This is a genomic window from Thermostichus sp. MS-CIW-40 (assembly GCF_054058315.1).
In genome coordinates, this window is record NZ_JBSSAC010000015.1 from 1 (window position 1) to 56491 (window position 56491).

General features: G+C 59.4%; 50 protein-coding genes, 1 tRNA gene and 2 pseudogenes (1 of these 53 cut by a window edge). 25 read left to right on the forward strand and 28 right to left on the reverse strand.

Going from position 1 to position 56491, the window contains the following annotated elements:
- A pseudogene (locus tag ACVWXF_RS06535) lies at positions 1–135 on the reverse strand (RNA-guided endonuclease TnpB family protein); the annotation flags it as partial.
- 248 nt (positions 136–383) lie between these two features.
- On the opposite strand from ACVWXF_RS06535, the gene dpsA reads away from it, so the two are divergent.
- The 5 genes from dpsA to ACVWXF_RS06560 all read left to right on the forward strand — a co-directional run bounded on the left by dpsA (position 384) and on the right by ACVWXF_RS06560 (position 4731).
- Positions 384–935, forward strand: a complete 552-nt coding sequence (gene dpsA, locus ACVWXF_RS06540; protein ID WP_457441926.1) for a DNA starvation/stress protection protein DpsA — start codon at positions 384–386, stop codon at positions 933–935.
- Between the two features lie 123 nt (positions 936–1058).
- Positions 1059–1337: an Asr1405/Asl0597 family protein gene (locus ACVWXF_RS06545; RefSeq protein WP_457396474.1), complete on the forward strand. Its 279-nt coding sequence runs from the start codon at positions 1059–1061 to the stop codon at positions 1335–1337.
- On the forward strand, positions 1321–1971 hold the full coding sequence (locus ACVWXF_RS06550; protein WP_414382186.1) for a (2Fe-2S) ferredoxin domain-containing protein: 651 nt from the start codon (positions 1321–1323) through the stop codon (positions 1969–1971). Before ACVWXF_RS06545 ends, ACVWXF_RS06550 begins: the two co-directional genes overlap by 17 nt.
- A gap of 174 nt (positions 1972–2145) precedes the next feature.
- Positions 2146–3120 (forward strand): Gfo/Idh/MocA family protein, encoded by a 975-nt coding sequence (locus tag ACVWXF_RS06555; protein WP_457473968.1) that lies wholly within the window; start codon positions 2146–2148, stop codon positions 3118–3120.
- 312 nt (positions 3121–3432) lie between these two features.
- Complete coding sequence (locus tag ACVWXF_RS06560) at positions 3433–4731, forward strand: AmpG family muropeptide MFS transporter (RefSeq protein WP_414521989.1); 1299 nt, start codon at positions 3433–3435, stop codon at positions 4729–4731.
- A 132-nt stretch (positions 4732–4863) separates the two neighbouring features.
- Here the strand turns inward: ACVWXF_RS06560 and gap are convergent, their stop codons facing one another.
- Positions 4864–5880, reverse strand: a complete 1017-nt coding sequence (gene gap, locus ACVWXF_RS06565) for a type I glyceraldehyde-3-phosphate dehydrogenase (protein WP_414330241.1) — start codon at positions 5878–5880, stop codon at positions 4864–4866.
- A 175-nt stretch (positions 5881–6055) separates the two neighbouring features.
- On the opposite strand from gap, the gene surE reads away from it, so the two are divergent.
- On the forward strand, positions 6056–6862 hold the full coding sequence (gene surE, locus ACVWXF_RS06570; RefSeq protein WP_414374912.1) for a 5'/3'-nucleotidase SurE: 807 nt from the start codon (positions 6056–6058) through the stop codon (positions 6860–6862).
- On the opposite strand, the gene ACVWXF_RS06575 is transcribed toward surE, so the two are convergent.
- A complete protein-coding gene (locus tag ACVWXF_RS06575; protein WP_457473969.1) occupies positions 6785–7411 on the reverse strand; it encodes a DUF3318 domain-containing protein in 627 nt (208 codons plus the stop codon). The two genes, surE and ACVWXF_RS06575, sit on opposite strands and share 78 nt — an antisense overlap.
- Positions 7412–7659: 248 nt before the next feature.
- On the opposite strand from ACVWXF_RS06575, the gene ACVWXF_RS06580 reads away from it, so the two are divergent.
- The 4 genes from ACVWXF_RS06580 (at position 7660) to ACVWXF_RS06595 (ending at position 12915) form a co-directional block, all read left to right on the forward strand.
- A complete protein-coding gene (locus tag ACVWXF_RS06580) occupies positions 7660–8466 on the forward strand; it encodes a GvpL/GvpF family gas vesicle protein (RefSeq protein ID WP_457473970.1) in 807 nt (268 codons plus the stop codon).
- Positions 8467–8670: 204 nt separating this feature from the next.
- Positions 8671–9981, forward strand: a complete 1311-nt coding sequence (locus ACVWXF_RS06585; protein ID WP_457473971.1) for a homoserine dehydrogenase — start codon at positions 8671–8673, stop codon at positions 9979–9981.
- A 118-nt stretch (positions 9982–10099) separates the two neighbouring features.
- A complete protein-coding gene (gene hemG / locus ACVWXF_RS06590; RefSeq protein ID WP_457473972.1) occupies positions 10100–11635 on the forward strand; it encodes a protoporphyrinogen oxidase in 1536 nt (511 codons plus the stop codon).
- Between the two features lie 53 nt (positions 11636–11688).
- Positions 11689–12915, forward strand: a complete 1227-nt coding sequence (locus tag ACVWXF_RS06595) for a DUF3326 domain-containing protein (protein WP_457473973.1) — start codon at positions 11689–11691, stop codon at positions 12913–12915.
- 13 nt (positions 12916–12928) lie between these two features.
- On the opposite strand, the gene ACVWXF_RS06600 is transcribed toward ACVWXF_RS06595, so the two are convergent.
- On the reverse strand, positions 12929–13816 hold the full coding sequence (locus ACVWXF_RS06600; RefSeq protein WP_457411290.1) for a leucine-rich repeat domain-containing protein: 888 nt from the start codon (positions 13814–13816) through the stop codon (positions 12929–12931).
- Positions 13817–14020: 204 nt separating this feature from the next.
- On the opposite strand from ACVWXF_RS06600, the gene ACVWXF_RS06605 reads away from it, so the two are divergent.
- Positions 14021–15271: an LL-diaminopimelate aminotransferase gene (locus ACVWXF_RS06605; protein WP_457473974.1), complete on the forward strand. Its 1251-nt coding sequence runs from the start codon at positions 14021–14023 to the stop codon at positions 15269–15271.
- On the opposite strand, the gene ACVWXF_RS06610 is transcribed toward ACVWXF_RS06605, so the two are convergent.
- Together ACVWXF_RS06610 and ACVWXF_RS06615 are read right to left on the reverse strand one after the other, a co-directional pair.
- On the reverse strand, positions 15268–15564 hold the full coding sequence (locus ACVWXF_RS06610) for a hypothetical protein (RefSeq protein ID WP_457473975.1): 297 nt from the start codon (positions 15562–15564) through the stop codon (positions 15268–15270). The genes ACVWXF_RS06605 and ACVWXF_RS06610 overlap by 4 nt on opposite strands.
- 145 nt (positions 15565–15709) lie before the next feature.
- A complete protein-coding gene (locus ACVWXF_RS06615) occupies positions 15710–16534 on the reverse strand; it encodes a creatininase family protein (protein WP_011433035.1) in 825 nt (274 codons plus the stop codon).
- A gap of 243 nt (positions 16535–16777) precedes the next feature.
- Here ACVWXF_RS06615 and ACVWXF_RS06620 point away from each other — a divergent pair, with 243 nt between their 5' ends.
- Positions 16778–17125, forward strand: coding sequence for a hypothetical protein (locus ACVWXF_RS06620; RefSeq protein WP_457384729.1), 348 nt, complete (start codon positions 16778–16780; stop codon positions 17123–17125).
- On the opposite strand, the gene ACVWXF_RS06625 is transcribed toward ACVWXF_RS06620, so the two are convergent.
- Positions 17122–18387, reverse strand: coding sequence for an aspartate aminotransferase family protein (locus ACVWXF_RS06625; RefSeq protein WP_011433033.1), 1266 nt, complete (start codon positions 18385–18387; stop codon positions 17122–17124). The two genes, ACVWXF_RS06620 and ACVWXF_RS06625, sit on opposite strands and share 4 nt — an antisense overlap.
- A gap of 154 nt (positions 18388–18541) precedes the next feature.
- Between ACVWXF_RS06625 and cysC the strand changes: the two genes are divergently transcribed.
- Positions 18542–19069 carry an adenylyl-sulfate kinase gene (gene cysC / locus ACVWXF_RS06630; protein WP_414407107.1) on the forward strand — a complete coding sequence of 176 codons (528 nt, stop codon included), beginning with the start codon at positions 18542–18544 and terminating at the stop codon, positions 19067–19069.
- 96 nt (positions 19070–19165) lie between these two features.
- Positions 19166–20101: an alpha/beta fold hydrolase gene (locus tag ACVWXF_RS06635; protein WP_457473976.1), complete on the forward strand. Its 936-nt coding sequence runs from the start codon at positions 19166–19168 to the stop codon at positions 20099–20101.
- Positions 20102–20110: 9 nt separating this feature from the next.
- On the opposite strand, the gene ACVWXF_RS06640 is transcribed toward ACVWXF_RS06635, so the two are convergent.
- The gene (locus tag ACVWXF_RS06640) at positions 20111–20647 is read right to left on the reverse strand and encodes an HNH endonuclease (RefSeq protein WP_011433030.1); all 537 of its coding nucleotides are present in this window, start codon (positions 20645–20647) and stop codon (positions 20111–20113) included.
- A 231-nt stretch (positions 20648–20878) separates the two neighbouring features.
- On the opposite strand from ACVWXF_RS06640, the gene ACVWXF_RS06645 reads away from it, so the two are divergent.
- Both ACVWXF_RS06645 and ACVWXF_RS06650 read left to right on the forward strand, forming a co-directional pair.
- Positions 20879–22489 carry a nitrilase-related carbon-nitrogen hydrolase gene (locus tag ACVWXF_RS06645; protein WP_457473977.1) on the forward strand — a complete coding sequence of 537 codons (1611 nt, stop codon included), beginning with the start codon at positions 20879–20881 and terminating at the stop codon, positions 22487–22489.
- Positions 22490–22555: 66 nt separating this feature from the next.
- Positions 22556–22628, forward strand: a tRNA-Thr gene (locus ACVWXF_RS06650).
- 121 nt (positions 22629–22749) lie between these two features.
- Here the strand turns inward: ACVWXF_RS06650 and ACVWXF_RS06655 are convergent.
- The 5 genes from ACVWXF_RS06655 to sufR all read right to left on the reverse strand — a co-directional run bounded on the left by ACVWXF_RS06655 (position 22750) and on the right by sufR (position 29599).
- On the reverse strand, positions 22750–25050 hold the full coding sequence (locus ACVWXF_RS06655) for a DUF1796 family putative cysteine peptidase (RefSeq protein WP_457473978.1): 2301 nt from the start codon (positions 25048–25050) through the stop codon (positions 22750–22752).
- 309 nt (positions 25051–25359) lie between these two features.
- Positions 25360–26709 (reverse strand): sensor histidine kinase, encoded by a 1350-nt coding sequence (locus tag ACVWXF_RS06660; protein WP_457473979.1) that lies wholly within the window; start codon positions 26707–26709, stop codon positions 25360–25362.
- Between the two features lie 33 nt (positions 26710–26742).
- Complete coding sequence (miaE, locus tag ACVWXF_RS06665) at positions 26743–27348, reverse strand: tRNA isopentenyl-2-thiomethyl-A-37 hydroxylase MiaE (protein WP_457473998.1); 606 nt, start codon at positions 27346–27348, stop codon at positions 26743–26745.
- A gap of 174 nt (positions 27349–27522) precedes the next feature.
- Entirely contained in the window at positions 27523–28593 is a 1071-nt protein-coding gene (locus ACVWXF_RS06670) for a 3-deoxy-7-phosphoheptulonate synthase (protein WP_457473980.1), read from the reverse strand.
- Positions 28594–28882: 289 nt separating this feature from the next.
- The gene (sufR, locus tag ACVWXF_RS06675; protein WP_457473981.1) at positions 28883–29599 is read right to left on the reverse strand and encodes an iron-sulfur cluster biosynthesis transcriptional regulator SufR; all 717 of its coding nucleotides are present in this window, start codon (positions 29597–29599) and stop codon (positions 28883–28885) included.
- Between the two features lie 179 nt (positions 29600–29778).
- Here sufR and sufB point away from each other — a divergent pair, with 179 nt between their 5' ends.
- The 4 genes from sufB (at position 29779) to sufD (ending at position 33944) form a co-directional block, all read left to right on the forward strand.
- Positions 29779–31215, forward strand: a complete 1437-nt coding sequence (sufB, locus tag ACVWXF_RS06680) for a Fe-S cluster assembly protein SufB (protein ID WP_414332217.1) — start codon at positions 29779–29781, stop codon at positions 31213–31215.
- A 128-nt stretch (positions 31216–31343) separates the two neighbouring features.
- Complete coding sequence (mscL, locus tag ACVWXF_RS06685) at positions 31344–31742, forward strand: large-conductance mechanosensitive channel protein MscL (protein WP_457473982.1); 399 nt, start codon at positions 31344–31346, stop codon at positions 31740–31742.
- A gap of 97 nt (positions 31743–31839) precedes the next feature.
- Positions 31840–32655, forward strand: coding sequence for a Fe-S cluster assembly ATPase SufC (gene sufC / locus ACVWXF_RS06690; RefSeq protein WP_457473983.1), 816 nt, complete (start codon positions 31840–31842; stop codon positions 32653–32655).
- Complete coding sequence (gene sufD, locus ACVWXF_RS06695; protein WP_457473984.1) at positions 32652–33944, forward strand: Fe-S cluster assembly protein SufD; 1293 nt, start codon at positions 32652–32654, stop codon at positions 33942–33944. The genes sufC and sufD overlap by 4 nt, the downstream gene beginning before the upstream one ends.
- A gap of 110 nt (positions 33945–34054) precedes the next feature.
- Here the strand turns inward: sufD and ACVWXF_RS06700 are convergent, their stop codons facing one another.
- The 4 genes from ACVWXF_RS06700 to ACVWXF_RS06715 form a co-directional block, all read right to left on the reverse strand.
- Positions 34055–35272 (reverse strand): RNA-guided endonuclease InsQ/TnpB family protein, encoded by a 1218-nt coding sequence (locus ACVWXF_RS06700; RefSeq protein WP_457473985.1) that lies wholly within the window; start codon positions 35270–35272, stop codon positions 34055–34057.
- Positions 35273–35366: 94 nt separating this feature from the next.
- The gene (locus tag ACVWXF_RS06705; RefSeq protein WP_414389515.1) at positions 35367–36155 is read right to left on the reverse strand and encodes an ABC transporter permease; all 789 of its coding nucleotides are present in this window, start codon (positions 36153–36155) and stop codon (positions 35367–35369) included.
- A complete protein-coding gene (cobA, locus tag ACVWXF_RS06710; protein ID WP_457473986.1) occupies positions 36152–36934 on the reverse strand; it encodes a uroporphyrinogen-III C-methyltransferase in 783 nt (260 codons plus the stop codon). The genes ACVWXF_RS06705 and cobA overlap by 4 nt, the downstream gene beginning before the upstream one ends.
- A 64-nt stretch (positions 36935–36998) precedes the next feature.
- Positions 36999–37793: a sirohydrochlorin chelatase gene (locus ACVWXF_RS06715; protein WP_457473987.1), complete on the reverse strand. Its 795-nt coding sequence runs from the start codon at positions 37791–37793 to the stop codon at positions 36999–37001.
- Positions 37794–37935: 142 nt separating this feature from the next.
- On the opposite strand from ACVWXF_RS06715, the gene ACVWXF_RS06720 reads away from it, so the two are divergent.
- Positions 37936–38889: an asparaginase gene (locus tag ACVWXF_RS06720; protein WP_414400684.1), complete on the forward strand. Its 954-nt coding sequence runs from the start codon at positions 37936–37938 to the stop codon at positions 38887–38889.
- 4 nt (positions 38890–38893) lie between these two features.
- On the opposite strand, the gene ACVWXF_RS06725 is transcribed toward ACVWXF_RS06720, so the two are convergent.
- The 7 genes and pseudogenes from ACVWXF_RS06725 to ACVWXF_RS06755 all read right to left on the reverse strand — a co-directional run bounded on the left by ACVWXF_RS06725 (position 38894) and on the right by ACVWXF_RS06755 (position 44053).
- A complete protein-coding gene (locus ACVWXF_RS06725) occupies positions 38894–39574 on the reverse strand; it encodes a DUF3318 domain-containing protein (RefSeq protein WP_414390730.1) in 681 nt (226 codons plus the stop codon).
- Between the two features lie 324 nt (positions 39575–39898).
- The gene (locus ACVWXF_RS06730) at positions 39899–40657 is read right to left on the reverse strand and encodes a hypothetical protein (RefSeq protein WP_457404221.1); all 759 of its coding nucleotides are present in this window, start codon (positions 40655–40657) and stop codon (positions 39899–39901) included.
- Positions 40658–40737: 80 nt separating this feature from the next.
- Positions 40738–41268, reverse strand: coding sequence for a 5-(carboxyamino)imidazole ribonucleotide mutase (purE, locus tag ACVWXF_RS06735; RefSeq protein WP_457473988.1), 531 nt, complete (start codon positions 41266–41268; stop codon positions 40738–40740).
- Between the two features lie 14 nt (positions 41269–41282).
- Positions 41283–42374, reverse strand: coding sequence for an L-threonylcarbamoyladenylate synthase (locus ACVWXF_RS06740; protein WP_457397728.1), 1092 nt, complete (start codon positions 42372–42374; stop codon positions 41283–41285).
- A 25-nt stretch (positions 42375–42399) separates the two neighbouring features.
- A pseudogene (locus ACVWXF_RS06745) lies at positions 42400–43242 on the reverse strand (YihY/virulence factor BrkB family protein).
- Between the two features lie 39 nt (positions 43243–43281).
- Positions 43282–43422, reverse strand: a complete 141-nt coding sequence (locus ACVWXF_RS06750) for a hypothetical protein (RefSeq protein ID WP_457388212.1) — start codon at positions 43420–43422, stop codon at positions 43282–43284.
- A complete protein-coding gene (locus tag ACVWXF_RS06755; RefSeq protein WP_457473989.1) occupies positions 43397–44053 on the reverse strand; it encodes a CpcT/CpeT family chromophore lyase in 657 nt (218 codons plus the stop codon). The genes ACVWXF_RS06750 and ACVWXF_RS06755 overlap by 26 nt, the downstream gene beginning before the upstream one ends.
- Positions 44054–44785: 732 nt before the next feature.
- On the opposite strand from ACVWXF_RS06755, the gene rlmN reads away from it, so the two are divergent.
- On the forward strand, positions 44786–45844 hold the full coding sequence (gene rlmN, locus ACVWXF_RS06760; protein ID WP_414349738.1) for a 23S rRNA (adenine(2503)-C(2))-methyltransferase RlmN: 1059 nt from the start codon (positions 44786–44788) through the stop codon (positions 45842–45844).
- Positions 45845–45871: 27 nt separating this feature from the next.
- Here rlmN and ACVWXF_RS06765 read toward each other — a convergent pair whose 3' ends face one another.
- Both ACVWXF_RS06765 and ACVWXF_RS06770 read right to left on the reverse strand, forming a co-directional pair.
- Positions 45872–47674 carry an aminopeptidase P family protein gene (locus ACVWXF_RS06765; protein ID WP_457473990.1) on the reverse strand — a complete coding sequence of 601 codons (1803 nt, stop codon included), beginning with the start codon at positions 47672–47674 and terminating at the stop codon, positions 45872–45874.
- Between the two features lie 157 nt (positions 47675–47831).
- Positions 47832–48206 (reverse strand): rhodanese-like domain-containing protein, encoded by a 375-nt coding sequence (locus ACVWXF_RS06770; protein ID WP_011432658.1) that lies wholly within the window; start codon positions 48204–48206, stop codon positions 47832–47834.
- 120 nt (positions 48207–48326) lie between these two features.
- Here ACVWXF_RS06770 and ACVWXF_RS06775 point away from each other — a divergent pair, with 120 nt between their 5' ends.
- The 3 genes from ACVWXF_RS06775 to ileS all read left to right on the forward strand — a co-directional run bounded on the left by ACVWXF_RS06775 (position 48327) and on the right by ileS (position 54136).
- Positions 48327–49241, forward strand: a complete 915-nt coding sequence (locus ACVWXF_RS06775; RefSeq protein ID WP_457443182.1) for a hypothetical protein — start codon at positions 48327–48329, stop codon at positions 49239–49241.
- A 351-nt stretch (positions 49242–49592) separates the two neighbouring features.
- Complete coding sequence (locus tag ACVWXF_RS06780) at positions 49593–50786, forward strand: RNA-guided endonuclease InsQ/TnpB family protein (RefSeq protein WP_457473991.1); 1194 nt, start codon at positions 49593–49595, stop codon at positions 50784–50786.
- A 566-nt stretch (positions 50787–51352) separates the two neighbouring features.
- Positions 51353–54136 carry an isoleucine--tRNA ligase gene (ileS, locus tag ACVWXF_RS06785; protein ID WP_457473999.1) on the forward strand — a complete coding sequence of 928 codons (2784 nt, stop codon included), beginning with the start codon at positions 51353–51355 and terminating at the stop codon, positions 54134–54136.
- Between the two features lie 98 nt (positions 54137–54234).
- Here ileS and ACVWXF_RS06790 read toward each other — a convergent pair whose 3' ends face one another.
- On the reverse strand, positions 54235–55605 hold the full coding sequence (locus tag ACVWXF_RS06790) for a dihydroorotase (RefSeq protein ID WP_457473992.1): 1371 nt from the start codon (positions 55603–55605) through the stop codon (positions 54235–54237).
- Positions 55606–55607: 2 nt separating this feature from the next.
- A protein-coding gene (locus ACVWXF_RS06795; protein ID WP_457473993.1) for a histidine phosphatase family protein crosses the window boundary here: on the reverse strand, positions 55608–56491 show its 3' portion. It continues 517 nt past the right edge of the window; only the last 884 of its 1401 coding nucleotides appear in the window; its start codon lies beyond the right edge, outside the window; it ends in the stop codon at positions 55608–55610.

Sequence of the window (56491 nt, forward strand, 5' to 3'; positions counted from 1 at the left end):
GTTGACTACTTTTTCTGGTGTGTTTTGGTTGACCCAGTTCAATGCCTGTACAAAGGCATCCATCGTCGCGTCCAATTTGGCGGCTTGCGACGGGGGCACCTTGAGCTTGCAGGATATGGTCAGGACTTGGCTCATAAGTTCATTGTACTTCATCAAAGCGCATTCCTCCCGACACCGACCCTACGAGTACAGTGCGGGGCTCCTGCGATTTCTAGCTGATCCCACTCCAAAGGGATCTGCAACAACGGGCTTATTGAGAATTATTCACAAGAGCCATTTTCTGCACTATGCTAGATTTGGGGATAAACACCCAAGGATCCCAGGCCCGCTATGGCGGGCGCTCTAGGATTCACAGCTCCTTTTAACTTGTGCTGGAGAATTTTATGTCCGAAACTTCAACCCTGCGCCAGTCTTTCAACAGCGTGCGCGACAATCCTGTCTTGCTTGGCACTGAGATAACCCAGCCGGTTTGCGAGGGGATGAACGCCCTGCTGGCCAGCTTCCAGGGGCTGTACTTGCAGTACCAGAAGCATCACTTCGTGGTAGAGGGCACTGAGTTCTATCCGCTGCACCAACTCTTCAAAGATCACTACGAGCAGGTGAGGGAGCATGTCCACAACCTGGGAGAACGCCTAGAAGGGCTGGGAGGTGTGCCGGTAGCCAGCTTTACCACCTTGGCCCAGCTTTGCTGCTTTACCCCTGAGCCGGATGGAGCTTTTGAGGCACGGCAAATGTTGATGAACGACCTGGCGGCAGAGCAGGCCATCATCGATCTGCTGCGGCGGCAGGCAGCCCAGGCGGAGAGCCTTGGGGATCGGGCCACCCGCTACCTCTACGAGCAGATCCTGTTGAAGACAGAGGATCGCGCTTTCCATCTCCATCACTTCCTGGCCAACGATAGCCTGGTGTTTGGCTTGATGAACGGCAGAGCCTAGCCAGAGGGTCTACAGGTGGGCTTGAGCCTGCCTAGTTTCCAACCTCTGGCTTTTTTTTGAAAGGCTATTGAGAATTTGTTTCATCTCTTCACTATTCTTTACTCTGAGGTGCTGATCCCGGCCATGAACCCCGCCTTTCTGGACTCTGAGCGCGGCTATCTCTTGAACATTCCTCTGGGCGAGCGCTGGCGCGTTGGTCGGCGGCTGATGGAATTGGGGATCCCGGCGATTTGTACAGGAGATGGTCGTCTGCGGGTGGAGGTGAGTACTCCATTGGCTGTTCTACAGGTGCGCAGTGTGATCCGTCAGCACACAGCGCGGCGACAGGAGCTATTGGATGGCCTAGAGGTTTGTTGGCAGCTCAACACGGAGGCTGGGGGTCAAGATGAGCAAGTTTCCTAAGCAAGGGATCCCGTTTGAGTCGGAGGGCCAGTTTTTGGGATTTCTTCCCGATAAAGACGGCAAGCTCAAGTACCTGCGTTGGCAAGCCGGAGCGGACGTTTTTTCCGGCAAGATCCCCAAGTCTCTGCGCTCTGCCCTCTACCGCACCCTCAAACCTGGAGACACCGTGCAGATCTGTGGGGAGCGGGAGGTGGATCCGCACAAAGGGCGAGAGAAGTGGGTGCTTTACCGGGTGGTTCCCCTCGGAGAGAGGGCGGGGGGTTTGTCTTCGGCTTCTGGGGCTGAGGCAGCTTCCGAACCGGTTGCTCCAAACATCACAGATATCAAAGGAGATATCAAAGGTACAGACATCAAAGGTAAGGTGCTGGTCTGCCAGAAATCCGACTGTTATCGGCGTGGGGCCGGAGCGGTGATGCAAGCCCTGAACGCCCACTTGGCCGCCTACTCTGGTTCGATTTGCGTGCAGGGGGTGGGCTGCATGAAAGATTGCAAACGGGGCCCCCATGTGGTGTTTATGCCCGACAAAGCCCGTTATAGCGGCGTTTCCCCCCAAGGGATCCCGGCTTTGTTGGAGCGGCATTTTCCGCTTTCCTCGCCGCAACCCCAAGAGGTTGAAGCAGCAGCTTCTTCCTAACGCCCATGGGATCCCCACCGGCGAACAGCTCTGTGAGGTAGGCACAAAATCAAAGGGTGCAGCAGGAGTTTTCCGGCAAACCTAGGCGGAGCGAGATCCGGATTGCCGGGTGGTACAAAGGATCCCTCCTGTGTGATGCTACAGACAGAGGCAGGCTAGGGGAGGGAACAAACCTTGCGGGTGGGGATCATCGGCACCGGCTACGCAGCTCGCTCACGGGCCGAGGCCTTGCGCAAAGATGGGCAAGTGCAGATTGTCGCTGTTGCCGGTCGAGCTCCCGACCGGAGCGATGCTTTTGCCGCCGAGTTGGGGGCCGTCGCCTATTCGGACTGGTCTTCTCTGTTGGGCGAGCAGCGGCTGGATCTGGTTTTTGTCAGCACCATCAATCGGGATCATGCCGCCATTGCCCGTGCTGCTCTGGAGGCCGGGATCCACACCGTCGTGGAATATCCCCTTGCCTTGAGCGCTGCCGAAGCACGTTCTTTGGTGCAATTGGCAGCCGAGCGGCAGGTGCTGCTGCACGTCGAACACATTGAGCTGATCAGCGGCGTCCACCTGTTGCTGAAACGAGAGCTGGAAGGGCTGGGCAAGCTGTTTGCCGTTCGCTACATCACTCTCACCGCCACCCACCCCGCCCCCGATCGCTGGACCTATCGGCCTGAGTTGTTTGGCTTCCCCCTCATGGGGGCCGTTTCTCGCATCCACCGCTTGGTGGACTTGTTGGGCAGGGTAGAACGGGTGAGCTGCCAACTGCGCTACGACGGGCCGGACCTGCCCCACCGCTACAGCAGTTGCTACTGCACAGCCCAACTGAGTTTTGCCAATGGGTTGCTGGCGGTGTTGACGTATGGCAAGGGGGAATCCCTGTGGTGTTCCCAACGGCTGTTGGAGTTTCACGGCCAACGGGGGGGCCTGTTGATCAACGGCGAAGAGGCAATGTTGTTGCGGCCCGGCAGCGCCCACCCTCTAGAGACGGGATCCCGCCACGGCCTGTTCGAGCAAGACACCCGCATGGTGCTGGATCACCTGCGCCACGGCAGACCCCTCTATATCCATACTGAAAACATGCTCCACGCCCTGGCGGTGGCCGAGGCAGCCGAGCGATCTGCCCAAACCCAGCAGGTGGTTTGCGTTCAGGATTGGCCCTAAGGGAAGTCCCTCTCCCCTTGAGAGAGGGGAGCTACGCAATGGGGAGTTTCACTGGGATGTTATGGTCATTTCAGGTTAAGGTGAGACGCCTGGGCTGCTGATCGCGCCAGCGGGACGGAGTCCTTGAAAAGCCCTATAGCCTGCTGCACTCAGAGTTTTAGGTGTGGGTGCAGTGCCCTAGTTTAATTGAAATGACCATACTGGCAATACAGGGATCCCTGAAAATAGACAGGATGGCGGGGAGGGCTAGTCATGATTGAGGCGGGGGCAAGCGTCTTGAGGCGGATGTTGGGCGTCTACGGCAGCTCTAAGATGGGCGTTCTGCTGCTGTTGGGGTTTTCTTCGGGTTTGCCGCTGCTGCTGATCAACACCACCTTGAATGCTTGGCTGACCCAAGCGGGCTTGACCACCATTGCCATCGGCTTGTTTAACCTGCTCAATTTGCCCTACTCCTTTAAGTTCTTGTGGTCGCCTGTTCTGGATCGATTTCTGTTGCCGGCACCGGGATCCCTGCGGGGCAGTCGGCGGCGGGGGTGGATGGCCCTGACCCAGGTGCTGTTGCTGCTCAGCATAGGGCTACTGGGTTTTCAGGATCCGACCCAAACCTGGCTGGAAGCTCTGGGATGGGAAGAGCTGGCCCAGACTTGGCCGGGAATCACGGTTTTCACCCGCCCGATCTTTCTGGTGGGGTTGCTGGTGGCTTTTTTGAGCGCCTCTCAGGACATCGCGGTGGATGCCTACCGTACCGATATCTTGGCAGAGCGGGAGATGGGGGCAGGGGTAGCGATTTTTGTATTCGGCTACCGCATCGCGCTGCTGGTCAGCAGTGGCGTGAGCTTGATCTTGGCGGACTATTTGCCCTGGTGGCAGGTGTACGGGATCATGGCGCTGCTGATGTTGATCGGGTTGATTACCTCGTTTTTGGCCCCTGAGCCGGAAAACAGCGCCCTCAAGCCTACCTCTTTGCGGGCGGCTATCCTCGAGCCATTTCAATCTTTCTGGCGGCATCGCCTGGCCTGGGCAATCCTGCTGTTTGTGGTCTGCTTCAAGTTGCCGGACAGCTTGGCAGGGCAAATGACCCCTACATTTTTGTTGCAGACGGGGTTTAGCACCAGCGATCTGGGCATTATCCGCAGTTGGATAGGCTTGTTGGCCACCTTGGCGGGGGCTTTTGTGGGGGGGGAGTGGGTCAGCCGCATCGGCACCTACCGCTGCCTGTTCATTTTCGCAGCCTTGCAAGGGATCGGCAATTTGGGCCTGGGAGCGATTGGGTTGGTGGGGCAAAACTATCCGCTGCTGCTGGGGGCAACCGTTTTCGACAACATGGCTGGGGGCATGGGCACGGCTGCTTTTCTGGCTTTTTTGATGAGCCTTTGCGATCGGCAATTTAGTGCCACTCAGTATGCTTTGCTCACCAGTGTGTTTGCCGTGGGGGGAACCTTGGCCGGGGCTGTGTCAGGCTATTTGGCGGCTGCGGTCAATTGGCCTTTGTTTTATCTGATCACGGCGATGACAGCCGCTCCGGCGATGGTGATCCTACTGTGGCTTGGCCCCCCTTCATCGACTGCAGCCCTGGCCACGGCTGCAAAAGGGGAAGCCTCTGAACCGTAGCTGCCCCTCCAGCCGTCTGTGTCTACCGTTGGCCTTTCCACCCCATGGTGGCGAATGAGCAGCCCGTTATCTCTGCCCTGCTTTCTTCGCTGCTGACGGTAGCCTTGCCTTGAACGCAACGGGGATGGTTGCCTACAGCGCAGCCCCGATTTTGGCCGCCAGATCCACCAGCCGCGCCGCATAGCCGTACTCGTTGTCATACCAGGAGAGCACCTTCACCGTGCGATCCCCTAAGGTCATGGTGGATCCCAAATCCACAATGGAAGAGTGGGGATCCCCGACGATATCCGCCGATACGATCTCTGGCGGAGCAATGGCCAGGATGCCGCGCAGCGGGCCTTCTGCAGCCTCGATAAAGGCTTGGTTGACTGCTTCTTTGGTGATGGGCTGCTCAGTACGCACCACAAAGTCCACAATCGAGCCGGTCAAGGTGGGCACCCGCAGCGCCAGGCCATCCATCTTCCCTCTCAGGGCGGGCAAAACCTCGGCCACTGCCGTGGCGGCCCCGGTGGTGGAAGGCACAATCGACACCGCTGCCGAGCGGCCCCGCCGATAATCTTTGGGATCCGGGCGATCCACAATTGCCTGAGTGGCGGTATAGGCATGGCAAGTGGTGAGAAAGCCGGTCTCGATGCCGAAGCGATCCAACAAAACCTTGGCCAGCGGCGCCAAGCAGTTGGTGGTGCAGGAAGCATTGGAGATGATGTGATGCCGCTCTGGGTCGTATTGGTCGTCGTTGACCCCCATCACCACCGTCAAGTCGGGGCCTTTGGCAGGAGCAGAGATGATCACCTTTTTGGCCCCGGCCTCCAGGTGTTTGGCCGCCCCCTCTCGTTTGGTGAACAAGCCGGTTGATTCCACCACCAGGTCAACCCCTAGATCTTTCCAGGGCAGTTGCGCCGGATCCCGCTCTGCCAAAACCCGGACTTTCAGGTGGTTGCCGATTTGCAGATGCCCGTCCACCGCGCTCACGGTTTGGGGAAGGCGCCCATAGGCCGAGTCGAACTGGAGCAGATAGGCCAAGTTGTCGGGTTCGGTCAGGTCATTGACTGCCACCACCTCCAGCTCCCGAGCTGGCTGAGACAGCAGCACCCGCAAGAAGGCCCGCCCAATGCGACCAAATCCGTTGATGGCTACCCGTGTGGTCATCGCAATCCTCCAGTGTCAGTTCATACCGTGGGTCGAGGGACGCGGCATGGGAGACGCTACCCCCCTAGGGATAGGGTAGAAGAAGAACGGGATCCCCATCGCTTTTGCACCCAAGATCTCCAGATTTGCCACTGGGACTCACCCAAGAAGTTGCCGGCAGAAGGGAAAAGTAGGAATGAAGGTATTGCTGACCAACGATGACGGCATCGAGGCTGCCGGGCTGGCCAACCTCAAGTTGGCCCTCAGCGCCCTCATCCCGGAAGAACACTGTTGGATTGTGGCCCCCCACCAACCGATTTCCGGCTGCAGCCACCAGGTGACGACGGGGCGACCTTTTCGGGCCTTGGCCCGCGGCGAGCGCACCTTTGCCGTCGAGGGATCCCCTGCCGACTGTGTGCGGGTGGCCCTATTCAAGCTGGCCCCAGCGGTGGATTGGGTGCTTTCCGGTATCAACGAAGGGGGAAACCTCGGATCGGATGTGTACCTGTCGGGAACGGTGGCAGCGGTACGGGAAGCGGCGATGCGGGGGATCCCGGGAATTGCCATTTCCCAATACCGAGCAGGGGGCCAACCCATCGACTGGGAGCAAGCCCAGCGGTGGACGCGGGAAATCTTGGCGGAGCTGATGGAACAACCCCTGCCCAGGGGGGCGTTTTGGAATGTGAACCTGCCCCACTTGCCCGCCGGATCCCCTCTGCCGGAGCGGGTCTATTGTCCCCTCTGCACCCAACCCCTGCCGCTCGATTATGCGGTGGAAGCCGAGGGAAATGGGGCAGAGTCGCTGTGGTTTCGCTATCAGGGCCGCTATGCGGAGCGCGCTCGGGATCCCCAAACCGATACCGACATCTGCTTCTCCGGTCGGGTGGCCATCACCCAAGTGCAACTGGCCAAGGACTCCGTCCCGCTAACGCGACCAGGCGTTTCCGCTGGGGGGGGTAGAAGCCAGGTTGCGGGCAATGGTTCTCAGCCGTTGCAGCCGTAGCGCCGTCAGGATGTCGGTGGGATCCAGCTTCAGAACCTGTTCTATGGCATCTGCCAGGTGTTGAGCGGCCTCCTGTCGGGTGTAGCCGCGAAACTGAGCACGGCGCAGGGCAAATTCATCGGCGTCGAAATGGGCGCTCTCCCGGTTCAGGTTTTGCCAGATCTGCCGGACGGAGAGAGCCGTAATGCCACCTGCCAACAGAGCGGAAAAGGGGTGCTGCAAAGAGAGCTCCGCCACGGTGGTGATGCCCCCCATCAAGGCCAGCGATTGGTAAAACCCCGGCTGCAACCAATTGCGGTTGCCCAGCCATCCCACCTCCCGCAGAAACAACAGATCCCGCTGTGGCTGAGGGATCCCTTGCCAACGGCGAAAATCGATGGCAATTGTGCCCTGGGGCTGCCAAGGGGCTTTGCGGCGGGAGATGAGCAGGGCTTCGCCCCCGAAGTGGGGAACAATGGTGATCAAGGGTCGGAAAGAAGCGGGGAGCAGATCCCGCAACCGTTCGGTTTCTTCTTTTTCGAAGGGTTGGAAATCTGGGCGGCTGGTCATGGCCTCACCTGTTGGGGGGGTTGGGGTGGGGAGCCCGCCTAAAAACAGGCCCTGTTCCGGCCCCAGACACCCCAGCCTGTGCAGAACCGATGCGAGGTTAGTCTATCGCATCTCCAGGCTGGCCGTGGAACTCTGGCCGTGGAACTCTATAGGTGGAACCCTGTAGGTTTCAAAGATCCCAATCCTAGGTTGCGTAGACTGGGAAGGCGAGCCTACCCGTCTTACCTACTCGTCTTAAATCCGAGACCATGACCTTCCCAGCTCAGCCAGAACCCCAAGTGCTCCGTACTGCTGACGGGAATGAGCAGAGTATCAACAGCCCCCTTTACACCTACGCCTTCTTCCCGCAGCCAGCTCCAGAACTTTTGCCCTTCATCCGGCAAACCGAGGGGATCCATCGGTCGGTGCAGGTGTTCTCCCCGGCAGGCAGCCGAATTGCCGCTGCTGTGGAGCCGATGCCGGATCCGGAGTCGCTGCAAGTCTCGGATGAGGTGTTGGTGCGTTCTGCCCTGCGCCACGATCAGGTGATCTGCCGGCTGTTCGCCCAGATGCCGGTGCTGCCCCTGCGCTTCGGCACCTGCTTCCTCTCAGCAGAAAGGCTGGGATCCCATCTGCTGTCCCGGCAGACGGAGTACGAACAAGCCCTGGCAGCCATTGGGGGGCGGGCCGAGTACTGTCTCAAAGGAAGGGTTCAACCTCAGCCCCAACCGGAGCCACAGCCCTCCCTAAGCGGGACGGCCTATCTGTTGGCCCGCAAGCAAGCCTATCTCCAGCAACGACAGGCCCAAGAGCAGCAAGAGCAGGAGCAGCAAGCCCTACAGCAGCTTTGGCCTTCCACCTGGCCTGTGCAAAGGGGGGATCCCCAGCCAGGAGAAGCCTTGCGGCTCTACTTTTTGCTCACCCCTGCCGAGTGGGAAGCCGCCCTTCAGCTCACCCAAACCTGGCTGGCTCAGCACCCCCATTGGCAACTGGATTGGAGCGCCCCTTTGCCCCCTTATCACTTTGTCCGTGCCTTGCGGGATTCTCTGGCGGACAAGTCTATAGATCCCAACTAAGGACGCCGTCCCGCTAGCGCGAACAAAGTGCTCTGCATGCGGATCATGGTCGCGTTAGCAGAGCGTGGATCCAAGCGTGATAATGGTGAGGGGATCCCGTCCGCTTCCTGTTTGCATTGGCGAGGCGGAGCCCTCACAGGGCAAAGGTCTCCGTCCCGCTAACGGGAACAGCAGGCAAAAGGAAGAGTTGTGGTCTAAAGCGCTATGCGCCGCTGCCGCGAACGAGTTGGGCTATTGGGGCTGGGCACAGTTGGCACGGGTGTTGTGCAAATTCTGCAGCAACCCCGGCATCCTCTCTTGCAGTCGGTTGAGATTGCGGCGGTGGGGGTGCGCTCTTTGGACAAGCCACGGCAAGTGCGGATCCCGCCTGAGCGCCTGACCACCAATCTGGAGCAAATCGTGTCGGATCCGGAAATCGACGTGGTCATCGAGCTGATGGGGGGCTTGGAGCCGGCCCGCACCTTGATCTTAAAAGCCATTGACCACGGCAAACCGGTGATCACAGCCAACAAAGCGGTGATCGCCCGCCACGGGGAGGAGATCTTTCAGGCGGCAGCCCAAGCCAAAGTCTCGGTGCTCTTGGAAGCGGCAGTTGGGGGCGGGATCCCGATTCTGCAGCCCTTGCAACAGTCCCTGCAGGCCAGCCACATCCAGGCGGTCTGGGGCATTGTGAACGGCACCACCAACTTCATCCTCAGCCAGATGACCCAGGCGGCCAGCTCATTTGAGGAAGCCCTGGCCCTGGCCCAGGCCCACGGCTACGCCGAAGCGGATCCCAGCGCCGATGTGGAAGGGTGGGATGCCGCCGACAAGATCGCCATTTTGGCCAGCCTTGCTTTCGGGGTGTCTGTGAAGCGGGAAGCCATCCCCTGCGAAGGGATCCGCGGCATCAGCCCCACCGACATTCGCTATGCCCGCGAGTGGGGCTACACCTTCAAGCTCTTGGCCATCGCCCAAAGGGCCAACTCTGGCGGGGAGGCAGCGAAGATGGCTTTGGATATCCGGGTCCACCCCACCCTTCTGCCCTCTACCCACCCCTTGGCCAACATCAACGGTGTGGACAATGCCGTCCTGGTGCAGGGGGATCCTTTGGGGCAGGTGGTGCTGTCGGGGCCGGGGGCGGGGCGGGGGCCGACTGCCAGTGCCGTTGTTGGCGATCTGCTGACCCTGATTGCCCACCGGCAAACGGGGGCTGATGCCCCCAATCCGCTGTGGGGATTCTCCTGCTTCCCCGCTGCCGCCTCTTTGATCCCTCTCTCGGAATTGGAGTCGGAGTTTTACGTGCGGGTGTTGGCTCAGGATCAGCCGGGGGTAATGGGGGCGATTGGCACCTGCTTCGGTCGCCACCGGGTTAGCCTGGAGAGCATTACCCAAAAGGAATGTCACCAAGAGCAGGCGGAGATTGTGATTCTCACCCACACCGTCCGGGAGGCCGACTGCCGGCAGGCGCTGGCCGAGATCCAACAACTGCCCCAGGTAGCCGGGATCCCCAGCCTATTTCGGGTGCTGCGCTAGCTGCTATAGATCCAAAATGCTCCGCACCGCTGACGCGAACGCGCTGGTGGGACGGGGAGCGGCTCAGAGCATAATTGTTTGACTCTTGAGGATTGAAAACCCCGTTGGAACCCAAAAGATGAACTCTTCTGTTGAGCACTTTAGCGGGACGCAGCCCTCGCAGGCCGAGGTGGTGGTGGTCGGGGCGGGCATCAGCGGCCTAACGTTGGCCTTGCGACTGCAACAGGGCCTATCCTCCAGGGATGACTCCACCCAGCCGGTGCTCCTGGCCGAGGCCAGCTCCCGCGTGGGGGGCTGTATCTCCACCCAATCCAAAGACAGCTATCGCTGGGAAGAGGGCCCCAACAGCTTTACCCCCGTCCCCGCCCTGCTTAACCTCATTGCCGAGGTGGGCTTGGCGGAGCACCTGGTGCTGGCCGATGCCAAGCTGCCCCGCTACATCTACTGGGAAAAAGAGCTGCTGCCGGTGCCCCTGAGCCCTTCTGCAGCCATTGGCTCGCGGCTGTTGAGCGTGGGCGGCAAGTTGCGGGCCTTGCGCGGCTTGTTGGGGTTTGTTGCGCCGCCGCCAGGCGGAGAGGAAACGGTGCGGCAATTCTTCCGGCGGCAACTGGGATCCGAGGTGGTAGAGCGGCTGGTCGAACCTTTCACCTCAGGGGTGTATGCCGGGGATCCGGATCAGCTCAGCGCCTTGGCAGCCTTCCCCCGCATTGCCGGCTTGGAAGAACGCTACGGCAGCCTCTTTGCCGGTGCTGTGCAGGCTTTGCGCAGCCGTTATCGCTACGCGACGCTCCCGCGAACCCGTCACCAGGACAGCGGCAACTCCCCTATCCAACCTCCTCCCAAGCGGGGCCAACTGGGTAACCTGCGGCAGGGGTTGCAGCAGCTACCTGAGGCGATTGCCCAGAAACTGGGCAGTGCGCTGCGGCTGGGCTGGCGGGCTGTGCATCTCAAGCGGGATGAGACGGGCTACCGGGTGGGCTTCGTCATACACGACAGCGGTGCAGAGCACACGGCCCCAGAAGAAATCCACTGGGTGGCGGCTCAACAGGTGGTGCTCACCCTCCCTGCCTACGCTGCTGCCACCCTCCTGCAGGATCTCAACCCCCAGGCCAGCCGGCTGCTGAGGGAAATCCCCTACCCGCCTGTGGCGGTGGTGGCTTTGGCCTATCCAGAAGAAGCCCTCCCCCAACCACTGCGAGGGTTTGGCCATCTGATCCCTCGCTCTCAGGGCCTGCGCACCCTGGGCACCATCTGGGCCTCCTCCCTCTTCCCAGAGCGGGCTCCTCAGGGCTATCACTGCCTGATCAGCTTCATTGGGGGGGCCACCGATGCGGCTTTTGCCCGCCAGAAAGGGATCCCGCCCATCACAGCTCTCTCCCCCGACGAGCGGGCCCAAATTGTGCATGCAGAACTCAGCCAGATCCTGCTCACCCGCCCTGTCGAACCCATCCGCCTGGGAGAGCGCCTGTGGCCCCAGGCTATCCCGCAATATACGCTTGGCCACCGGCAGCGGATTGCCCAATTGCAGGCCAGCCTGGCCGACCAAACCCCAGGGGTGTGGGTGTGTGCCAACTACCTGGATGGCGTGGCCTTGGGAGATTGTGTGCGGCGGGCCGAGGCCCTAGCCCAGCAGATCCTGTCCGTCCGGCGTTAGCGGTGCGGTTCCCGTTCGCGTGTAGCAGCATAGAGTGCTGTAGACATAGCAGCATGAGCCATCCCTACACCAGCCTCCTGCTCATCCCCACCGGCATTGGTGCCCGCATCGGTGGTTTTGCCGGGGATGCCCTGCCTGTTGCCCGCACCCTGGCAGCAGCCGCAGAGCGGGTCATTACCCATCCCAACGTGTTAAACGGAGCCAGTTTGTTTTGGCCGATGGGGAACGTGTTGTACGTGGAAGGGTACGGCCTGGATCAGTTCTGTGCGGGGGTGTGGAATTTGCGGCCAGTGCGCCAAAACTGTGTTGGGGTGGTGCTGGATGCCGGGATCCCCCCCGATCTGCAACAACGCCACCTGCAGGTGATGCAGGCTGCTCAGGCCACCTTGGGGCTCAACATTGGCCCCTGGCGCTTGACCCGCCAACCCTTGGGCGTTTCCGTCGGCTTCTCCCCCTCAGGAGCCAGCCAGGGATCCCTGGCCCGGCCCAATGCTCTCTTGGAGACTGCCCAGGAGCTGGTTCGCCTGGGGGCAGAAGCCATTGCTGTGGTGGCCCGCTTTCCGGATGACTTGGACTTCAGCCAATACGAGCAAGGAATGGGGGTGGATCCCTTGGCCGGCGTCGAAGCCCTGATCAGCCACCTGGTGGTGCGGGAGTTGCGGATCCCTTGTGCCCATGCCCCCGCTTTCTACCCTGAGACTTTCCCCAAGCCGGTTCACCCCCGCGCTGCTGCTGAAGAGGTGGGGTTTACCTTCTTGCCTTCGGTTTTGGTGGGCCTCAGCTACGCTCCCCAGTTCGTCAAGAGCGGGGATCCCGCCCAACCGGGCGACCTGACAGCAGAGCAGGTGGACAGCGTCATTGCCCCGGCCACTGCCTTTGGGGGGCCTGGCTTGCTGCACCTGGCCAGCCGTTATGGCTCCGCAACGCTGTCGCAACCCCACCACAATGCTCCGCCGCTGACGCGAACGGACGGAGTCCTTGCCCGTCCTCCGCTTTTCATTGCCGTCGAGGAAAACACCACCGTGATGCAGGTGCACCCCCGCCAGTTGGGGATCCCTCATGTATCGGTAACCTCCTATCTAGAGGCGATTGGAGTGGTGGTGGCCCACCGAGCAGGAGTGGCCTGGTCGTCGCTACGGCTCTCCCCCTCCACCCGGGACAAGCTGGGATCCCACACTTGCGCCGTTATTGCTACGCGACGCTGTTGCGTTCGTGACAGCGGTGCAGAGCACAATAGTGGGACAGAGTCCTTTCGCGATAGCGGGACGGAGTCCCAGTAGGCTACCGGTCGCGTTAGCGGGACGGAGTCCATGAGCAGATGGGAGCCGGCAGGGGATCCGCCGGGTTTAGGCCGGCAAACCACTCCGACAGGGCGGCCGGCAAGCAGAGGCCGGGGTTTCCCTCGATGTGCAGCCGCTCCAGTCGGGGCAGTTCTGCCAAAAAGGTCGGCAATTCTCCCGTGAACTGGTTACGTGCCAGGCGCAGATCCCGTAACTGATTCAGCTGAGCCAGCTCGGGGGGCAAGGATCCGCTGAGGCGATTGTCCGACAAGTAGAGGTTTTCCAGGTGGCGCAGTTGCCCCAGTTGGGGGGGAATAGGCCCAGAGAGCTGATTGCGATCCAAAAACAGGCCCTTGAGGGAGCTCATCTGGCCCAGTTGGCCGGGAAGGGTGCCGCTGAGGCGGTTGTTTTGCAGGATGAGGTTTTCCAGGTGGCGCAGTTGCCCCAGCTGGGGGGGAATAGGCCCAGAGAGCTGGTTGTGATCCAAAAACAGGCCGCGCAGGTTGCGCAGCTGCCCCAGCTCGGATGGGATGGAGCCGGAGAATTCGTTGTAGTCGAGAAACAGGTTTTCCAACTGGCTGAGTTGCCCCAGCTCGGGCGGCAGGGGGCCCGAAAGTTGGTTGTGGCTGAGGGACAAGGCTCGCAACCGGCGAAATTGGCCTATTTCGGGCGGCAGGGATCCGCTCAACCCCTGACGATCCAGCACCAGTTGGACAAGGCACTGATCCGGATCAAAAAGGGCCACCTCCTCTACCTTCACCTCCGGACGGCCCAGAGCTGCCAAGATCTGCCGCAGCAAGAGGGGATCCCGACAAAGGGGAGCAGACCAGGCCCCCATCCCCCAGCTCAGCCAAACCCAGATCGCCAACAGGCCCACCGCCCACCTCTCGTGCCGAGCCATTCCCCTCTGCTGCTTCATCCCTGCTCTCCAAAGGATCTTTGCCAAGGTAGCATCCTACTCCGTCCCGCCTCCGCCGGGGTTGTTGCTATGGGCAGGGGAACCGCGACGTAGAAGAGTTCTGGCCCGGAACCGGCTAAGGACTCCGTCCCGCTAGCGCGAACAGCTACACTGAAAAGCCGATGACCTCCTCTTCGGCAAACCTCCATGGCCAGGATCAACGACCACTTCCTCAAGCTCAAGACCGGCTATCTCTTTCCCGAGATCGCCCGGCGGGTGCAGGCTTTTGCCACCGCCCATCCCGAAGCTCAAATTATCAAAATGGGCATTGGCGATGTCACCGAGCCGCTGCCGGAAGCCTGTCGAACGGCCATGATCCGGGCGGTGGAGGAAATGGGGGAACGGGCCACCTTTCGCGGCTATGGGCCAGAGCAGGGCTACGAGTGGCTGCGCCAGGCCATTGCCCGGCACGACTTCCAGGCCCGCAACTGCGATATCGACGCTTCCGAGATCTTCGTCTCCGATGGCTCCAAGTGCGATTGCGGCAACATCCTGGATATCCTCGGCCACGACAACACCATCGCCATCACGGATCCTGTCTATCCGGTTTATGTGGACACCAACGTGATGGCGGGCCATACGGGGCCGGCCAACGAACGCGGCGAATACGAGGGCCTGGTCTATCTGCCCATCACTGCCGAAAATCACTTCACCGCCAGCCTTCCCAGCCAAAAGGTGGATGTGATCTACCTCTGCTTCCCCAATAACCCCACAGGCGCAGTGGCCACACGGGAGCATCTGCAAAACTGGGTGGACTATGCCCGTGCCCACGGCTCCCTGATCCTGTTCGATGCCGCCTACGAAGCCTATATCACCGAGCCCGGGATCCCCCACTCCATTTACGAGATTCCAGGGGCGCGGGAATGTGCCATCGAGTTCCGCTCCTTTTCCAAAACCGCTGGGTTTACCGGCACCCGCTGCGCCTTTACGGTAGTGCCCAAGTCTGTGCGGGGGCAAGCTGCCGATGGATCCTGGGTGGATCTGTGGAGCTTGTGGTATCGCCGCCAATCCACCAAGTTCAACGGGGTGTCCTACATTGTGCAACGAGGGGCAGAGGCAGTTTATTCCGAAGCGGGGCAGGCGCAGGTGCGAGGTCTGGTGCAGTTTTACCTGGAAAATGCCCGCATCATTCGCCAGCAGTTGGCCGAAGTGGGGATCCAAGTCTATGGCGGCGTGAATGCCCCCTACGTCTGGGTGAAAACACCCGATGGGCTGAGCAGTTGGGAGTTTTTTGACAAGCTGCTGCACACCTGCCATGTGGTGGGTACCCCTGGCTCTGGCTTCGGCAGCGCCGGAGAGGGCTATCTGCGCCTGTCCGCTTTCAACAGCCGCGCCAACGTGGAAGAGGCAATGCGCCGCATTGGCAGCGTGTTTGCGGGGGCTGGAGCCATTGGTTAATTGAGTCTTGACCCAGAGGGCGAGGATTCTTTCAAGCGCTCCCCGCCGCCAGAGGCGAACAGCTTGGGCCCGACAGGAAAGATGACGAACCAGTCGGCGATACCGCCGCGAACCCCTTTGCCTGCAACGCAGCAACTGGGCCAGCTTCCCCTTCGGCTTTCCGGGTACTGCCGCTTCGACTGCAGCTCCTGACCGTTAGCGATGAAGATATCCATACCCTCATGGGCAGTGGCCAGGTGAACTTTGCCCAAATCCACCCCATTTCCACCAGAACGGGTGTGTTCTGGGGCCAAGGTATCACCCTTTCCCATTGGGCAGATAGAGTTTACAGCAGCCCAGCAAAAAGCTGCCCTGATCGCGTCAGCAGGTCGTATCTTGGTCGGCCAGTTCTGGCGAAAGCCTTTCACAAAGCAGGCCATAGGTCTTTTGCCTGGATCCCTAGACCAGCAGCGGGGCTTTGCGCCAAGCCTTGGGCTGCTGGAACCGGTGCAGATCTCGGATCAGCCGCACCCAGCCGTCAGACATGGACTCCACCAAAACTTTGCCTTTCTCCGGCGTGGCGGCGGTGGCATCGCCCAAAACTCCGCTCTGGGTGAGATCGCGAGTTGCCCAAGCGAAAGGGATCCGCCCTTCCATGCTGAGCAGGCTGTTTTCCGGCAGATCGTGGGGATATTCGCAGACCAATCGGTCGGTTCGCACCGTGTCCGGCAAAAGGTGCATCAGCATACTGGTCTCCCCATCGCCGGCGTGAATGCCCAATTCCCGTTCTTTCTCGGTAAACAGCTCTCGTCCTTCGTGGGGAACGCGCCAGACCGACACCGGAAACAGCATGAAATCTTCATACTTCTGGTGCAGATCGCGGGCAACAATCTCCAGGACCTGTGGCTGGCCACCGTGGGAATTGAGGAACACCAGCTTGCGAAACCCAGCTCGGTAGATGCTCTCTGCCACTTCTGTCAGCACCGCCATCAGGGTTTGAGCCGAGAGGGTAATGGTGCCGGGGAAATGCCAATGCTCGTTGGCTTTGCCGTAACATTGGGTGGGCAAAACATAGGCCGGGATCTCAGGCTCCAGCTTCTCCATGGCGCGCCCAATGATCGCCGTGCCGATGCAGGCATCCACCACCAGGGGCAGGTGGGGCCCATGTTGCTCGATTGAGGCAACCGGCTGAATGATCACCACGTTCTCTTTGTCGGGCATGGCCTGGATCTCCGTCCAGGTCAGGTAGGGGAAAAAGCGGTGGGGCGGGACAAAAGTGTGCATCATGGCGGGATCCGTTCAAGTTTGATCAGAAAGCTACCTAGCACCATGCCACAAAATCGGGTTCACGAAATGCCCGCAAAGACGGGATCCCCGGCCAACCCGCCTGCCAAAGAAAAGTAAGGAGGCCATCGATTAGGATCAGTACAGTCCATATCGTCTTCAGTTAACGATTGCATGACCCTGTTGCCTCGTTTGCCCGCCCGATGTGGCTCTGTGGAGAATATCCCTTTCAGAAGCCGCCCTTTGCCTGCCCCGGTGGAGGTGGGCAGCACTCCACCCTCACCCCGTCCCATCCTCGCCCTGCCAGGGCCGCAAGCCACCCTCTATGTGGAGCTGATTCAGGCTTCTCTCCACAATCTTGCGGCGGGATCCCCAGCATTGCTCTGGGTGCGACCTCTCTTGCTCAGGCAGGGATCCCAAGTCTTGAACCTGCGGGCCACCTCGGATTTGCTCTGGCCTGCTGCCGGCTTTGTCCCGGCCTATGCGGAGGAGGTGTTGCCCCTTTTGGAGCAGGCAAGGGATCCCGCTCCCCACGAGCTCCCTGCCCGACAGCAGTTGCAGGCATTTCTGCGGCAAGTCTGGCGAGGCTAGGCTGCCCCGGAATGGCCAAGGGAGGCGGCCAACCTTTGCAAAGCCGATGCCAACATCGCTAGAGCCGCGTCAATTTCTGCCGGGGTGACGATCAAGGGGGGCACAAAGCGCACCACCTGGGATCCTGCCGGCACCAACAACAGCCCGCAGTCCATGGCTGCCTTGACCACTTCAGCCGCCGGGATGCGCACCACCAAGCCCTGAATCAGGCCCCAGCCCCGCACTTGCTCAACGAGCTGCGGAAACTGCTCCGCCAAGCGGGACAGCCCCTGACGCAGATACACCCCTGTCTGCTGGGCATTCCAAACCAAACTCTCCGACATTAGCGTGCGGCAAACCGCCAGGCCCACCGCACAAGCCAAGGGGTTGCCCCCAAAGGTGCTGGCGTGATCCCCCGGCTGAAACACGGCGCAAAAGTCTTTCGCCAACAAGGCCCCGATGGGGATCCCACCGGCCAGGCCCTTGGCCAAGGTGAACACATCCGGCTCCACCCCCAGGTTACAGTGGCCCCACAGCATGCCAGTACGGCCCATGCCCACCTGCACCTCATCCAAAATCAGCAGAATGCCCCGCTCGCTGCAGATCCGGCGCAACCATTGAAAATAGGCGGGATCCCCCGGCACAACCCCCCCTTCCCCCTGCAACGGCTCCAACAGCACGGCACACACCCGCTCGCCCCAGCGCTCCAACACCGCTGCTGTGCCCTCGATGTCGTTGTAGGGAACGTAATCAAAGCCGGGCACCAGAGGGGCAAAGTCTTTTTGGTATTTGGGCTGGCCGGTGGCGGTAATGGTGGCCAGGGTGCGGCCATGGAAGCTGGCATGGGCGGTGAGGATCATCGGATCTTGGATCCCGCGCACCGTGTGGGCATACTTGCGAGCCAGCTTAATGGCTCCCTCATTGGCTTCCGCCCCTGAGTTGCAGAAAAACACCTTGTCGGCACAGGAGTGCTGGGTCAGCCATTGAGCCAGTTGTGCCTGCGGCTGGTTGTAGTAAAGGTTGGAAACATGATGCAACTGTTGCGCCTGCTCGGTGAGCGCCTGAATCCACAGCGGGTGGGCATGCCCCAGGGTACAGGTGGCAATGCCGGCCACAAAGTCCAGGTACTCGCGCCCCTGCTCATCCCAAACCCGACACCCCTGCCCGCGCACCAAGGTCAGGGGATAGCGCCCATAGGTGGCCATCACATGCTCGGCAAACAGCTCGGCAGTTGTCGGGGATCCCGAGGGGGCACTGGCAAGAGGCGAAGTTAGAGGAGACATGGCCGGTAAAAGATTGCTGTCGTGTCGGCGGCGCAGAGCACTTTGGGGCTGGCGCAAGCCGTGTTTCGAGTGTACCACCCTGCTTTGGAGATGATATTCTGGCGGGGCCAAAGATTCAGGGATCCACAGCAAACAGACAGAAGCAAACAGACAGATGTCGCGGCGGGGGGTAACGGTCTGGTTTACGGGATTGAGCGGGGCGGGCAAAACCACCCTGAGCTGCGGCGTGGCCCAGCAGTTGCGCGCTTGGGGGCTGCCGGTGGAAGTGCTCGATGGGGACCTGGTGCGGCAACATCTCACCAAGGGTCTGGGCTTCAGCAAAGTGGATCGGGAGGAGAACATTCGCCGCATCGGCTTTGTGGCGGAGATGCTGACTCGGCACGGGGTGATTGTGCTGGTGTCGGCCATTTCCCCCTATCGGGCAGCACGGCAGGAGGTACGGCAGTATATTGGCAGCTTCATCGAGGTCTTTGTGGATGCCCCCCTGGAGGTGTGCGAACGCCGGGATGTGAAGGGCCTCTATCGAAAGGCGCGGGCAGGCTTAATCCAGCACTTTACCGGCATCGACGATCCCTACGAGCCGCCGGAACAGCCGGAGGTGGTGTGCAAAACTGCCGAGCAAAGCATCTCCGAATGTATTGACCTGGTGATACAAAGCCTAAAAAGCAGAGGTTATGTCTAACAGGCCCACTGCTCTTACGTTGCCCGTAGAGGGTGGGCTTCCCCCCGGAGTAGCTGCAAAGAACCTAGAATTAAGAAAGGCTTACAAGCAACTCCTATGGCTTCGACATCGGTATCGGCCACTCCCATTTCGGCGCAGTGGATCTGGCGAGGGCAGTCAGTTCATTACGTCAAACAGGGTGAGCAGGGGCAGCCTCTGCTTCTGGTGCACGGCTTTGGAGCCTCCACCGACCACTGGCGCAAGAACATTCCCGAATTGGCTCAACACTACCAGGTGTACGCCATCGATTTGCTGGGTTTCGGTCGCTCCGCCAAGCCCAACTGGGACTACCGCGCCGAAATCTGGCGGGATCAGCTGCGGGACTTTTGCCAACAGGTAATCCGTCGGCCTGTGGTGGGGATCGGCAACTCCCTGGGCGGCTATGTGGTGCTCAGTTTTGCGGCGGAGTGGCCGGAGTGGGTGCGGGGCGTGGTGCTTTTGAATGGGGCAGGTGGGTTTTCCACCCTCAAGGGATCCCCGACCGGATGGCGGCAATGGATAGGCGGATTGGTGGGCTGGGGCCTGCGCCAGCGCCTGGTGTCTTACCTGCTGTTTCAGTATTTGCGGCAGCCGCACGTGATCCGAGCCAAGCTGAAGCAGGTTTACTACGACCCGGCAGCCGTGACCGATCAGCTGGTCGAGGCCATCCATCGCCCCACCCAGGATCCGGGGGCTGCCGATGTGTTTGTGGCCTTGATGCGAGGTGGGCAGAAGGGACGCTATGTAGATGAGCTGCTGTGCAGCTTGGTGCGCCCGCTGTTGTTGATCTGGGGAGAACGGGATCCCTGGATGCGGGCTCGGGAACGCTCTAAGCTGTACCGGGCCCACTACCCTCAAGCAGTGGAATACTTCCTGGAGGCTGGCCACTGCCCCCACGATGAGCGCCCCGAAGAGGTCAATGCCCTGATTCACCGGTGGATCGAGACCGGGATCCCAGCCACCACTTCTCCCCCCATTTCCAAAGCTGCCCCTGTATCGGAAGTCCATCCCTAGGCGGCCCGTCTAGCTTGGGCTGTCCAACAATTCCTCCTGGGGATCCCCTTCTAGGCCGATGGTGTACTTAGACCATTCTCGATGGGAACCACTGCCGACGGCTTTGGAGATTTCAAAGTAAAGAGTGCTGTGGGGACGGCGGGGTTGGCGCAGCAGGGGCATACCGGCTTCGCGGGGGGTGCGGTTCCCTTTTTTCACGTTGCAACGCACACAGGCACTGACCACATTTTCCCAAGTATCCCCGCCGCCACGAGACCGAGGGATCACGTGATCCAGGGTGAGATCTTCGCCGAAGCAGCCGCAGTACTGACAACGATGCCCATCCCGGTAGAGGACGTTGCGGCGCGTAAGTGGGATCTCCTTGTGGGGAACGTGGACATAGTGGCGCAGACGAATGACAGTGGGCAAGGGAATGTTGCCGTACACCACTCGGCCATTGTGCTCGATTTGCTCGGCCTTGCCCTTAAGCAAAAGAACGACTGCCCTGCGCCAACTGGTGATGTTGAGCGGCTCGTAGGAGGCATTCAAAACCAAAACCTTGCCCATAGTGCCGCGCACCGCTGACGGGATCCCCAACCTAAGCCGGAAGGCGCCAGCCCCCTGAAGTTATGCAAAATGTTAACACAGCTTTAGATTCAAGCAGTAGGAGTTCTGTGCTCCAGGAGATATTCCCGGCTGCTGCGAGAGCGCTACTCTGGAAAAGACCTGCCGGCAAGGACGTGTTGATCCTGGGGCATTAGGTGGGGTTTCCCGAATAGGCTGAACTTTATTGAGGTGATGAAGCCGGAACTGAAATCTTCAACTCAACAGCAGGATCTGCCCCAAAAGAGAAATCCAGGCGAGGGATCCCGCTGGCTGATGGGTCTAGCCATCCTGCTGCTCTGTCTGGGGTTCCCCAACCGCTGGTGGCACTGGTTTCCGGGGGCGCTGCTGGGCTTAGCCCTGCTGTTTGGCCTGTGCGAGCAACGGCAAGGGTGGGCGCGGTGGCGTTTGGCCTATGGCCTCTGGTTTTGGGTTTGCCTGTATGCCTTCTGGGTGGATCCCTTCTCGGTTAAGGTGTTGAGCGCCTGGGAGATCCTGGGGGGCGTGGTGGTGGCTCCCCTGATCCCCCTCTTTTTCACCACTGCTACGCTCCTGAGTTTGCAACTGAGTCGTCCCCTGCCGGCTTGGGCACGTCCGCTGGGTTTGGCCACGGTCTGGACGGGCTTGGATGGGCTGTTGGGCTTGCTCTGGTGGCCCATCCCTTTCCACTGGGGATCCCTGTTGTTCGACTGGCCCCTCGGGATCCAAGTAGCCGATGTTACGGGGATCTGGGGGGTTACCTTTTTTGCCGTGTTCGTCAATGGGGTTCTTTGGCAGATGGCCAGGCAGATTTCTAGCCGGTGGCAGGCGGCTGGGGGATCCCTGAGAAACGTTTTGGGTGAGATGCTCAGGAACAGGGATTTCTGGGGTACGCTCGCCTGCGGCCTGGGGTTGACGGGGCTGGTCTTGGCCTATGGAAGCGCACGCCTGGCTTACTTCGATGCCTTGGCCGTTGAAAACAGGGATCCTGACTTTCGGGTGGGGGCAGTGCAGCAGGTGGCTTGGCTGGAAGCCGATCGCAGTTGGGACTACCGCATGGAGCGCTACCGGGAGCTGCATCAGCTTTCTGCCCAGGGGGTGGCTGCTGGGGCACAGTTGGTGGTTTGGCCGGAGGGGGCGCTGCGGGCACGGCTGCTGAATACTGGCCTGGAACCCTACGTGATCGAGCCAATGCAAGCGATTCTGCCGCCGGAAGGCGCTTTGATTACGGGGGCAACAGAGCCGGATCCCCGCACAGCCCATTTGCCGGAGCCAGAGCAGCGATTTTTTAACACGGCCCTGTTGTTTGACGCCCGGGGCAACTTGCTGGATGGGTTTGGCAAGCAGTGGATCTTTCCCTATTTCGAGTCGGGGCGCTACGTGCCTTCACCCGATGGCTATCGGCCTCTGGACGGAGGGGAGCTTTTCGGGCCTTTGGGGGTGATGATCTGCTTGGAGAGCGTCTTGCCTGCGCCCAGCCGAACTTTAACCCGTCGCGGCGCCGAGTCTTTGATCGTGATTTCGGATGATAGCTGGTTTGGTAATAGCCACTGGCCGATGTTGCATGGCCAGCTCTCGGTTTTCCGGGCTGTGGAAAATCGGCGGGGCGTGGTGTTTGTCAATAACACAGGCGGCAATCTGGTGGTGGATCCCTCAGGTCGGCTCCAGCAGGTTGGCCCCATCTTTCAGCGGGGGGTGATTACGGGAGAAGTGAAGCGGCGTTCTGAGACAACTTTCTACAATCGCGCGGGGGATTGGCTGGCGTGGCTGACGTTGGGGCTATCTTTGGGGCTATGGCGCTGGGGATCCCGAGCAAGGCAAGGATGAGTTAGAATCGATAGGCCCACCGGTGGGTCTGCGGATTCTCCTATCCAGTCCTCACTTCAAAGCCCTGCTGATGTAGCTCAGTTGGTAGAGCAGCTCACTCGTAATGAGCAGGTCGTCGGTTCGAGTCCGATCATCAGCTTTCTGGAGTTGAACACCTCAGAGTCCCTTTGGGAGAAGAGTTGGGGGTGGTCGCGGAAGCGGCGCGGAGCGTTTGGGCAGCAGCGATCATTCTTTCGAATTGCAGTGAAACCTTGGAACGGCTACAGTTGTGGAGGGCACCAGAAAAGATTTCGGGTAGAGACCCCCAAAGAATGGAGAATATCTCTCATTACCCCTGTGCAGTACTTCCAATGCTCAGGATCTGCACACATGCGGTCGGGATTTAACTCCATCTCATAATGGATAACATTGGGGATCCCGGCAAACTCATCAGAAGACTGAGGAGAAACAATCAGCAGCAGAAAAGGCTTGCCCCTGCGCTTAGCCGCCAGCTTATCCATTAAGTCAACAACGGCCTCTCGCCGGCAACCCCCTGTGCGCACAAACAAGACTTTATCGGCTTTTTCCAAAACATACATAAAACGCTTGGCGCGAGCAGTGTAGCGAGTTCGCATTCGCTCATGGATGGGGTGCATATTCTGAAGTGGATCTTCTCCCTCTTCCACCTCATGGCCAAAGGAGAGGCCCGTCCACTTGCTGTGGTAAATTCGCCTATCTTCAGGGCTGTAGTGTAAATATTGCGGATCCCACATGCCCTGAAACTCGTTGTGGATCATATCGGCCACATCGGCCAAATTGCTGGTGCGTGTCAAATCAAAAGGAAAGGCAGGCCCATCATATTCCAACTTGTAGAGCAGCATTCGCACCGCGCAGCGATCCCCTAACGGTACAATGGCAACACGATGAATATCCGATAATTTGCAGGTGTATTCCAGCAGCATGACCGATCCAGGAGCAGCCTTTACCCGACTTTCGAGGCCACCTTCCCCGATCATCAGGGTTCGGAAGAGAGCTTCCCGGTGGCTCGGATCTTCATAAACACCCATCGGCATGGCTTTGAGAGCGGCCCGCACTTCCTTCCACACGGGGTGGATGTTGTACTCGTGATTGCTCTGGTTGATCACGCACAGGCGAGGTATGGGATCAGAAGAGCCTTCTGAGGATCCACTGAGCTTGAGAAGGATCAACGATCCATCCTCGAAGATTGTTTCTACTGATTCCGAGGAAAAGAACTGAGCTATTGGGGAGAAGACCAGATCGGCATCTGCAGGAACGGAGAGGGTGGTCTGCACCGAACCATCTTCTCGTATGGAAAGTGAATATAGGGTCGCATCCCCTAGCCTTTCATCGCTTTTGCCAATATACAGACCCGGCTGTAGACCTGCTTTTTGGAAAGCGGCTTGCAAAGGTTGCCAAGTGGGCGTGATGGTGTAAGGGTAGGGAGTTATATTCACGATGCGAAATTGATTTTTGCCCGTCTCTACGGTTACCCAAAAACCATGCTCCTCTTCAAAAATGACCTGCTCCCCAATGGGTTGAGGGAGCTTGCCACGAGCCGAGCTAACTTGGCCGGGATCCAGAAGAGAGAGATCGATGGCCTCAAACATGATCTGATGACCCTTGGAATTGGGGTGAGCTGGGTCAAAAGCAAGGTCTGGTTTCCAGCGGCCCTGTCCATCTTCCAAATGAGGCAGCCAATTGAACACAGGGCATCCCCAGCTGAGCATTCTTTGCTGAGTTTCTTGCAAAAGAAGATGCTGTTCTGGGCCGTAGTTTGCATGGGGATAAACCCCTCCCAGAACTGGCAAGGCTCCAATGTCTTGAATTCGCTGAATTAGCCGCTGCAGGCCGTTTTCAAACCGCCTCTGCAGGGCGCGGCGATGCTGGGGCAAGGCCGATACCAAGCCTTCATTTCCCAAGGACAGGGCAACAATAACGACATCAGGACGTTCAGGGATCACCGCCTGCTCAAACCGCAACAGAGTTCGGCTGACATTGGCCCCCAATTGGGAGAGATTTCGCACTTGATGGCCATAGCGCTCTTGTAGAGCTTTCTGCAACAGCCAAGCCCAACCTCGCAACAGCCAGGCGCTGCACCCCAGGGCAACAGAACTGCCCAAAATAACGACTTTTAGCCCTTGCGGATTTTCCGGTTCGACCTCAGGAATGGGATCGGCAAAATAGCCGTAAGGATAGGCAGGGATCCGGCCAAACTCTCCATCCTCAACAATTAAAACTGCCGGCAAAGGTTCCGGCTCAAGTGGCACCCAGCGATTGACAGCGGTGGATTCCCAAATCACTTCGCCACCGGCTTGCACGCGCAGATATCGGTACTCCACTCGAGGAGTTTCTTTTAAACATCCACTGTAGGGTAACAGCGGGCCGGGCGCCCCATCTGCCGGGCTCAACGGCAACTCTACCCACCACAGCGGATAGCGAGTCGGATCCGTCTGCAGCCAAATGCAATGGCAGGGATCCCAGGAGCCCAATTTTGCGCTGGATCCCACCAGGGCAATTCGCTCGCCCGGCTGGGTGGTGGCACGAACCTGGAAGCGATACATAACGTTTTCCTGGCAAAGGATGCAATGGCAAGGTGTGGGGCTGTGCGGGCAGACTGCACTCACTCATCACCCAATCAACAGCTCAGCAGCCGGCTGAGAAAAGCAAGAGCCTGGGATCCGATCCCATCTCTGCCGTTTTATCGGGGAAAAAGAGAGATTCTTAAATCTGGAAAGCAAAGGTTAAGAGAAGGTCTTTGACACCCAGAAATTCAGTTCAACCGGGCCAATACGGTTCTGAATAAAAACCAAGTCAATTTTCGGCTTAAAGCTAGCATATTGACTGAGGACTGTCTGTTTTCCAGAGCACTTTCAGACCCTCTCTGGGGTACAGATTTCCAACTGTCGCTGCGGCAAAATGACCTCAAAGCTGGATCCCTGGCCCAGCTCGCTCTCCACCTGCACTTGACCTTGATGCTGCTGGGCAATGCTTCTGACAATTGCCAGCCCCAAACCTGACCCTGAGAGGCGACCGGGATCCCCGCTGCGAGCCGGATCTGCTCGATAAAAGCGATCGAACACATGGGGCAGAGCCTGAGGCGGGATCCCTGGCCCGGTATCTTGTACCCGTACCACCAGCTCTGGGGATCCAGAGCGCAGCCGCTGCTCCAGCCTCACCTGCACCTCTCCTTGGGGGGGAGTGTGGAGAAGGGCATTTTCGATCAAGTTGGTAAACAGGCGGGCCAATTGATCTTCATCTCCCCAAAAGCCAAAGGGATCCACCTGGGCGGGAGAAGGTTCCGTCCCGCTCTCAGGGGCAGCAATATCCAGCTGCAAGCGGATCTGCTTTTGGTTGGCCAAGCCCTGCAGCTCTTCCACCACCTGCAGCAGCAGAGCATCCAGCGCACAGCAACGGGGTTGGAAAGGCACCATACCGCTGTCGTGGCGGGCCAGAAACAGCAGGTCATCCACCAGACGACCCAGCCGTAAACACAACCGCTCCACCATCTGCCAGCGCTGCCGGGTGTCGGCATCCAATTGGGAATCCGCCAAAGCCACCTGTACCGCGGTTTGAATGCTGGCCAAGGGGCTGCGCAGCTCGTGAGAGGCGTCGGCGGTAAATTGCTTGAGCTGCTGATAAGACTGCCGGATGGGCTGCATGGCCAGGCCGGAGAGCATCCAGCCGATGGCTCCCACACTCGTCAAGCCGGCCACCACCCAGAGGGAAAGATCCCGGATCAACTGTCGCGTTGGCTTGCTCACCTCAAACCAAGGATGGCTGACCCGCAGATAGCCCAGCAGCTTCCCACCGGCCACGATCGGCTCGGTGAACTGACGCAGCCAATACCCAGGAGCGATGCGGGCAGTGTGCAGGGATCCCTCGGTCAACAGGGGGGCAGGGATCCCGCCGGGCACCGTGGACCAGATGAGCGTTCCCTGAGGGCCGAACCACTCCAAGTCGATGTGATCGTCCTCTAGGGTGCTGGGATCATCCCGAAAGCTGGCCTCCAAGCTGCGGCGGGCTTGCTGCGGATCCAAGAGGCTCTCATCCACCACCAAAGACCGCTCGACAATTTCCACCACATGGCCAAGGGTATCGTCCACCCGTTCAATCAGGGTTGACTGCACGTACCAATAGAAGCTGCCGGCAAACAACAGCAGCAACACTGCCGTAACCGTTGTATACCAGAAGGCCAACCACTGCCGCGTCGCTTGAAACATGGGAGCTGCACCGCGGGGGGAAACGGAGTGGGGCTAGCTGTGAACACGGGGTTCGGGGTGAAGGGTGGATAAGATCTCGGCCTCCACCTGGAGTAGAGTATCGAGACGCTCCTGCACCTGATCGGCGGGAAACTGCTCCAACGCCAAATCCAAGTAAAGCTGCCAATGGCGCTCCTCCGCAGCCGCCAGCCAGAGATAAAACTGCCGCAGCTCTGGGTCGGGCGCGTGGATCCCCAACAGGCCCAAGCGTTCGTGGCTGCGGGCCTCAATGATGGCTGCCACCAGCAGGGTATCCAACAGATGCTCCGGCTCGGAGCGGCGCAGGTGTTGGTTCAGACGACCGGCATAGGGCGCAGCCGACAAGGGCTTGATGGGGATCCCCAGCCGTTGCAGGTGGCGATGCACCCGCTCAAAATGCTGCAGCTCCTCCCGCGCCAGCGGCGAGAGGGTTTCCACCAAACGTCCGTTGGCCGGGTAGCGAAACAGCAAACTGAGGGCGTTGCCCGCTGCTTTTTTCTCGCAGTTGGCGTGATCCAACAAGATGAGGTCAAGGTGACGGATGGCCTGGTCGATCCAGGCCGCAGAAGTCGGAGAAGCCAGTTGCAGCGTAGCCACAGGGTCAGAAGAGGTTTCAGGGATCAACAGCTTCCAAGTTGACTCACCCGGCCCGCTTCGGGAACAGGGGACGGAACTGGGTCAATCGGATCCTAGCCTTGCCCGCCTACCCCTTTCTAACTCCTGAATCCCGGCTGAGCACAACTCGGTTGCCTTGCTTAGGTCTTGGGGGGATTTTTCAGAAAGCCGACCCCCGCCCTAATGGCTCAGGGCTAACGCTCTCCCCTCTACGGTCGCCGCCATCTCCAGCAACAGATCTTCCGTCTCTTCCCAGCCAATGCAGCCATCGGTGATGGAAACGCCATACTTGAGCGGCGCCCCTTCCTGCCAGGTTTGCTTGCCCGGGTAGAGGTTGCTCTCCAGCATCAGCCCCATCAGAGCCCGCTGCCCCGCCTGGTACTGCTGTAGCACCGCTCGACAGACGGATCCCTGGTTGCGGTAATTTTTGTGGGAGTTGTCATGGGAGCAGTCCACCATCACCGAGCGAGGGATCCCTTGATCCTTCATCAGCAGTGCCGCCCGCGCCACATCTTCCGGGCCGTAGTTGGTCTTGCCCCCTCCCCCCCGCAACACGATGTGCCGATCCGGGTTGCCGGTGGTTTTCACCAGAGCCGTCATGCCATCTTGGCCGATGCCCAGGAAACTGTGGGGATGGCTGGCGGAGAGAATGGCATTGAGCGCAATTTCCAGCCGCCCGTCGGTGCCGTTTTTGAAGCCCACAGGCATGGAGAGGCCGCTGGCCATTTCCCGGTGAGTTTGGCTTTCGATGGTTCTGGCGCCAATGGCCGCCCAGCTCACCAGATCTGCCGTGTACTGAGGGGTCACCGGATCCAGCATCTCGGTGGCACAGGCCAGGCCCAGCTCGTTGATCTGCAAGAGAATGGAGCGGGCCAGTTGCAGGCCGGTGGCAATGTCGCAGGAGCCATCCAGGTGGGGATCGTTGATCAGGCCCTTCCAGCCCACCGTGGTGCGGGGTTTCTCAAAATACGTACGCATGACAACCACTAGGTGCTCCCGAGTTTGGTCGGCCACCCGCTTGAGGCGATGGGCATACTCCAGAGCCGCTGCGGGATCGTGGATGGAACAGGGGCCGACGATCACCACCAAGCGATGGAGATCCCGTCCGTGGATGATGTCGCGGATGGCTTGCCGAGTGGAGAGCACCACCTGGGCTGCCGTTTCCGTAAGGGGCAGCTTGGCCTTGACAGCAGCAGGGGCAATCAAGGGAGTCACCTCTTGGATATTGCAATTGTCGGTTTGAGGGGGCATGGAACTGTCCTCAGCGTGCAAGTGGGTAGATGGGGTCGTCGAGCCATCAAAAAAGCCCTGGCGCTGGGCTCAGGGCTTCAGGACTGACTCGGGTAAACTGTAGGTCTTTGTTTACGCGCCACCCTTCTGCCCTGGTCGTTGCCAGGGAAAGCTAAAGTAGCCAAAAAAGGAAGCGCGCCAGACCATGCGGAGAACAAACTTAAAACCTGTACGAGATAACTATACCCGAAAAAACCTCGTTTGACACCTCAGGGATCCGGTTTCCTGGCGGAGAGACCAGCGGGAAGTCTTAAGCCGACCGAGCCGCCGGCTTGGCAATCCAGTAGCCGCAGGGGTGTTCTCCCTGCACCTGCCAGGTGATGCGCTCTACTCGGCAATCGGGCAAGGCGGCAGCAAACATCTCCAGTTCGTGGCCGCAGACGCTGGGAAAGGTGTGGGCAATCTGAGCAATGGCGCAATTGTGCTCGACCAACACATACTGCTCGACGTAATACTCGGATCCCTCTGCTGCCAGCGGCACAGTCAGGTCGGCAGGATAGGGGTAGTACTCCGCCATGTAACCCTCCGCCTGGCGCAACTGCACCAAACGCTCCAGCCGCTCCCGTAGGGATCCGGATCCCAGTTGGGCCTGATACTCCCGGGCTTTGCGCTGCCACTGGTGGTGGAGAAGGGATCCCATCTGTTCGGATCCCAGGGTTTCGGCCAGGGTGTTGAGCAGGCCAAGGGCAAACTCGTCGTAGCTGGCGGGGAACTGCTCTTCTCCCAAGGGGCTGAGCTGATAGAGATGCTGGGGTCGCCCTAGACCATTGGGTTGAGCGACATGTTGGATCAACCCCTCTGCCTCCAGATCCTTGAGGTGGCGGCGGATGGCCTGGGGAGAAATGCGCAGGTGCTCTGCCAGCGTTTGGGCGTTGGCCTGCCCCGCCTTGCGCAGGTAGACCAAGATGGCCTGCTTACTCGAAGCGGGTTGAGCGACCTGCCCGGTGATCTTGCGCGTGCTGTCCACCCTCGCCCTCCTGGTTAGACTGGGTTAATCGGCTGCCGCTGCCAGCACAGCTCTCTGCTATTTTGACAACGGGATCATTGCTAAAGTAACCTGAGGATCAGTTAAACAACAACTCTGTTGTTTTATTTGGCCATCTGTCTTAGTCGCGTTTCTACCCTGTCACTACCCGAGAGCCATCCATGTCTACGAGCGTCCGCGCCCTGGTCAACCAGCCCTACAAGTACGGCTTTGTAACCGACATCCCCTCTGAGTCGATTGGCAAAGGCTTGAACGAAGAGGTGATTCGGCAGATCTGGGCCAAGAAAGGGGAGCCGGACTTTATGCTAGAGTTCCGGCTGCGGGCCTACCGCCAGTGGCTGAAGATGAGCGAGCCCACCTGGCCCAACGTCAGCTACCCGCCCATTGACTACCAAAACATTGTCTACTACTCGGCCCCCAAGGTGCAGCCCAAGAAAAAGAGCCTGGACGAAGTGGATCCGGTGCTGTTGGAGACCTTCGAGAAATTGGGGATCCCCTTGTCTGAACAGAAGCGGCTGGCCAATGTGGCGGTGGATGCCATCTTCGACAGCGTTTCGGTAGCCACCACCTTCCGGGAAAAGCTGGCCAAGGAAGGCGTGATCTTCTGCTCCATGTCGGAGGCACTGCGGGAGTATCCAGAGCTGGTGCGCAAGTACTTGGGCAGTGTGGTTCCCATTGCCGATAACTACTACGCGGCGCTGAACTCGGCAGTGTTCAGTGATGGATCCTTTGTCTATGTGCCCAAAGGGGTGCGCTGTCCCATGGAGCTTTCCACCTATTTCCGCATCAACAACGGCGAATCGGGCCAGTTTGAGCGCACCTTGATCATTGCCGACGAGGGATCCTACGTCAGCTACTTGGAAGGGTGTACTGCCCCCATGTTCGACACCAACCAACTGCATGCGGCGGTGGTGGAGCTGATCGCCCTAGACAATGCCGAGATCAAGTACTCGACGGTACAGAACTGGTATGCCGGCGACGAAAACGGCAAAGGGGGCATTTATAACTTTGTAACCAAGCGCGGCCTGTGTCAGGGGGCAAACTCCAAGATCTCCTGGACGCAAGTGGAGACCGGCTCCGCCATCACCTGGAAGTACCCCAGCTGTGTGCTGGTGGGGGAAAACTCGGTGGGCGAATTTTACTCGGTTGCCCTCACCAACCACTACCAGCAGGCCGATACCGGCACCAAGATGATTCACGTGGGCCGCAACACCCGCAGCAAAATCATTTCCAAGGGCATCTCGGCGGGACACTCCAAAAACAGCTACCGCGGTCTGGTCAAAATCGGGCCGAAAGCAGAAGGGGCCCGCAATTTTTCCCAGTGCGATTCCATGTTGATCGGGGATCAGTGCAGCGCCAACACCTTCCCCTATATCGAGGTGCAAAACAACACCGCCAAAGTGGAGCACGAAGCTTCCACCTCTAAGATTGGAGAAGAGCAATTGTTCTACTTCCAGTCCCGCGGCATCTCTGCGGAAGATGCTGTGTCCATGATCATCAGCGGCTTCTGCCGAGAAGTGTTCAACCAACTGCCGATGGAGTTTGCTGTAGAAGCCGATCGATTGCTGAGCCTAAAGTTAGAGGGATCCGTCGGCTAGGGGATTGTTCCCGACGTGAAGCTAAGCAGCTGGGGAGAGGCTACTGACATCAGTGGGATTTCAGGAGAGGGGTGACTCCCAAGGCAGAGAGGTTTTGAACTATAAAGGCTAGGCAGGAGAAGTTCCCTATGCGGGCATTTCTGGAGGAGTTCAAAAACTTTATTAGCCGGGGCAATGCCTTAGATTTGGCTGTTGGCGTTGTTATTGGAGGTGCTTTTGGGAAGATCGTGACTTCTTTCGTAGCAGATCTATTTACTCCGGTTTTAGGCTTGATGATTGGTGGAGTGAGCTTCCAGAACTTGGTCTGGAAAATCGGTGGAAGTCCTGAAGATCCAGTTACGATTAACTACGGCAGCTTTCTGCAAGCTGTGTTTGATTTTGTGATTATCGCTTTTGCTCTCTTCTTACTATTGAGAGCGATCAACACTCTACAGCGAAAGGAGGAAGAATCTCCTTCTATATCGCCCCCATCAGAAGTGGTCTTGCTGGCAGAAATTCGGGACATCCTCAATCGCCGCTCCCAATAGAGCCGTAAGAGATCCTTAGGCCCAAAATCCAAACCTGGTTTAGGGATCCCTTAACCTTCCAATCCCTGCCCTTCAGTGGCAACTCTAGAGTCTAGCTATGATCTGCGAAAACAGCCCTGTTATCTTATCCGTTCGAGATCTCAGCGCCGAGATCGACGGCACCCCCATTCTCAAGGGGTTGAGCCTGGAAATTCGCGCCGGAGAAATCCACGCCATCATGGGCCCCAATGGTTCTGGAAAAAGCACTTTTTCCAAGATCTTGGCTGGCCACCCCGACTACCGGGTGACAGGAGGCGAGATCCTCTATCTGGGCAAGAATCTTCTGGAAATGGAACCGGAGGAGCGGGCTTGGGCAGGGATCTTCTTGGCGTTTCAATACCCCATTGAGGTTCCGGGGGTGAGCAACTTGGATTTCTTGCGGGCTGCCTACAACGCCCGCCAGAAATATCGGGATCAGCCGGAAATGGATCCCCTCGAGTTTGACGACTTCGTGCGGCAAAAGTTGAGCGTCGTCAAAATGGATCCCGTTTTTTTGGAGCGCTCTGTGAATGAGGGCTTTTCCGGCGGCGAGAAAAAGCGCAACGAGATCCTGCAAATGGCGGTGTTGGAGCCTACGCTGGCCATTTTGGACGAGACGGATTCCGGTCTGGATATCGACGCGCTGCGCATTGTGGCCCACGGCATCAACCGACTGGCCGGCCCTGAGAATGCCATGCTCTTGATCACCCACTACCAACGCTTGCTGGACTATGTAACCCCCGACCACGTGCATGTGATGGAAGGGGGGCGTATTGTCATCAGCGGGGACAAGACCTTGGCGCTGGAGCTGGAAGAACGGGGCTACGACTGGATCAAAACTCAGTTGGGCCAAGAATCAGCAGCCGCAACATCCCGGCGGGAGGAAGAGGGATGAGCGCCACCTTGCCCAAACCTTTCGCCCCAGAGAGCCGCCTATTCCTGGAGCACATCCTCGGCCAAATCCCCGAAAGGCAGGATCCCTACACCACCCTTAGGCAGCAGGCCCGCGCCCAATTGGCCGAACTGGGGATCCCGACCCCACGGGAAGAGGATTGGAAATACAGCGATCTCTCGCCACTGCTGGCCCACAAGTTTCGCCTGGCTGCCGCGGGGGATCCGTCTCTGGATGCAGCAACCCTAGAACCTTGGCTTTGGCCGGAAACCAGCCACAGCCACGCCGTGTTCGTCAACGGCTACTTTGCCCCCCAGCTTTCTGATTTGAGCGGCCTGCCCACCGCTTTGCAGGTGATCCCTTTAGCCCAAGCCCCAGGGGAGTTGCTGCAAACCCTGGCCAAGACAGATGTGTTTACGGCCCTCAACACCGCTCATCTGGGAGATGGGATCCAGATTGGCCTACAGCCCGGCCAGGAAGTTCCGTCACCGCTGCACCTGCTGTTCATAACGGTGGCTCCTGAGGGAGAGGCCGTTTTGGCCCAGCCCCGCTGCCTGCTGTCTTTGCAAGCCCACAGCTCCCTCACGCTGATCGAAGATCATGTATCCCTGGGATCCGGGATCCCCTTTGGCAACGCTGTAACCGAGATCCTCTTGGCAGAGGGATCCCGCTTGCACCATGTGATCCTGCAGCGGCAGGGGTCTCAGGCTTTTCACATCAACCAGACCGCCGTGCGCCAAAGCTGCGACAGCCACTACCGCCTCCAGGCCATTCAGTGGGGATCCCAGTTTTCTCGCCACAACCTGGAGATCACCCAAGCCGGAGCCCAGGCCCACACCCAACTGCAGGGGCTAACGCTGCTGAAGGGATCCCAGCACAGCGACACCCACTCCCGCCTGGTGCATCAGGCCCCCCACGGCAGCAGCCGCCAATTGCACAAGTGCATTGTGGACGAGACGGCCCATGCGGTCTTCAGCGGACGGATTCTGGTGAGCCGAGAGGCCCAACTGACGGACGCCGCCCAGACCAACCGCAACCTGCTCCTAGGCCCCAAAGCGCGGGTCGACACCCAGCCACAACTGGAGATCTTTGCCGACAACGTCAAGTGTGCCCACGGGGCCACCGTCAGCCAACTGGAGGCGGAAGAGATCTTTTATCTGCAAAGCCGGGGTATTCCCCAAGCTGAGGCCAGGCAACTTCTCACCTGCGCTTTTGCAGCAGAAGCCCTGGAAGGGATCCCGTTGGCTCAACTTCCCGCCCTGGTGGCCCGCCAGTTGGCTGGGATCCCGTGAATCCAATCAATTCCAATAACAATAATAAGTTGTTGCTCCCCCATTACCCTCAAGAGTGACCAGACTTGGGCGTAATGGATAGGCAGCAGTAAACTACCCGGCTCCGACCGCTAAGCGGTACGGAGCGGGCTTTCAGTAGCCCTGAGCCTGTTCTGCTCTACCAGAGAACAAAACAGGCCCGAACCTCTAGGCTGGTTTACGACAGCCCCCAAAAGCGCAATCACATTCGCACCATTCAAATCCGCATCTCCTTCCCATCCACAGTGCCCACACTTGAACGACTTACCACTGCGGTAGGACTGCGCAGGATCGGAATGGATGTGTAAACACTTGTGGCAGGTCTGCGACGTGTAGGCGGGCGGCACAAGAATCAGAGAAACCCCTGCAACCCTCGCCTTGTACTCCAGAAACTGACGTAGTTGGTAGAACGCCCAACTATTGGCCCGCCTGCGCTCTGTCTTACTCCGTGGCTGTTGATTGACCCTTTCCCGAATCCCTGTCAAGTCTTCCAGAGCAATAGCGCTGTTTGTCGCCTTTGCCCTAGAGACAATAGCTTTGGAGATGCGATGATTGACCCACGTTTTTGCTACGCAACGCTGACGCGACTGAAAGCGTCTTTCCTTGCCAGACAGCCGTTGCAACAGTTGACGGCATCTGCGCCGCGAACTGCGTGTGCCCTTACTGGCTTTGCGTTGGAGTACCGCCCTCAACCGGGAGTAGTGGTCGCGGACTTTGTTCAACTGCTGTCCATTCCAATTGTCCCCCTCTGACGTATGGGCAATATCTGTCCTCCCCAAGTCCACCCCGACCACCTTGTCGGTATCTTGTTGCTTGGGCGGGTTTTTCTCTACGCAAATCTGGATGTCGTAGGAGCCATCCTTCCGCTGGACTAGGGTGGCCGATTTGGGGTTGGAACCAGCCAGCATCCCACGCTGGTAGTTGCCAATGGCTAGTTCAAAGCGCTCTCGCCCTTCCACCGTGGTCAGCGACACCGTCCAGTCTTTCTCGCGAAATGAGAAGATACGTGCATCGTAGGTAACGAACCTACGCTTGAACTCTTTAACCGGACGGTTGCGCTGTCTCGCCACTTTGCGAGCGCCCGCCACCCGTCTGCACACCTGTTGAGCCAAGTTACTGGACAAGCCGAACCGGGCTCGAATCTCGTAGTAGCAAAGGGATTGCAGTTTGACCGCGTTGACGATCTTCTCCGGCGTGTTCTGGTTGACCCAGTTCAAGGCTTGGCCAAAAGCCTCCATCGTCGCGTCCAATTTGGCGGCTTGCGACTGGGACGCCTTGAGCTTACAGGAGACGGTCAGGACTTGGCTCATAAGTTAATTGTACTTCATCAAAGCGCTTTCCTCCCGACACTGACCCTACGGGTACAGTGCGGGGCTCCTGCGATTTCTAGCTGAACCTGGCCCTCTAAGCTCCCATTCCTGAGTACTGTTGCAAGCCTTTGCGCCATAACCAGCGGTTAGCCAGCCAGAGCAGGCCCGTCCAGGCCAGGCCCATGCCAAAGCCGCCCAGAATATCCACCGGGATCCCTGCCCAGAGGCTGGCGGGAAAATGCACTAGGTAGGGGAAGGGTGTCCAGGCCAAGACCTGGCGCACGGGTGGTGGGAACACCTCCAGAGGAGCGATCACCCCCGAGAAAAACAAGTACACCAAAAAATGGAATTGCTCCAAGGCCGTCACCCGTTCCACCCAAAAGGCCAGCAGCGCCAGGGTGTACTGCATGAGAAAGCGCAGGGCAAAAGCCAGGAGAATGGCCAGGGATCCCAGCCCCGCCTGGGCCCAAGAGGGGATCCAAAAGGCAGGGGGGTAGAGGACGAAGAAAAGGGCGATTAAAACCAGGGTAAAGGGGAGACGGGCCAAGCGCTCCATCAGGTGGCTGGCCACATGGTGCCAAGCGGGATCCAGAGGCTGCAACAGGCGAGGAGATAATTTGCCTTCGACCACCTCTCGCTCAAAGTCCCAGATGACCCAGACGATGGTGAACTGGCGCACCAGGAACACCGCCAGAAAGTAGCGGATGAACTCCAGAGCAGACAGCGAGAAGTCTCCTGAGCGGGCTGCCTCGCTCCACACCCCCATCATGATCAGGGGCAGGGATCCGGCCAACACCCACAGGATCAGCTCGGCCCGGTACTCCAGCATGTAGGCGTAGTAGGCGGAGAAGAGGGCACCCAACTTGCGAAAGAAGGCGTTCATGGAGATTCCGGTTGCGCAAGCGCTGCGGAGCAATACGAGACTGGCGGACGCAAAGTGGGCAACAAGCTGGCCAGGCTGACCACCGCTCCCACCACAACAATTGAAGGCGGTGCTACGGGCGAGGGCTGCCCAGCCAGAGTCTGCAGGCGGAGCAGATGAATCTCTTGCTCAGGGGTGGTGCCCCAGCGGATCAGGGCAACCGGGGTATCGGGAGCTTTCCCTCCGGCCAACAATTCGGCGGCAATGTGGCTGAGGTTGTGCATGCCCATGTAGATCACCAGGGTTTCCACCGCCCCGGCCAAAGCCCGCCAATTGACCTGAGGGCGGTATTTCCCTGCCGCCTCATGTCCGGTAACAAAAGCAACTGAGGAGCTGAGGTCGCGATGGGTGAGAGGGATCCCGGCATAGGCGCTGGCGGCAATGCCCGCCGTAATTCCCGGCACCACCTCCACTGGGATCCCGGCCTGCACCAGAGCCAACATCTCCTCGCCGCCTCGCCCAAAGATGAAGGGATCCCCCCCTTTGAGCCGCACCACCACGGCTGCCGTCCGAGCTTTCTCCATCAGCAAGGCTGTGATCTGCTCCTGGGGCAAGGTGTGAGCGCCGCAGTGTTTGCCAGCATAGATCCGTTCTGCCGTCGGCGGGATCAGATCCAAGATGGAGGATCCCACCAGAGCATCGTAGATGACCACATCCGCGTGGGCGAGTAGCGCCTTTCCCTTCACCGTCAGCAGCCCTGGATCCCCAGGCCCTGCCCCCACCAAATACACTTTGCCCATCTCAAGTCCCGGTCGCGTCATTGCTGTTGGAAATATCCATTTTGAGGGAACGGGAAAGATTCGGCTATTCCAGCGCCGGGCTAAAAGCCTGCAGTGTCTCCACAATGGCCTGCATCAGTTGAGGATCCCGCCAGAGGGGCGGCTCCACCTGGATTTGGAGCAGAGGCCATTCCCGCTGTAATCGCTGAGCCTGTTCTTGTAGGGCGCGCAGCAGACCGCCTGGAAAGAGAAAAAACGGCAGCACCCGTAGACGGCACTGGCTAAGGCGCAAGCAATGGATCACGACCGCTTCTAAGGTGGGGGACTGGGCAGCAAAAGCCACATGCAAGGGGATCTCGGGCAAGCGCCGTTGCACAGTTTGGATCCCTGCTTGGAGCTGGGCGGCAAACCCCGGCAGACGGCTGCCATGGCCAAGCACAATCCAGGCATCTGCCCGTTCGCCGGATTGCCTGAGCGTTGCAGAGCAAGAGGGCTGTGGAGCCAGAATGCGAGCCACCAACAGATCCAGGAGGGCCGGGTGCTGGCCAATGGGGGGTGTTAACCGGATGGGCAGGCGCGGCCAGCGAGCTTGAACCTGCTTCACCGCAGCCGGTAAATCCTCTTCCACATGGGATCCCTCGCCCATAAACAGCGACAGCAGCACCACTTGATCGGGAGATCGGCCTGCGCCCAGCCAAGCTGCCAGCCGTCCTTGAATCTGTTCGGCCAGGGTGAGAGGCTGACCTTCCAACTGGGCCAGCTCCACCACTTGAGGAGCTAGCTGCTGCTGCACCCGGGCCAACAAATCTGCCAAAGCCTGCTGATAATCGGGATCCCGGCTGCCGTGACAGACCAAAAACACCAGGGGATTGGAGGACATGGCAGAGGTCACGGATCCGAGCGGAAGGGTTCCATTTTGCTACTTTAGGGGATCCCGCCAACTTCTCGTGTAGGATCTGCGCGTATGATTTGAAGAGTACACACCCTCTTTCCCAGCTTCGTCAGCCCTTTCCCAGGTTTTCATGTCATTTGAGAATCGTTCCACCGCCCCCGAACTCTTAATCCATGTCTTGCGGGAGGGGTTGACCGAATCTATCCATCATTGCCAAGCTGTCGTGGCCGATAGCCGCGGGCGTTCTCTGGCCATGGCCGGCAACAGCACCACCCCTGTTTTTGCCCGTTCTGCCCTCAAGCCTTTCCAAGCGCTGGCCATGCTCTCCACCGGCATCCGCGAGCGCTACCGCCTCAGCGAGAAAGATATTGCCATCATGTGCGGATCCCATCAGGGCACCACGGCTCATGCGCGGCAGGTGTTCAGTATACTGTGGCGGGCCGATCTGTCTCCCGATTTGCTGGTCTGCCCCACCCCACCCGGCAAGCCCAGCCCCCTGTGCCACAACTGCTCCGGCAAACATGCCGGCATGCTCGTGGCCAGCCGCGCCCAAAACTGGACCTTGTCAGACTACGCCCAGCGGCAGCATCCGGTGCAAGCCCTGGTGCGGGCCAAGCTGGCGGATTTGCTGCAAATGCCCTCGGAAGAGTTTTTGTTTGCGCGGGATGACTGTGGGGTGCCCACCTACCAACTGCAACTGAATCACCTGGCCTCCCTATTCGCCCAACTGACTGCTGGCGAGCGGCCCGACTTGGAATCGGTAGCACGGGCCATGACCCATCACCCGGAGATGGTGGCTGGACAGGGGTGTTTCGACACGGAGTTGATGCGGGCTACTCAAGGGGATCTGGTGAGCAAATCGGGTGCTGAAGGGATCCAGTGCATTGGCCGGGTGGGGGAAGGCATGGGCCTGGCCATCAAGGTCCAGGATGGAGCTGCACGGGCCAAATATGCTTTGGCTTTGCACCTGCTGCAGCGCATGGGCTGGATCCAGCCTGCCGCCGCCGAGATGCTGGGGGAGCGCTTCCTTCGCGTCGGCCCCTACACCCGCCTCGAGGTAGAAGGGGAGCTGCGCATGCCTTGAAGACTCAGCGCTGGAAGGGGTTTTGGTAAGGATTGGGGTTGGAGCTCTGGCCTTTGTTGCGGTACTTGGGGTTGATGGTTAGAGTGCCGGATCCCAGGCCCCGCTGCGCCAAGAACTCCAGGTTGCGGCGGCGCATGGTGGTGTCGTAGTCGTTCTTGACGCGATCTTCGAGGATGGCCACCTGCTGCAGCGCGCTCAGCAAGATAGCAGCAGCTTGCTCGGAGGTGTAGCCATTCTGGGAGGCATAGCGCACGGCAAACTCGTCGGCTGCTACCTGGGCCTTCTGGCCCTTCTCCGCTTTGCGCAACAGAAACACCGCTGACGCGGCCAAGCCTGCTGCTAAGCCAACGCCGAGGTTATCTCCCATCTGCAGCTCTACCAAAATGCCCATGCTGCCGGCCCCGATCAAGGCGGGATACAGCAACAACGCCGACCAGTTATCCCCCAAAGCCAGCTCTGTGGCCATCACCGCTTCTCGCAAGAAGTAGATCTTCTGCTGGTCAGGGCTCAGCTTCTGCCAACGGCTGAGGTCAATGGCAAAGCGAGAGTACTTTTGCCAGGGGAAGCGCCACAACGGCTGCACAACCCGAGACTGGTCAGGGGTGCCGATCTCGATCTGCACTTCAGGGCGGATCTCCACTGGGAGAAACTGGATCAGGCGGTCAAAGTCGGAAATGGTATACATGCTGGCACAGTGCGGCTAAGGGAGCGGCTGGAGAGGATTGCCCATAGTAAAAGATTCTAGCCTTCCTTGCAGGCCAGCTCCAAGCAAGCTTTTTGCAATAGGGCTGGCGGCAGAGGGACAAGCCTGAGCCTAGATGGAAAGGGGGTATGCCGCGTAACATACTCCCGACCCTGTAGCTAGCTTCCCGCAGGGTTGCTACGCATACAGCGCGGGGCTTCTCGGCGGTTTAGCTAAACCTGAGGTGAGCAATCTATCTGGCGGATTGCCCAAGGGACTGAATTTATCATCCCAGTCAAACCCTTGAGGACCAAGACAGCCGTTATCTTAGTTTGAAGAGGGATCCCTGCTGGGGTGTTTGAGATTGGTCAAATCGTTGAGGCGGCGCAGGATCCCCCATCCCTGTAGGGCCTCCAGCAGGGCTTCCCGCACAACCGCTACCGTCTCTTGGTCGAGGGCCAACCGCAGATAATCCACCGCCAGCCGGGTTTGCTCGGGATCCAGGTGGGACATTAAGCTCTGCAAGCGGCGAACGCCCGCCAGCCGTCGGAAGGGATCGGGAGAAGCAATGTCGCTGAGGTCGCGCTCCAATTGAGACCGTTGCCGCTCTTGTCGGCCCCTGAGCCACTCCCCAAACAGCAGCGACAACAAGGCTAGAGTGGCCAATCCCTGTAGAATGGCACCGGTGGCCAGCCAGCGTTGGGTGGATTCTGCCCAGATGGAGATGAGGGTGTAGGTGCCCAAGGTGGCGGCTGCTCCCGAACCAATTGCCAGCAAAAGCCAGCGATCCGCCTGCCGAAACCAAGCTTGCCACTCCTGCCAGCGGCGGTTGAACTCAGGGCTGCGCACCCCCTGTAGCCCCAACATCACCAAGGTGCCCACCCCCAGAGAGAGCGCCAGCCGCCCATTCCAGAAGGCCAGCCCTGCCAACGCCAAGGCCGACAGAGCCAAAACCCGCCACTGCGGCCCCGATAGGATCCACAGAGCAACTTGGGATCCCGTCTCCACTGCCCCACGCCCCACCCGCTGCAGATACTCTGACCAGGATCCCTGGCCGGAAGAAGGGCGACCCGATTGATGTTTCACCGATGGCAACTCCCAAAACTCGGCCCTATCTGGCCCTTTGCAAGGCGGCAAGATAGGTCAACGTTCTCTAAATTATGCTCTTATGCTTTGCCGGTGGAGTCGAGATAGGCTTTCCACCCTTGGGCTTGCAACTGATCGTTTTTCTCCTGCACCGCCTGTTTTAGGCTTTCCCGATAGGCGATCACCCGCCGGAGCAGATCGGGATCCCCACTGGCTAGGATCTGCACCGCCAGCAGACCCGCATTGTAGCCGTTGCCAATGGCCACCGTGGCCACCGGGATCCCTTTGGGCATTTGCACAATCGAGTATAAGGAGTCGACCCCCTGCAGGGATGGGCTGAGCACCGGCACCCCGATCACCGGCAGAGGGGTGAGGGACGCCACCATCCCCGGCAAATGGGCTGCTCCCCCTGCCCCGGCAATAATGACGCGAATCCCTTGGGTATGGGCGCGGCGGGCAAACTCTACCATCGCCTCGGGAGTGCGATGGGCGCTGAGGATCTGCAATTGGTAAGGGATCCCAAACTCCTCACACACCTGGGCGGCAGGTGCAAGGGTGGGCAAATCGGAATCGCTGCCCATTACGATGGCAACGAGGGGGGAAGGTTCCATATCGCTAAGCGACGCTAACGCGAAAGGCTGCTGGCCCGGCGTAGCCGATCCATCATCGCATAGCCCAACCCCGTCGAGATGGGCGGGGGTTCTGCCAATAGGAGTGTGGCATCTCCCTCATCCAGGCGGCGCAGGCTGGCAAAGAGGGCGCGGGCGGCTGCCTTGGGATCCGAACCCAAACACTCCAAACTGAACGTGATCCCCGGCCAATGGCGGGAGAGGGTGTTCAGCAGAGCCTGCGGATCCGTGGCAAAGCTGAGGATGCCCAGGTGGGAATGACCGGTTGTCAGGTGCTGCACCTGTTGCCAATCGCCGGGCTGAAGCTGGGCAAAAGGGGTGGGCAAAAGCCGGAGGGGCTTACTGGGGGCATAGTGGCTGCTCAGTCGTCCCGGCGCTTCTGGCGGGCCCGTTGTGCCATCCTTGGGGGCCTGTTCTGGGGGCAACCGGATGGGCAACCCCAGGTGGGCCTCCAGGGCTTCCAGTGGGATCCCTCCTGGGCGCAGCAGCGTTGGGATCCCTTCGGGGCTGAGCTTTAGCACGGTGGACTCCAGGCCCACAGCACACTCTCCCCCATCCAAGATGTAAGGGATCCGCCCTCCCAACTCTGCATAGACGGCCTGGGCTGAGGTGGGGCTGATGCGGCCAAAGCGATTGGCACTGGGGGCAGCCAGAGGGGTTTGCACCGCCTGCAACAAAGCTTGAGCCACCGGGTGAGCAGGCACCCGCAGGGCAACAGTAGGCAACCCGCTGCTCACCAGATCCGGCACGGTGGGACACTTGGGCAGCACCAAGGTTAGGGGCCCCGGCCAGAAGGTGTCGATCAGGGATCCCAGCAGAGCACGGGCGGTGGGAGTAAAAGCCGACACATCCACCAGCCACCCCTGCAGCTGCTCTAGGGTCACCCCAGCCGGCAGATGCAGGATCAGGGGATCGAAGCGGGGGCGCTCCTTGGCGGCAAAAATGTTCGCCACTGCCTGCTCATCCAAGCCATGGCCCGCCAGGCCGTAAACCGTCTCCGTGGGGATGGCCACCAACTGGCCCCGCAGCAAGGCTGCCGCCGCTACGGCAATGTGCTCAGGAGTGGGTGAGAGAATTTCCGTCTGCATCCATGACTCGGATTTGGAGTAAGGGCTAGGGATCCCGTTCTGCAATCCATTTTTGCGCCTGGTAGAGGGCGATGTTGATTTGATCCCCAAACAGCAGCGCCAAGGAAGTGAGCCAAACCCAGAGCAGCAGCACAATAACTGCCCCCACCGCCCCGTAGACTTGGTTGAACTGCCCAAAGTGCTCCACGTAAATCCGCAACCCCCAAGACACCCCAACCCACAGTAGGCTGGCCACGATGGCTCCCGGCCAAATCGGCATTTGGGGTCGGCGCAGGCTGGGGCCAAATCGATACAGCACCCAGCAGGAGAAGACGACCAACCCCAGCGAAATCGGCCAGGTGAGGATCCCCCACAAGTTCAACCCCAGCTCTCGCAAGGGATCCAACTGAGTCGGCCCGCCAACTTCCTGCGCTAAGAATCCCGCTTTCCTGTACAAGAAGCGCAAAAAGCTGGCACTGAACAAAAAGATCAAGCTGGCCAGTCCGGTCAACCCCAAGGTGGCGAGCATCCAAACCAGCGAGATCAGCTTGCGTCTCCAGAAGGGACGGCGCCTATCTTGAGGGATCTCATGGCTGAGATCCAAAGCTGTCATCACCGCCCCCATGGCTCCAGAAGCAGCCCACAGGGTGCCCAAAAAGCTGAGGGACAACAGCCCCCGTTCGCGTCAGCGGTGCGGAGCACTTTTTTGCCCGAAGCGGAGCTCGCGCACATACCGATCCAAAAGCGTCAGGGCCTCTTGGGGAGCAATTTGGCTCAACTGCTCCATCAAGCGCTCGAAGGCTTGCTCAGAGGAGCCGACAAACAGCCCAACCCCGGTCAGGAGCGTGAGGATGAAGGGGAACAGCGCCAACATCGAGCTATGGGCCATTTCAGAGGCCAGGCCAATCGCGTAAGCGGGACGGAGTCCTTACAGCCGGTAGCGCATCGCGTTTTCCCAGGCCAACCGCAGGGTTAGCCAGACCAACTCTCGCCGGGAAGTCCGTCCTGACGACGCGAACGGGATCCCCAGCGCCCGCAGCTGCTCAACCAGTTGCTCCAACAGCCTCATGGTTCAGCACTTCAGCCCACCGGGGTAGGTACTGGGAAAAATCCTGTTTTTTGACAAACCGAAAAGGCCCGGATAGGGATCCCCAGATCACTTGATCGGTCTCCGGATCCCGACCTTGATCCAAGCTGTGAAAGTAGTCGGCTCCGATCTCAAACTCGCTGTACAAATAGGTGGTTCTGCCTTTGCGTTCAACAATACAGCCTTTGCCGGGCAGGCTGCGGCCCCGATAGCAGGATCCCGTCCATTCCACCTGGGTGACACAGCCGGGCAAGAGTTCCAACTCCGCTGCTGTCAGACCGGCCAATTTCCCCTTCGCGTAAGCGTTGCCTAGCAACAACTCCCGACCGGCGCACCTGTAGGAGTCAGGAGCTGTCAGAGCATAGTTTTGAATCCGGATCCCATCTGGAGTATCGAAGAGGTGGATCACCCGCTGCCGGTAGGGCTGCTCAGGATAAATGTCGTACAGTTGCTCCACGTAAAACCCCACCCCCTGGAACACCGACCAAGGCAAGGGACATTGGTACACATGAATGTTGGCAAACCAGACGGGCTCTGCAAGCGCCTGCTGCAGGTTGTTGAAGTGCCCTGCCATCCAGGTGGCCAGTTGGGCCAGTTGGGCGGAAACAGACATAGGTTCAGATAGATTCAATAGAGATTGAGAAGATTCTGTTTGAGCACTCCTGATCTTGCAGACTTTGTCCAACTGTCAGGGACTCCGTCGCGATGGCGCACTCCATAACACACTCTACAAAACTACACCAGGGAATAGCTTGGTAGCCCTGTACTTGAGTGCGGGGTGGAAAAGCCCTTGGGCAACTTGATTTAATTTATTTAAGGGAATTTAAGGGATTTAAGAGAGCATTGTTGCTTACCGTCACCCGCCCTGTCTCTGGCGGAGTTGTTGCCATGGGCAGGGGAACCGCAACCCTGTGGCGACGAGGCCGTTCGCGCCACTCGGACGGAGTTCTTGAAGGGGATTGGGTTGCAGGGACAGGCTAGAGTAGAGGAGCCGGACTCCTGTGCCTGATACATTTACGCTGAACACTGCTGAACATCACTGTTCAACTATGCAGCGATAGCATTCTGCTTGTTTCCATTCGCGTTAGCGGGACGGAGTCCAAACAGAATGGCGGTATCCCGCAAAGCTTTGAGTAGAATACCCAAAGCGCAGTTTCCGTGTCGTCTTACTACCAATTTTCTGCTTTGCTTTGGCTACCATGTTGGCAGACTCGAAAGTAAACAGAAAGATCAACTGGTAGTAATCCGTACTGAACATATTATACAATTATACATTATTTTCAGTATAGTTGAGCTTATTATTGACTAGAGTCATGCTCTTGAGATCTCGTCTAAGATGGTATTGATGTCGGCCCTACCCATTCCCCTGCTGGGGCAATCCTTGTCTGCTCTGAAAGACTGGGCGGTTGCCCAAGGACAGCCGGCCTATCGCGGGCAACAACTGCATGCTTGGATCTACCAAAAAGGGATCCGCTCCCTGGAACAGGTGACGGTGTTTCCTAGGGCTTGGCGAGAGGCGGTGCAAAGCTACCCGGTGGGACGCTCGCGCATTGTGCAACGGACAGAGGCCCGCGATGGCACCGTGAAGTTTCTGCTGGGGCTGGCAGATGGGCAGTTGATCGAAACGGTAGGGATCCCAACGGCCAAGCGTCTGACGGTCTGCGTCTCTTCTCAGGTGGGCTGCCCGATGGCCTGCGATTTCTGTGCCACCGGCAAGATGGGCTACCGGCGCAACCTAGAGCTGCACGAGATTCTGGATCAGGTGTTGACGGTGCAGGAAGATTTTGGCCGTCGCGTCAGCCATGTGGTCTTTATGGGCATGGGGGAACCCCTGCTCAACCGCGATACGGTGGTACAAGCCATCCGCAGCCTGAATCAAGATATCGGCATCGGCCAACGGCATATCACCCTCTCGACGGTGGGGGTACCCCGGCAAATTGCCTGGCTGGCGCAGCAGGATCTGCAAGTTACCCTGGCCGTCAGCTTGCATGCCCCCAATCAAGACCTGCGGCAACGGTTGATCCCTTCGGCAGCCCACTACCCTCTGGACACTCTGATCCAGGATTGCCGCGACTACATGCTGCGCACCGGGCGGCGAGTCAGTTTTGAATATACCCTGCTGTCGGGGGTCAACGATCTGCCCATTCATGCCCGCCAACTGGCGCAATTGCTGCAGCAGGCCAGCCGGTCAGGGGTACAACTGCACGTGAACCTGATCCCTTACAACCCCATCTCTGAAGCTGACTATCAACGCCCCCACCCGACACGGGTCAGAGAGTTCGTCCGCCAGCTCGAACAGCACCAAGTGCGGGCCACTGTGCGCCAAACCCGTGGCTTGGATGGCAATGCCGCATGTGGTCAACTGCGGGGATCCTTCCTGCGTTCTTTGCCAGGGGATTTGTAATCGCCGCGCAACGCTTGCGCGAGTACATCAGCTCAGTCCGCAGGCGCATTTTAGCCAGGCGGCATCCTGTTCTGGCAAGGTGGCGTAGTGCATGGCGTAAACCTGCCGGTGATACTCGTCCAGCCAGGCTCGCTGCGCCTCGTTCAACAGTTCCCAATCGATTAAGCGCCCATCAAAAGGGATCCAAGTCAGGGAGCGAAAGCCCATCCAGCCCTCCGGCTCGGGAATGGCAATCACCTCGTAGAGGTTCTCCAGGCGGATCCCACCCCATCCCGGCTGGTAGTAGCCCGGCTCAATGCTGTTGATCATGCCCACTTTGAGAGGGGTGCTGGCGCGGCGGTGGATCCCGTTGGGCCCCTCGTGGACATTCAAAAAGGCGCCGACACCGTGGCCGGTGCCATGGCCATAGTCCAGCCCGGCCTGCCAAAGGGTAGAGCGGGCGATCCCATCCAACGAGACTCCATAGGTGTCGGGGGGGAAGATCTGGCGGGCGCATTGAATGTGGGCCTTGAGCACCTCGGTATAGCGCCGCTTGCACAAGGGATCCGCGGGTTGCGGGCCAATCCAAACGGTGCGGGTATCGTCGGTGGTGCCCCCCAAGTAGTGGGATCCGGAGTCCAACAAAAACAGTTCGCCCGGCTGCAGCAGCTTTTGGGGATCCGGAGTGCTGTAGTGGATGATGGAGCTGTTGGCGCCGGCGCCGGCAATGGTGTTAAAGCTCAGGCCCACCCACTCCCCTTCCTCCCGGTAATGGGCCTCCATGATGGCGGCCACATCGGCTTCGCTGATGGGGATCCCCTGTTGGATTTGCCGGTCGATCCAGGCCAGGGTACGGATCTTGGCCCGGCTGGCTTTGCGGTTGGCCAGGCGCATCTGTTCCAGCTCGGTGGGGTTTTTCACGGCCTTGAGGGCTTCTACTGGGTGCTCCAGCTCGCGGCAGCTCGCATCCTGCAGCAGCTCTTGAGTGCCCTGGGTGGTCTGCTTGGGATCCAAGCCCACCGGCGCATAGCTCTTGGCCCATTGGGGCAGTTGTTGGCTGTAGGTCTCGTAGGGCCAGAGTTCCACCCCGGCTTCTGCCAGAAATTGCCGAGATGGGGGACTGAGCCGCTCCAGATCTGTGAATAGAGCCGCTCTATCTAGGCTGACCAAAGCATAGGCCCAAAACACTGGGTTGTAGGGGATGTCGGATCCCCGCAGGTTAAACAGCCAGGCCACCTGATCCAATTTGGTCAGGGGCAACAGTCCCACCCGCTTGCGGCGCATCTCCTGCCGGACTTGGGCCAGCTTTTCTGCAGGGGTGGCCCCGCTTAGGTGGGTGGGTACCGAGTCAATGGGCCGGTCAAAGGGAGCGACAGGAGCGGATCCCTGAGCCAGCTTATCCACCAAGTTTTCCATGACCGGGATCAAGAGCACCCCTCCCGCTTGGGCATGGGCCTGCAACTGGCGATAGGTGGCCACTGCCACCGTAAAGGGATCCACCCCCAGGCGAAAGCCGGATCCCAGCTCTTCCACAATCTCCATCAGGCTGGGCTGATTCGGCAGACCTCCTTTGATCACTGTGAATAGGTTGGGATCCACCTCCCGCTCCGCCTGTTCGTGATAGCGGGGATCTACCCACAGCCAAGCCCTGTCCCGGGTGATCAAGGCATCCCCCACCGAGCCGGTAAAGCCTGTGATCCACTGGCGCCGCTTGCGATGTTCCGGCAAATACTCATTGAGATGCTCATCAGCAGAGGGAACCCAAAAGCCATCCAGATCTTGCTCTTGCAGAAGCTGGCGCAACTGCTGCAAACGGGCGGCAACATCCAGGCGGGGCAGGGTTTGGAGCATGGCAGAGGGGTAAAGCTAAACGGCCAGGCTATCGCCATTCTAAACAAGGTTGGGCCGCCCCCACTTCCCGCCTTCAGTGGTCGGCCATTTCAGATAGCAGCCAGATAGCAGCCAATACCCCCCTCTTCCTATGGGTGAGGGAAGAAATCCGCCAGCTCTAGCGCTCCTCAGGAAAGCCCGCTTCTCGCCAAGCCCGCATGCCCCCATCCATCGAGATCACCCGACGATAGCCCATTTTCTGTAGATTATCGGCTGCCAACGCCGAACGAAACCCGCCGCCGCAGTACAGGACGATCTCCGCTTCTTTGTCGGGGATCACCCTCTCGATGTCCCGCTCAATGATCCCTTTGCTCAAGTGGATGGCTCCGGCAGCGTGGCCGGCTTGCCACTCCGACTCTTCCCGCACATCCACAAAATAGAAGGGATCCCCTTGCAGTTGTTTTTGCCTGACCTGCTCGACTGTCAGTTCTTGGATGCGGCTTTTGGCCTCGTTGACCAGGGCCAAGAAAGCTGGAGAGTGCTGGGGAGCCATGGAGAACAGGCGCTATGAGCCAAAGCTTATTCCAATCGATCTTATCTGGTCTGGACTTTGGGATCCCAACTGCCCTAAGGCTAGACTGGGATCCAGATTTGCCGGCTGGAGGCCCATGGCTTGAAATCCCGATCTAACTTTCCGCAACTGCTTTGGCCCCTTGCTCTGGCCGTGAGCTGGAGCATCCCCCTTGGATTGACAGCCGGTCACGTCAGCCGGACGGAGTCCTCGGCCTGGGCCCAAGCTGCCCCGATGCCCCTAGAAAGCGGGATCCAACGGCAAGTTTCCAGCCCACCGCCAGCCGCCCTGGTGGAGTGGCTAAGCCAGCAGGTGGCCGCCGCCAACCGGCGGGATTTGCCAGGGGTGATGGCCGGCTACAGCCCCGACTTCCGCCACCGAGATGGGCTGGACCGGGAAGAGGTGGAAGGTGCCATCCGCAAGCTGTGGAGCTCTCATCCCAAGCTCACCTATTCGGCCCAGATCCTCTCCTGGCGGCAGGTGGGCCCTGAGATTGTTGCGGATATTCTCAGCCAAGTAGAGGGATCCCAATCCTCGGTGCGGGGGGACTTTCAGGTAGAAGCCTCTGCCCTGGTGCGCAATCGCTATCGTCCAGATCCGGCCAATCCCGGACAACTGCTGTTGATTGACCAAGAAGTGCTGCGGGAAGCCAGCACCCTCACCTCTGGATCTGCTCCTCCCACCGTCACCTTGAACCTGCCAGAGGTGGTCAAACCGGGATCCACCTATTCGCTGCAGGCAATTGTGGCAGAGCCTCTCACCCACTCTTTGCTGTTGGGCGCCGTTGCCGAACAACCCGTTGCCGGGGCGGGCTACCCAGAGGTGACCTCGTTTGCTCTCGAACCTCTACAGGCCGGAGGGATCTTCCTACAGGCGGATGCTCCCCAAGAACCCGGTGCTGAGTGGATCTCGGTGATGTTGGTTAACCAAACGGGCATCACACTGGAGAGCCGGCGTCTCACCGTCAGCGATCGCTTGGCTCTGGAGGGATCCCTGGCCATCCCCACCGTCCCTTAGGAAATCTTCAGGATGATGAGGAATGGCTCTGGGGTAATCTGGACAGGCAGTTGAGCTTGTTAAGATGGGAAACTATGCGCCCCTCAGCTTGTTTGCTTTCTGGTGCTGGCCCTATTTTTGAGCGGTTGCGATAGCGGCGACTCCCTTGGTGCTCCGGTGGTGGATCGCCCCACTCCTGCCAGCAATTGACCGAACAATCCCGAGGGGTCTCGAAAGGTTGGGTCGAGGTGTCTTGAAAGGACCCAACCTCAAGAAACATTGGCATCTTCAGCTAGAAATCGCAGGAGCCCCGCACTGTACCCGTAGGGTCGGTGTCGGGAGGAATGCGCTTTGATGAAGTACAATGAACTTATGAGCCAAGTCCTGACCATATCCTGTAAGCTCAAGGTGTCCCCGTCGCAAGCCGCCAAATTGGACGCGACGATGGATGCCTTTGTACAGGCATTGAACTGGGTCAACCAAAACACACCAGAAAAAGTAGTCAACGCAGTCAAACTCCAATCCCTTTGCTACTACGAGATTCGAGCCCGGTTTGGCTTGTCCAGTAACTTGGCTCAACAGGTGTGCAGACGGGTAGCGGGTTCCCGCAAAGTGGCTAAGCAGAAAAAGCGTCCCGTCAAGGAGTTTAAGAGCGGCTTTGTTACCTACGACGCCCGTATCTTTTCGTTCCGTCAAAAAGACTGGACGGTGTCGCTGACCACGGTGGAAGGGAGAGAACGCTTTGAGCTAGCCATTGGTAACTACCAGAGGGGAATGCTGGCTGGCTCTAACCCCAAATCGGCCACCCTAGTCCAGCGGAAGGATGGCTCCTACTACATCCAGATTTGCGTAGAGAAAAAACCACCCAAGCAACAAGATACCGACAAGGTGATCGGGGTGGATTTGGGCAGGACGGATATTGCCCATACGTCAGAGGGGGACAACTGGAATGGACAGCAGTTGAGCAGAGTCCGAGAGCGCTACTCCCGGTTGAGGGCGGTACTCCAACGCAAAGCCAGTAAGGGCACACGCAGTTCGCGGCGCAGATGCCGTCAACTGCTGCAACGGCTGTCTGGCAAGGAGAAGCGCTTTCAGGCGTGGGTCAATCATCGCATCTCCAAAGCTATTGTCTCTAGGGCAAAGACCACAAACAGCGCTATTGCCCTGGAAGACCTGACAGGGATCCGGGAAAGGGTCAATCAACAGCCGCGCAACAAGGCCGAACGGCGCAGAACCAACAGTTGGGCGTTCTACCAGCTACGCCAGTTTCTGGAATACAAGGCGAGGGTTGCAGGGGTTTCTCTGGTTCTTGTGCCGCCTGCCTACACGTCGCAGACCTGTCACCGGTGCTTACACATCCACCCTGAGCAGGGCAAGTCCTACCGCAGTGGCAAGTCGTTCAAGTGTGGGCACTGTGGATGGGAAGGAGATGCGGATTTGAATGGTGCGAATGTGATTGCGCTTTTGGGGGCTGCCGTAAACCAGCCTAGAGGTTCGGGCCTGTTTTGTTCTCTGGTAGAGCAGAGCAGGCTCAGGGCTACTGAAAGCCCGCTCCGTACCGCTTAGCGGTCGGAGCCGGGTAGTTTACACGCCCGTCCATTCCAAGCCCCGCTACAGCTATCTGCAAAACTATCCGCTCTCTCCCACCCCCAAGGCAACAACAGGCGGTCAGGGAAAGAGCGGTCTAGCGGGCCTTCAACTGGAACCTGACTGCCGGGAGGAACTCCAAGCGAGCCAGAACGTGAAGACCCTTCAGCAGACTGAAGGATCTAAGTTCAGACCGTTAGAGAACAGCCCCGGCGCACAGCCGGCTGAACCCAACTTGACGACCCTTACAACTACTACTATCTGGCATCCGCAGGAACCTCCCTTACTAAACGACACCCTGAGACTAGCACAAATCTTTTCTTGTTTTCTCGATCAGGGAGTTCATGCGGTGGTTTGTTGGAGCCGTTTGAGAGCTCCAGGCGCTCTGGGTGACCGTGGGCTTCGGATCCCCTGTCCCACAAGAGGGGTGAGGGATGGACTGCTGAGGATAAGGCAACAGCGTAGGATAGAAGGACGCCCTCTAGTTGGCTCGAGTTGCCGTGGACTACAAAAGTACCCTCAACCTGCCCCAAACTCAGTTTCCCATGCGGGCAGAGGCCGCCAAGAGAGAACCCGCCATTCAAGCCTTTTGGCAGGAAGAGCAAATCTACCAGCGCCTTGCCGACCACAATCCTGGGGATCCCTTTGTCCTGCACGATGGACCGCCCTACGCCAATGGCGATATCCACATGGGCACCACCCTCAACAAGATCCTCAAGGATATCGTCAACAAGTACCACATCCTGCAGGGGCGCAAGGTGCGCTACGTGCCCGGCTGGGATTGCCACGGCCTGCCCATCGAACTGAAAGTGTTGCAAAGCCTCACCCCGCAGGAGCGGGAAAACCTCACCCCTCTGCAGCTGCGACAAAAAGCCAAGGAGTACGCCCTGCACTACGTTGATGTGCAGCGGGCCAGTTTTCAGCGCCTGGGGGTATGGGGATCCTGGGATCGGCCCTACCTGACGCTGTCGCCGGAGTACGAAGCCGCACAGATTGAGGTGTTTGGACAAATGGCCCTCAAGGGCTACATCTACCGCGGCCTCAAACCCGTCCACTGGAGCCCCAGCTCCCAGACGGCTCTGGCGGAAGCGGAGCTGGAGTACCCTGACAACCACATCTCCCCCAGCATCTACGTGGCCTTTCCGCTACAGAGCCTGAGTCCGGCGGCGCAGCCGGTTTTGGAGCCTTTCATGCCGGGCCTGCGGGCAGCCATCTGGACCACCACCCCTTGGACGATCCCGGCCAACCTGGCTCTCTGCTTTAACCCCAAGCTCACCTATGCAGTGGTGGAGTCTCCCCGCTTCGGCCTGCTGTTGATCGCCGCCGATCTGCGGGAGCGGCTGGAGAAGGTTCTGGAGACGCCTCTGGAGATCAAGGCCACCCTGCCGGGATCCGCCCTGGAATACAGTCAAGGACGGCACCCCCTCTTTGACCGCGCCAGCCTCTGCGTGCTGGGGGACTACGTCACCACCGAGTCCGGCACCGGCATTGTGCACACAGCTCCGGGGCATGGGGAAGATGACTTCAAAACCGGCCAAAAGTATGGTCTGCCCATTCTCAGCCCTGTGGACGATCAGGGGAGATTTACCGCCGAGGCCGGATCCCAGTTCGTCGGGTTGGATGTGCTCTCCAAGAAGCCGGAGACCAGCGGCAATGCTGCTGTCATCCAGGCTCTGCAGGCTGCGGGGGCTTTGCTCAAGGAAGAGCCCTACAACCACAAATATCCCTACGACTGGCGCACGAAAGAGCCAACGATTTTCCGGGCCACCGAGCAGTGGTTTGCGTCTGTAGCTGGCTTCCGGGAGCTGGCCCTGCAGGCCATTAAAACCGTGAAATGGATCCCGGCCATCGGGGAGAACCGCATCACCGCTATGGTGTCGGAGCGTTCGGATTGGTGTATTTCCCGCCAGCGGGCTTGGGGTGTGCCCATCCCCGTCTTTTACGACGAAGAAACCGGCGAGGTTCTGCTCACCGCCGAGACCCTCGACCACATCAAGGCCATCTTCGCCCAAGAGGGATCCGACGCCTGGTGGCAGCGCCCGGTGGAGGAGTTGCTGCCGGAGAAGTACCGCCACAATGGCCGCACCTACCGCAAAGGGATGGACACCATGGACGTGTGGTTTGACTCCGGCTCTTCCTGGGCGGCAGTGGCCAAGGCGCAGGGGTTGGGCTACCCGGTGGATCTGTATTTGGAAGGCTCCGACCAACACCGAGGCTGGTTCCAATCCAGTTTGCTTACCTCCGTGGCCGTCAACGGCCATGCCCCCTACAAGGCGGTGCTCACCCATGGGTTTGTGCTGGACGAGAAGGGCCAGAAAATGAGCAAGTCCCTGGGCAATGTCATCGATCCGCTGGTGTTAATTAACGGCGGCAAAGATCCCCAGACGGATCCCGCCTACGGGGCGGATGTGCTGCGCCTGTGGGTCTCCAGTGTGGACTACTCCGGGGATGTGCCGCTGGGTAAGACCATTCTTGGGCAAATGGCGGATGTATATCGCAAAATCCGCAACACAGCTCGCTTTTTGCTGAGCAACCTCTACGACTTCAATCCAACTCAGGATGCCGTTCCTTTTGAAGCCTTGACGGAGCTAGACCGCTACATTTTGCACCGCCTGCACGAGGTGGGATCCGAGATCGGCGAATCTTTTGCCAGCTATCAGTTCTACCGATTTTTCCAGGCGATTCAGAACTTCTGTGTGGTGGATCTCTCCAACTTTTACCTGGATATTGCCAAGGATCGCCTCTACATCAGCCATGCCCAAAGTCTGCGGCGGCGCCAATGTCAAACGGTGCTCTCCCTGTTGCTGGAGAACTTGGCCAAGGCCATCGCCCCCGTTCTCTCCCACCTGGCCGAAGAGATTTGGAGCCATCTGCCCTATCCCAAGCCCACCCGTTCGGTGTTTGAGGGGGGGTGGATGAAGCTGCCGGAGCACTGGCGGGATCCCCAGTTGGCGGCCATTTGGGAGCAGCTGCGAGAGGTGCGCCAAGAGGTGAACAAGGCTCTGGAGCAAGCCCGTACCGGTCGCGTTAGCGGGACGGAGTCCTTTAAGCCCATCGGCGCTTCCACCGAGGCCAAGGTAATCCTGAAGGTAGCGGATCCCAGCCTATACGCTCTTTTGCAGGAGCGGGCTGCCGAGTTGCGCTACTTGTTCATCACCTCACAGGTGGAACTGGAGAAAACCTCAGGTCAAGGCTTGGAGGTCTCTGTTTTTCCGGCTGACGGCCAAAAGTGCGTGCGCTGCTGGAACTATTCCACCCGTGTGGGGGAATTTGCCGAACATCCAGAGCTGTGTGAGCGTTGTGTAGCCGCTCTGGCCGGGGAGTTTTGAATTAGTTTTGAATTAAGGACTCGTCCTGCTGGCGGGAAGGGATCCCCCTCTTTGAATTGGCTCTTTCTCCGGACAGGTCTTGTCGGCCTTCTTCGGGATCAAGGGGCAGAGCTGCGGGATGGGATCCCCTCGACATGGGTGTGCAACACCTTGCCGCACAGGGTTTTCTCCAGCCAGGGAGTCGCTGGCGATCGGGAGTGGAGGGTGGCAACAGAAACCGTCCAAGGGTGGGTGGGATCAAACAGCACCCAGTCGCTGTGGGGGGTAAGGGTGGGCGGATCTAGGTTTAGGCAGCGGGCCGGGTACAGGCTGAGGGCAGACCACAGTTGCAGCGCCGTCAGGGATCCCGTTTCTACCAAATGGTGCCACAGCAGCGGCAGAGCCAGCTCCAGGCCCATCGCCCCCGGCGGGGCATCGGCAAAGGGCAGGGTTTTCTCTTCATGGGTGTAGGGGTGGTGATCCGTAGCGATCCCCAAGTTGCCGGAACGGATCCCGGCGATCAGAGCCTCCCGGTCGCCAGCGCTGGGAAGAGGGGGCAGAAGGCGAAGGTGGGGATCGTAGCGGTGCTCAAAGACGGCCTCTTCGGACAAGATCAGGTGCATCCAAGTGGCGCTGGCGGTAACCGGCAGTCCTTCGGCTTGGGCCTGTTGGATCAGCTCCAGGCTGCGGGCTTGGCTCAGGCGCATAATATGCACAGGCGGAGGGGAAGGAACGCTCCTGATCACCTCCAAGAGACGGGCCAGAGCGGCAGTTTCGGCACTGGCAGGGATCCCTTTCAGCCCTAGGCGCAGCGCCCAGATCCCTTCGTAGAGGCTGCCTTGCCCGGCCAAGGTGGGATCCCAGGCCCAGAGCAGCAGGGGTTTATTCTCCAGCCGCAAATACTCCAGAGCCCGCCGCACCAAAGCCAAGGAGCGCAGTGGCTGAACCTCTGCAAAGCCAACTGCTCCCGCTTGCGCCAGTTCTCCCCAGGGGGTTGGGGTTTCTCCCTGGCCACCCACGCTCAGGGCAGCCCAGGGCAGCCAGCGGGGATCCCCACGTTGGCGGGGGTAGCGGTTCAGGTGTTCCGGGTGATCCAGCACCGGAAATAGGCCGGTTCCAGGAAGGGGGGTGGGCAGAAGCCCCACCTGGGTAAAGCCTCCCGCCAAAGCCGCTGCAGCCAAAGAGGTCAGGGTTTCCCGACTGTGGGCCAGAAAGTGCTCCGCACCGCTTACGCGACCGCTGCCAACCATCTCGCCACTGTGGGCATACAGATCCAGCAAACCCGGCCCCACCACCCAACCTGAGCCATCGATGGTGGGGATGTCGGCAGGGATCCCTGCCGGCTCGGTGGCCCGCAGACGACCCTCCTGCAACCACACATCGGTTACTTCATCCCGCTGACGCCAAGGATCCAACAGGCGCACTCCCTGGAGATGCACATTTTGTCCTGTTAGTCGTCCTGTTAGCTCGCGGAGAGGGGATGAGCCCATCTTTACAAAGCTCCAGCGGTGGTGCAGTCCAGGATCTGGCCGGACAGATGGGTGGTGAGGTTCAACACCTTCAAAACCGGGGCACCCTCCTTGCCTTCTGGATAGTCGATCACCGTAATGGCGCCATTTCCCTGCTTGAAGATCCAAAAGGCTTGGGGGGAAAGGTCGAACAACTGACAGATGATCGCCTTGTTGATGGCATCGTGGGCAACAACAACCGCCGTGCCCTGAGGAAACTGGGCTGCGGTGATGGCCAAAAGCTCCTGCCAAGCGGAGCGAGTGCGCTCCCACACCTGGTGAAGGTTTTCCCCATTGGGCATCTGCACACTGGCGGGATCCCGTTGCCAGCGCTCCAGCTCGCCGGGGTATTCGGCTTCGACTTCGCTTTGCAGCTTGCCCTCCCAGTCGCCGTGGCAGATCTCTTGCAAGTCGGGCATTGGGCGCAAAATGAGGTTGCTGTGGTTGCTGCAGATGGCATCGGCTGTGGCCCAAGGGCGCTTCAGGGGGCTGGAGAAGGCCAGTTGCAGAGGTTGAGTGGCCAAAAATTCTGCCACCTTGGCTGCCTGTTCCTCCCCGGTGGCATTGAGGGGGATATCCCGCTGCCCTTGAAAACGGCGCTCTCGGTTCCATTGGGTTTCCCCATGCCGCACCAGCAAGATGCGCATCCCCTGCTTGCGCTTGGGCAGGGCTTGGCCGAGGTGAGCGGTGATGTTCAGAGATTCCAGTTGTGGCGGCCCCTGCAGGCCCTCGGGAAAATTGAGAACGCTGATGGCGCAGTTATCCTGCCCGAGGCGGTGATAGTGGTGTGGCCCCAGGCCGATGGCGGTGCTGACCAGGGCGCGATTGATGCCGCTGTGGCCCACGATGAGGATATTGAGGGGCTGCC

Coding starts and splice junctions, on each gene's coding strand:
- dpsA (WP_457441926.1), top strand. CDS start 384: ATGTCCGAAACTTCAACCCTGCGCCAGTCTTTCAACAGCGTGCGCGAC.
- ACVWXF_RS06545 (WP_457396474.1), top strand. CDS start 1,059: ATGAACCCCGCCTTTCTGGACTCTGAGCGCGGCTATCTCTTGAACATT.
- ACVWXF_RS06550 (WP_414382186.1), top strand. CDS start 1,321: ATGAGCAAGTTTCCTAAGCAAGGGATCCCGTTTGAGTCGGAGGGCCAG.
- ACVWXF_RS06560 (WP_414521989.1), top strand. CDS start 3,433: ATGGGCGTTCTGCTGCTGTTGGGGTTTTCTTCGGGTTTGCCGCTGCTG.
- gap (WP_414330241.1), bottom strand. CDS start 5,880: ATGACCACACGGGTAGCCATCAACGGATTTGGTCGCATTGGGCGGGCC.
- surE (WP_414374912.1), top strand. CDS start 6,056: ATGAAGGTATTGCTGACCAACGATGACGGCATCGAGGCTGCCGGGCTG.
- ACVWXF_RS06575 (WP_457473969.1), bottom strand. CDS start 7,411: ATGACCAGCCGCCCAGATTTCCAACCCTTCGAAAAAGAAGAAACCGAA.
- ACVWXF_RS06580 (WP_457473970.1), top strand. CDS start 7,660: ATGACCTTCCCAGCTCAGCCAGAACCCCAAGTGCTCCGTACTGCTGAC.
- ACVWXF_RS06585 (WP_457473971.1), top strand. CDS start 8,671: ATGCGCCGCTGCCGCGAACGAGTTGGGCTATTGGGGCTGGGCACAGTT.
- hemG (WP_457473972.1), top strand. CDS start 10,100: ATGAACTCTTCTGTTGAGCACTTTAGCGGGACGCAGCCCTCGCAGGCC.
- ACVWXF_RS06595 (WP_457473973.1), top strand. CDS start 11,689: ATGAGCCATCCCTACACCAGCCTCCTGCTCATCCCCACCGGCATTGGT.
- ACVWXF_RS06600 (WP_457411290.1), bottom strand. CDS start 13,816: ATGGCTCGGCACGAGAGGTGGGCGGTGGGCCTGTTGGCGATCTGGGTT.
- ACVWXF_RS06605 (WP_457473974.1), top strand. CDS start 14,021: ATGGCCAGGATCAACGACCACTTCCTCAAGCTCAAGACCGGCTATCTC.
- ACVWXF_RS06615 (WP_011433035.1), bottom strand. CDS start 16,534: ATGCACACTTTTGTCCCGCCCCACCGCTTTTTCCCCTACCTGACCTGG.
- ACVWXF_RS06625 (WP_011433033.1), bottom strand. CDS start 18,387: ATGTCTCCTCTAACTTCGCCTCTTGCCAGTGCCCCCTCGGGATCCCCG.
- cysC (WP_414407107.1), top strand. CDS start 18,542: ATGTCGCGGCGGGGGGTAACGGTCTGGTTTACGGGATTGAGCGGGGCG.
- ACVWXF_RS06635 (WP_457473976.1), top strand. CDS start 19,166: ATGGCTTCGACATCGGTATCGGCCACTCCCATTTCGGCGCAGTGGATC.
- ACVWXF_RS06640 (WP_011433030.1), bottom strand. CDS start 20,647: ATGGGCAAGGTTTTGGTTTTGAATGCCTCCTACGAGCCGCTCAACATC.
- ACVWXF_RS06645 (WP_457473977.1), top strand. CDS start 20,879: ATGAAGCCGGAACTGAAATCTTCAACTCAACAGCAGGATCTGCCCCAA.
- ACVWXF_RS06655 (WP_457473978.1), bottom strand. CDS start 25,050: ATGTATCGCTTCCAGGTTCGTGCCACCACCCAGCCGGGCGAGCGAATT.
- ACVWXF_RS06660 (WP_457473979.1), bottom strand. CDS start 26,709: ATGTTTCAAGCGACGCGGCAGTGGTTGGCCTTCTGGTATACAACGGTT.
- ACVWXF_RS06670 (WP_457473980.1), bottom strand. CDS start 28,593: ATGCCCCCTCAAACCGACAATTGCAATATCCAAGAGGTGACTCCCTTG.
- sufB (WP_414332217.1), top strand. CDS start 29,779: ATGTCTACGAGCGTCCGCGCCCTGGTCAACCAGCCCTACAAGTACGGC.
- mscL (WP_457473982.1), top strand. CDS start 31,344: ATGCGGGCATTTCTGGAGGAGTTCAAAAACTTTATTAGCCGGGGCAAT.
- sufC (WP_457473983.1), top strand. CDS start 31,840: ATGATCTGCGAAAACAGCCCTGTTATCTTATCCGTTCGAGATCTCAGC.
- sufD (WP_457473984.1), top strand. CDS start 32,652: ATGAGCGCCACCTTGCCCAAACCTTTCGCCCCAGAGAGCCGCCTATTC.
- ACVWXF_RS06700 (WP_457473985.1), bottom strand. CDS start 35,272: ATGAGCCAAGTCCTGACCGTCTCCTGTAAGCTCAAGGCGTCCCAGTCG.
- ACVWXF_RS06705 (WP_414389515.1), bottom strand. CDS start 36,155: ATGAACGCCTTCTTTCGCAAGTTGGGTGCCCTCTTCTCCGCCTACTAC.
- cobA (WP_457473986.1), bottom strand. CDS start 36,934: ATGGGCAAAGTGTATTTGGTGGGGGCAGGGCCTGGGGATCCAGGGCTG.
- ACVWXF_RS06715 (WP_457473987.1), bottom strand. CDS start 37,793: ATGTCCTCCAATCCCCTGGTGTTTTTGGTCTGTCACGGCAGCCGGGAT.
- ACVWXF_RS06720 (WP_414400684.1), top strand. CDS start 37,936: ATGTCATTTGAGAATCGTTCCACCGCCCCCGAACTCTTAATCCATGTC.
- ACVWXF_RS06725 (WP_414390730.1), bottom strand. CDS start 39,574: ATGTATACCATTTCCGACTTTGACCGCCTGATCCAGTTTCTCCCAGTG.
- purE (WP_457473988.1), bottom strand. CDS start 41,268: ATGGAACCTTCCCCCCTCGTTGCCATCGTAATGGGCAGCGATTCCGAT.
- ACVWXF_RS06740 (WP_457397728.1), bottom strand. CDS start 42,374: ATGCAGACGGAAATTCTCTCACCCACTCCTGAGCACATTGCCGTAGCG.
- ACVWXF_RS06750 (WP_457388212.1), bottom strand. CDS start 43,422: ATGAGGCTGTTGGAGCAACTGGTTGAGCAGCTGCGGGCGCTGGGGATC.
- ACVWXF_RS06755 (WP_457473989.1), bottom strand. CDS start 44,053: ATGTCTGTTTCCGCCCAACTGGCCCAACTGGCCACCTGGATGGCAGGG.
- rlmN (WP_414349738.1), top strand. CDS start 44,786: ATGTCGGCCCTACCCATTCCCCTGCTGGGGCAATCCTTGTCTGCTCTG.
- ACVWXF_RS06765 (WP_457473990.1), bottom strand. CDS start 47,674: ATGCTCCAAACCCTGCCCCGCCTGGATGTTGCCGCCCGTTTGCAGCAG.
- ACVWXF_RS06770 (WP_011432658.1), bottom strand. CDS start 48,206: ATGGCTCCCCAGCACTCTCCAGCTTTCTTGGCCCTGGTCAACGAGGCC.
- ACVWXF_RS06780 (WP_457473991.1), top strand. CDS start 49,593: ATGAGCCAAGTCCTGACCATATCCTGTAAGCTCAAGGTGTCCCCGTCG.
- ileS (WP_457473999.1), top strand. CDS start 51,353: ATGCGGGCAGAGGCCGCCAAGAGAGAACCCGCCATTCAAGCCTTTTGG.
- ACVWXF_RS06790 (WP_457473992.1), bottom strand. CDS start 55,605: ATGGGCTCATCCCCTCTCCGCGAGCTAACAGGACGACTAACAGGACAA.